This window comes from Pseudomonas marincola (assembly GCF_900682675.2).
In the GTDB taxonomy this organism is placed as follows: Bacteria; Pseudomonadota; Gammaproteobacteria; order Pseudomonadales; family Pseudomonadaceae; genus Aquipseudomonas; species Aquipseudomonas marincola.
In genome coordinates this window covers 2,965,231-3,022,901 of sequence record NZ_LR215729.2, presented here as the reverse complement: position 1 = coordinate 3,022,901, position 57,671 = coordinate 2,965,231, and the positions used below count along the sequence as shown (strand labels likewise).

At 57.5% G+C, this 57,671-nt stretch carries 48 protein-coding genes (1 of these 48 running past the window's edge); 20 read left to right on the top strand and 28 right to left on the bottom strand.

Going from position 1 to position 57,671, the window contains the following annotated elements; genetic code table 11:
* The 8 genes from PMYSY11_RS14080 to PMYSY11_RS14045 all read left to right on the top strand — a co-directional run.
* Window positions 1-796 carry the 3' portion of an NAD(+) kinase gene (locus PMYSY11_RS14080; RefSeq protein WP_069899031.1) on the top strand. It extends 95 nt beyond the left edge of the window, so only the last 796 of its 891 coding nucleotides appear in the window; its start codon lies beyond the left edge, outside the window; it ends in the stop codon at window positions 794-796.
* The gene (locus tag PMYSY11_RS14075) at window positions 796-1,770 is read left to right on the top strand and encodes a metallophosphoesterase (protein ID WP_090508620.1); all 975 of its coding nucleotides are present in this window, start codon (window positions 796-798) and stop codon (window positions 1,768-1,770) included. Before PMYSY11_RS14080 ends, PMYSY11_RS14075 begins: the two co-directional genes overlap by 1 nt.
* Window positions 1,767-2,630 (top strand): rhomboid family intramembrane serine protease, encoded by an 864-nt coding sequence (locus PMYSY11_RS14070; protein WP_150549561.1) that lies wholly within the window; start codon window positions 1,767-1,769, stop codon window positions 2,628-2,630. The genes PMYSY11_RS14075 and PMYSY11_RS14070 overlap by 4 nt, the downstream gene beginning before the upstream one ends.
* Window positions 2,631-2,756: 126 nt before the next feature.
* Complete coding sequence (locus PMYSY11_RS14065; RefSeq protein ID WP_069899028.1) at window positions 2,757-3,020, top strand: YeaC family protein; 264 nt, start codon at window positions 2,757-2,759, stop codon at window positions 3,018-3,020.
* A 13-nt stretch (window positions 3,021-3,033) separates the two neighbouring features.
* Window positions 3,034-3,864, top strand: a complete 831-nt coding sequence (locus PMYSY11_RS14060; RefSeq protein ID WP_069899027.1) for a DUF2797 domain-containing protein — start codon at window positions 3,034-3,036, stop codon at window positions 3,862-3,864.
* 104 nt (window positions 3,865-3,968) lie between these two features.
* Complete coding sequence (gene pepN / locus PMYSY11_RS14055; protein WP_150549560.1) at window positions 3,969-6,626, top strand: aminopeptidase N; 2,658 nt, start codon at window positions 3,969-3,971, stop codon at window positions 6,624-6,626.
* Between the two features lie 512 nt (window positions 6,627-7,138).
* The gene (locus PMYSY11_RS14050; protein ID WP_239655486.1) at window positions 7,139-8,227 is read left to right on the top strand and encodes a WD40/YVTN/BNR-like repeat-containing protein; all 1,089 of its coding nucleotides are present in this window, start codon (window positions 7,139-7,141) and stop codon (window positions 8,225-8,227) included.
* An 18-nt stretch (window positions 8,228-8,245) separates the two neighbouring features.
* A complete protein-coding gene (locus PMYSY11_RS14045) occupies window positions 8,246-10,615 on the top strand; it encodes an efflux RND transporter permease subunit (RefSeq protein WP_069899021.1) in 2,370 nt (789 codons plus the stop codon).
* Window positions 10,616-10,731: 116 nt separating this feature from the next.
* Here the strand turns inward: PMYSY11_RS14045 and PMYSY11_RS14040 are convergent, their stop codons facing one another.
* The 8 genes from PMYSY11_RS14040 to PMYSY11_RS14005 all read right to left on the bottom strand — a co-directional run bounded on the left by PMYSY11_RS14040 (window position 10,732) and on the right by PMYSY11_RS14005 (window position 19,956).
* Complete coding sequence (locus PMYSY11_RS14040) at window positions 10,732-11,283, bottom strand: DUF2780 domain-containing protein (RefSeq protein ID WP_069899019.1); 552 nt, start codon at window positions 11,281-11,283, stop codon at window positions 10,732-10,734.
* 206 nt (window positions 11,284-11,489) lie between these two features.
* Window positions 11,490-13,133 (bottom strand): BatD family protein, encoded by a 1,644-nt coding sequence (locus PMYSY11_RS14035; protein ID WP_150549559.1) that lies wholly within the window; start codon window positions 13,131-13,133, stop codon window positions 11,490-11,492.
* Complete coding sequence (locus PMYSY11_RS14030) at window positions 13,130-14,950, bottom strand: vWA domain-containing protein (protein ID WP_150549558.1); 1,821 nt, start codon at window positions 14,948-14,950, stop codon at window positions 13,130-13,132. Before PMYSY11_RS14030 ends, PMYSY11_RS14035 begins: the two co-directional genes overlap by 4 nt.
* Window positions 14,947-15,972, bottom strand: a complete 1,026-nt coding sequence (locus PMYSY11_RS14025; RefSeq protein WP_090508614.1) for a VWA domain-containing protein — start codon at window positions 15,970-15,972, stop codon at window positions 14,947-14,949. Before PMYSY11_RS14025 ends, PMYSY11_RS14030 begins: the two co-directional genes overlap by 4 nt.
* Window positions 15,965-16,459: a DUF4381 domain-containing protein gene (locus PMYSY11_RS14020; RefSeq protein WP_090508613.1), complete on the bottom strand. Its 495-nt coding sequence runs from the start codon at window positions 16,457-16,459 to the stop codon at window positions 15,965-15,967. Before PMYSY11_RS14020 ends, PMYSY11_RS14025 begins: the two co-directional genes overlap by 8 nt.
* Window positions 16,456-17,391 (bottom strand): DUF58 domain-containing protein, encoded by a 936-nt coding sequence (locus tag PMYSY11_RS14015; protein WP_090508612.1) that lies wholly within the window; start codon window positions 17,389-17,391, stop codon window positions 16,456-16,458. Before PMYSY11_RS14015 ends, PMYSY11_RS14020 begins: the two co-directional genes overlap by 4 nt.
* Before the next feature lie 4 nt (window positions 17,392-17,395).
* Window positions 17,396-18,382, bottom strand: coding sequence for an AAA family ATPase (locus PMYSY11_RS14010; RefSeq protein ID WP_069899007.1), 987 nt, complete (start codon window positions 18,380-18,382; stop codon window positions 17,396-17,398).
* 494 nt (window positions 18,383-18,876) lie between these two features.
* The gene (locus tag PMYSY11_RS14005; protein ID WP_150549557.1) at window positions 18,877-19,956 is read right to left on the bottom strand and encodes an endonuclease/exonuclease/phosphatase family protein; all 1,080 of its coding nucleotides are present in this window, start codon (window positions 19,954-19,956) and stop codon (window positions 18,877-18,879) included.
* A gap of 504 nt (window positions 19,957-20,460) precedes the next feature.
* Here PMYSY11_RS14005 and PMYSY11_RS14000 point away from each other — a divergent pair.
* Complete coding sequence (locus PMYSY11_RS14000) at window positions 20,461-20,853, top strand: GFA family protein (RefSeq protein WP_150549556.1); 393 nt, start codon at window positions 20,461-20,463, stop codon at window positions 20,851-20,853.
* Between the two features lie 203 nt (window positions 20,854-21,056).
* The gene (locus tag PMYSY11_RS13995; protein ID WP_150549555.1) at window positions 21,057-21,962 is read left to right on the top strand and encodes a GGDEF domain-containing protein; all 906 of its coding nucleotides are present in this window, start codon (window positions 21,057-21,059) and stop codon (window positions 21,960-21,962) included.
* Here PMYSY11_RS13995 and PMYSY11_RS13990 read toward each other — a convergent pair.
* On the bottom strand, window positions 21,959-23,203 hold the full coding sequence (locus PMYSY11_RS13990) for a cation:proton antiporter (protein ID WP_150549554.1): 1,245 nt from the start codon (window positions 23,201-23,203) through the stop codon (window positions 21,959-21,961). The genes PMYSY11_RS13995 and PMYSY11_RS13990 overlap by 4 nt on opposite strands.
* A gap of 271 nt (window positions 23,204-23,474) precedes the next feature.
* On the opposite strand from PMYSY11_RS13990, the gene PMYSY11_RS13985 reads away from it, so the two are divergent.
* Both PMYSY11_RS13985 and PMYSY11_RS13980 read left to right on the top strand, forming a co-directional pair.
* Entirely contained in the window at window positions 23,475-23,804 is a 330-nt protein-coding gene (locus PMYSY11_RS13985) for a DHCW motif cupin fold protein (protein ID WP_150549553.1), read from the top strand.
* Window positions 23,805-24,107: 303 nt separating this feature from the next.
* Window positions 24,108-28,949 (top strand): NAD-glutamate dehydrogenase, encoded by a 4,842-nt coding sequence (locus PMYSY11_RS13980; RefSeq protein ID WP_150549552.1) that lies wholly within the window; start codon window positions 24,108-24,110, stop codon window positions 28,947-28,949.
* Between the two features lie 145 nt (window positions 28,950-29,094).
* Here PMYSY11_RS13980 and PMYSY11_RS13975 read toward each other — a convergent pair whose 3' ends face one another.
* A complete protein-coding gene (locus PMYSY11_RS13975) occupies window positions 29,095-29,976 on the bottom strand; it encodes a DUF6685 family protein (protein ID WP_150549551.1) in 882 nt (293 codons plus the stop codon).
* Between the two features lie 124 nt (window positions 29,977-30,100).
* Here PMYSY11_RS13975 and PMYSY11_RS13970 point away from each other — a divergent pair, with 124 nt between their 5' ends.
* Together PMYSY11_RS13970 and PMYSY11_RS13965 are read left to right on the top strand one after the other, a co-directional pair.
* Complete coding sequence (locus tag PMYSY11_RS13970) at window positions 30,101-30,325, top strand: DUF2835 family protein (RefSeq protein WP_150549550.1); 225 nt, start codon at window positions 30,101-30,103, stop codon at window positions 30,323-30,325.
* A 241-nt stretch (window positions 30,326-30,566) separates the two neighbouring features.
* The gene (locus tag PMYSY11_RS13965; protein ID WP_069898989.1) at window positions 30,567-31,595 is read left to right on the top strand and encodes a quinone-dependent dihydroorotate dehydrogenase; all 1,029 of its coding nucleotides are present in this window, start codon (window positions 30,567-30,569) and stop codon (window positions 31,593-31,595) included.
* Between the two features lie 149 nt (window positions 31,596-31,744).
* On the opposite strand, the gene rmf is transcribed toward PMYSY11_RS13965, so the two are convergent.
* Entirely contained in the window at window positions 31,745-31,960 is a 216-nt protein-coding gene (rmf, locus tag PMYSY11_RS13960) for a ribosome modulation factor (protein ID WP_075723314.1), read from the bottom strand.
* A gap of 426 nt (window positions 31,961-32,386) precedes the next feature.
* Between rmf and rlmKL the strand changes: the two genes are divergently transcribed.
* Window positions 32,387-34,630, top strand: coding sequence for a bifunctional 23S rRNA (guanine(2069)-N(7))-methyltransferase RlmK/23S rRNA (guanine(2445)-N(2))-methyltransferase RlmL (rlmKL, locus tag PMYSY11_RS13955; RefSeq protein WP_150549549.1), 2,244 nt, complete (start codon window positions 32,387-32,389; stop codon window positions 34,628-34,630).
* 90 nt (window positions 34,631-34,720) lie between these two features.
* Here the strand turns inward: rlmKL and dacB are convergent, their stop codons facing one another.
* A complete protein-coding gene (dacB, locus tag PMYSY11_RS13950) occupies window positions 34,721-36,163 on the bottom strand; it encodes a D-alanyl-D-alanine carboxypeptidase/D-alanyl-D-alanine endopeptidase (protein ID WP_150549548.1) in 1,443 nt (480 codons plus the stop codon).
* A gap of 234 nt (window positions 36,164-36,397) precedes the next feature.
* Between dacB and PMYSY11_RS13945 the strand changes: the two genes are divergently transcribed.
* The gene (locus PMYSY11_RS13945) at window positions 36,398-36,739 is read left to right on the top strand and encodes a YggL family protein (RefSeq protein ID WP_069898985.1); all 342 of its coding nucleotides are present in this window, start codon (window positions 36,398-36,400) and stop codon (window positions 36,737-36,739) included.
* A 79-nt stretch (window positions 36,740-36,818) separates the two neighbouring features.
* Here the strand turns inward: PMYSY11_RS13945 and PMYSY11_RS13940 are convergent, their stop codons facing one another.
* The 7 genes from PMYSY11_RS13940 to PMYSY11_RS13910 all read right to left on the bottom strand — a co-directional run bounded on the left by PMYSY11_RS13940 (window position 36,819) and on the right by PMYSY11_RS13910 (window position 44,757).
* Window positions 36,819-39,782 carry an HD domain-containing phosphohydrolase gene (locus PMYSY11_RS13940; RefSeq protein WP_150549547.1) on the bottom strand — a complete coding sequence of 988 codons (2,964 nt, stop codon included), beginning with the start codon at window positions 39,780-39,782 and terminating at the stop codon, window positions 36,819-36,821.
* A gap of 88 nt (window positions 39,783-39,870) precedes the next feature.
* Window positions 39,871-40,932 (bottom strand): FUSC family protein, encoded by a 1,062-nt coding sequence (locus PMYSY11_RS13935; protein WP_150549546.1) that lies wholly within the window; start codon window positions 40,930-40,932, stop codon window positions 39,871-39,873.
* Window positions 40,933-40,935: 3 nt separating this feature from the next.
* Window positions 40,936-42,267: a deoxyguanosinetriphosphate triphosphohydrolase gene (locus PMYSY11_RS13930; RefSeq protein ID WP_150549545.1), complete on the bottom strand. Its 1,332-nt coding sequence runs from the start codon at window positions 42,265-42,267 to the stop codon at window positions 40,936-40,938.
* A gap of 207 nt (window positions 42,268-42,474) precedes the next feature.
* Window positions 42,475-43,635, bottom strand: a complete 1,161-nt coding sequence (locus PMYSY11_RS13925; protein WP_150549544.1) for an EAL domain-containing protein — start codon at window positions 43,633-43,635, stop codon at window positions 42,475-42,477.
* Window positions 43,636-43,690: 55 nt separating this feature from the next.
* Window positions 43,691-44,047 carry a hypothetical protein gene (locus PMYSY11_RS13920; RefSeq protein WP_239655485.1) on the bottom strand — a complete coding sequence of 119 codons (357 nt, stop codon included), beginning with the start codon at window positions 44,045-44,047 and terminating at the stop codon, window positions 43,691-43,693.
* Complete coding sequence (locus PMYSY11_RS13915) at window positions 44,044-44,427, bottom strand: phage holin family protein (protein ID WP_150549543.1); 384 nt, start codon at window positions 44,425-44,427, stop codon at window positions 44,044-44,046. Before PMYSY11_RS13915 ends, PMYSY11_RS13920 begins: the two co-directional genes overlap by 4 nt.
* Before the next feature lie 12 nt (window positions 44,428-44,439).
* Window positions 44,440-44,757, bottom strand: coding sequence for an ElaB/YgaM/YqjD family protein (locus PMYSY11_RS13910; RefSeq protein ID WP_069898973.1), 318 nt, complete (start codon window positions 44,755-44,757; stop codon window positions 44,440-44,442).
* 362 nt (window positions 44,758-45,119) lie between these two features.
* On the opposite strand from PMYSY11_RS13910, the gene PMYSY11_RS13905 reads away from it, so the two are divergent.
* Window positions 45,120-46,328 (top strand): ammonium transporter, encoded by a 1,209-nt coding sequence (locus PMYSY11_RS13905; protein ID WP_150549542.1) that lies wholly within the window; start codon window positions 45,120-45,122, stop codon window positions 46,326-46,328.
* Between the two features lie 56 nt (window positions 46,329-46,384).
* Here PMYSY11_RS13905 and qhpR read toward each other — a convergent pair whose 3' ends face one another.
* Window positions 46,385-47,416, bottom strand: coding sequence for an AraC-like transcriptional regulator QhpR (qhpR, locus tag PMYSY11_RS13900; RefSeq protein ID WP_150549541.1), 1,032 nt, complete (start codon window positions 47,414-47,416; stop codon window positions 46,385-46,387).
* A gap of 370 nt (window positions 47,417-47,786) precedes the next feature.
* On the opposite strand from qhpR, the gene PMYSY11_RS13895 reads away from it, so the two are divergent.
* The 3 genes from PMYSY11_RS13895 to PMYSY11_RS13885 all read left to right on the top strand — a co-directional run bounded on the left by PMYSY11_RS13895 (window position 47,787) and on the right by PMYSY11_RS13885 (window position 51,214).
* Entirely contained in the window at window positions 47,787-48,302 is a 516-nt protein-coding gene (locus PMYSY11_RS13895) for a 2,4'-dihydroxyacetophenone dioxygenase family protein (RefSeq protein WP_069898967.1), read from the top strand.
* 123 nt (window positions 48,303-48,425) lie between these two features.
* Window positions 48,426-49,448: an NAD-dependent epimerase/dehydratase family protein gene (locus PMYSY11_RS13890; protein ID WP_172970694.1), complete on the top strand. Its 1,023-nt coding sequence runs from the start codon at window positions 48,426-48,428 to the stop codon at window positions 49,446-49,448.
* Window positions 49,449-49,660: 212 nt separating this feature from the next.
* Complete coding sequence (locus tag PMYSY11_RS13885) at window positions 49,661-51,214, top strand: arylsulfatase (protein WP_079235535.1); 1,554 nt, start codon at window positions 49,661-49,663, stop codon at window positions 51,212-51,214.
* A 103-nt stretch (window positions 51,215-51,317) separates the two neighbouring features.
* On the opposite strand, the gene PMYSY11_RS13880 is transcribed toward PMYSY11_RS13885, so the two are convergent.
* The 8 genes from PMYSY11_RS13880 to PMYSY11_RS13845 form a co-directional block, all read right to left on the bottom strand.
* On the bottom strand, window positions 51,318-51,599 hold the full coding sequence (locus tag PMYSY11_RS13880; RefSeq protein ID WP_150549539.1) for a DUF427 domain-containing protein: 282 nt from the start codon (window positions 51,597-51,599) through the stop codon (window positions 51,318-51,320).
* Window positions 51,600-51,652: 53 nt separating this feature from the next.
* Complete coding sequence (gene msrB, locus PMYSY11_RS13875) at window positions 51,653-52,105, bottom strand: peptide-methionine (R)-S-oxide reductase MsrB (protein ID WP_150549538.1); 453 nt, start codon at window positions 52,103-52,105, stop codon at window positions 51,653-51,655.
* Between the two features lie 218 nt (window positions 52,106-52,323).
* Window positions 52,324-52,977, bottom strand: coding sequence for an HAD family hydrolase (locus PMYSY11_RS13870; RefSeq protein WP_150549537.1), 654 nt, complete (start codon window positions 52,975-52,977; stop codon window positions 52,324-52,326).
* On the bottom strand, window positions 52,977-53,966 hold the full coding sequence (locus PMYSY11_RS13865) for an ABC transporter ATP-binding protein (protein WP_150549536.1): 990 nt from the start codon (window positions 53,964-53,966) through the stop codon (window positions 52,977-52,979). The genes PMYSY11_RS13870 and PMYSY11_RS13865 overlap by 1 nt, the downstream gene beginning before the upstream one ends.
* Window positions 53,963-54,763 carry an ABC transporter permease gene (locus PMYSY11_RS13860; RefSeq protein WP_150549535.1) on the bottom strand — a complete coding sequence of 267 codons (801 nt, stop codon included), beginning with the start codon at window positions 54,761-54,763 and terminating at the stop codon, window positions 53,963-53,965. Before PMYSY11_RS13860 ends, PMYSY11_RS13865 begins: the two co-directional genes overlap by 4 nt.
* A complete protein-coding gene (locus PMYSY11_RS13855; protein ID WP_371850761.1) occupies window positions 54,750-55,604 on the bottom strand; it encodes an ABC transporter permease in 855 nt (284 codons plus the stop codon). Before PMYSY11_RS13855 ends, PMYSY11_RS13860 begins: the two co-directional genes overlap by 14 nt.
* On the bottom strand, window positions 55,601-56,407 hold the full coding sequence (locus tag PMYSY11_RS13850) for an alkaline phosphatase family protein (protein ID WP_150549533.1): 807 nt from the start codon (window positions 56,405-56,407) through the stop codon (window positions 55,601-55,603). Before PMYSY11_RS13850 ends, PMYSY11_RS13855 begins: the two co-directional genes overlap by 4 nt.
* 152 nt (window positions 56,408-56,559) lie before the next feature.
* On the bottom strand, window positions 56,560-57,618 hold the full coding sequence (locus PMYSY11_RS13845; RefSeq protein WP_150549532.1) for an ABC transporter substrate-binding protein: 1,059 nt from the start codon (window positions 57,616-57,618) through the stop codon (window positions 56,560-56,562).
* Between the last annotated feature and the right edge of the window lie 53 nt (window positions 57,619-57,671).

Sequence of the window (57,671 nt, the reverse complement as noted above, 5' to 3'; positions counted from 1 at the left end):
TCATCTGCACGTCATTCTCGAAGACACCATCGCTGAAGTGCTGCCGGGCCACGGCCTGCAGACAGCCTCGCGCAAGAGTCTCGGTGAAATTTGCGACCTGGTCATCGTCATCGGCGGCGATGGCAGCCTGCTCGGCGCTGCACGCGCGCTGTGCCGCCATAAAACCCCGGTGCTTGGGGTTAACCGCGGCAGTCTGGGCTTCTTGTGTGACATCCGCCCGGATGATCTGGAAATGAAGGTCGCCGAGGTACTTGAAGGCAATTTCCTCAGCGAAAACCGCTTTTTGTTGCAGGCTGAAGTCCGTCGCAATGGCGAGGCGATCGGGCAGGGCGACGCTCTGAATGATGTGGTTCTGCATCCGGGTAAATCGACCCGCATGATCGAGTTCGAGCTGTACATCGACGGTCAGTTTGTCTGCAGCCAGAAAGCTGATGGCCTGATCGTATCAACGCCCACCGGCTCCACCGCCTATGCGTTGTCTGCCGGCGGGCCGATCATGCACCCCAAGCTGGACGCCATTGTGGTGGTGCCGATGTACCCGCACACGCTGTCGAGCCGGCCGATCGTGGTTGATGGCAACAGTGAGCTGAAAATCGTCGTGTCCAAGGATTTGCAGATCTATCCGCAGGTTTCCTGCGACGGCCAGAATCACTTCACCTGTGCGCCGGGCGACACCGTCACGGTTAGCAAGAAGCCGCAGAAGTTACGCCTGATCCATCCGCTGGATCACAATTACTACGAGGTCTGCCGTACCAAGTTGGGTTGGGGCAGTCGCCTTGGTGGCGGAGGCGACTAATGCGCCTGGATCCCGAACGAAGTTATGACCTCATAGGCGATATTCACGGCTGCGCGAATACCCTGGAGCGCCTGCTTGATAAGCTGGGCTATCGGAAAATTTCCGGCGTTTGGCGTCATCCCAGCCGGCAGACGATTTTTCTCGGTGACATCGTTGATCGCGGTCCGCGCATTCGTGAGGCCGTGCATCTGGTGCGCGACATGGTCGAGGTGGGGCAGGCCGCTTGCATCATGGGCAACCATGAGTTCAATGCGTTGGCCTGGGAGACGCCCGCACCGCCCGGCAGCGGTCGCTTGCATGTGCGTGAGCATTCCGAGCGCCATACCCGCCTGATCGCCGAAACCCTTGAGCAGTTTGCGGCGTATCCGGCGGAGTGGCGTGAGTTGCACGACTGGTTCTATCAGCTGCCGTTGTTTATCGACGCCGGGCGTTTTCGCGCCGTGCACGCCTGTTGGGATGACAGCCTGATCACGCCGCTGCGCGCACAGTTCCCGGATGGCCTGATCAACGAGAAATTCCTCAAGGCTTCGGCGGTGTACGGCAGCTTTGCCAATACCGTATTCAACCGCCTGCTGCGCGGCACCGATATGCGCTTGCCGCATGGGCTGACGCTGACCAGTGACGATGGCTTTACGCGTTCGTTCTTTCGCACCAAGTTCTGGGAAGAGAACCCGCAGACTTACGGCGATATCGTCTTCCAGCCCGATGCCTTGCCCGAGTTGGCGGCGCGCACACCGCTCAGCGAATTGCAGAAAAACGAGTTGCTGCAATACCCGTCCGACCAACCCATGTTGTTTGTCGGTCATTACTGGCGCAGTGGCAAACCCTCGGCGATCCGCAGCAATCTGGCCTGCCTCGATTACAGCGCGGTGCTGTATGGAAAGCTGGTCGCGTATCGGCTGGATCAGGAGCATCGCATTGATGCCAACAAATTCGTCTGGGTCGATGTAGAAAAACCGGAGTTGCCACAATGAGCGCTGTAGCCGTCCTACGTTTACCGATGCAGACCAATCTCAGCGGCTTTGTCGCGATGTTGCAGCGCCTGCAGGTGCCGCACCGGGTCGCCGAAGAGTCTGGCGAGCAAGTGCTCTGGGTGCCAGGCGAGGCGTTGGCTGTGCAGGTGCGCGAACTGTATGCGCAGTACCCGCACGGCAGCGAGGAGTTGCAGTTGGCCGCGGACAAACCGCAGCGGTCGATGCCGGGCTTTGTCGAGCAGATCAAGCGCAACCCGGTGACCAGTGGGGTGCTGCTGATTACCTTTATTGTCGCGGCCATCACCTTGCTCGGTGATAACTTCGAGACCGTACGCTGGTTCAGCTTTGTCGACTTTCAAATCAAGGGCGATTACATCTACTTCGCCTCACTCGCGCACACTATGGACAGCGGCCAGTGGTGGCGACTGCTAACACCGATGCTGCTGCATTTCGGTTTCTTGCATCTGGCGATGAACTCGCTGTGGTACTGGGAGCTGGGGCGGCGCATTGAGAGTTATCAGGGCCCGCTGATGCTGATCGCGCTGACGCTGCTATTTGGTCTTGCGTCCAACGTTGCGCAGTATCAGCTTGGCGGCCCCAGCCTGTTCGGCGGGCTTTCCGGTGTGCTTTACGGCTTACTCGGGCACTGCTGGATTTACCAGCGCCTGGCACCTAATGCGCAATACCGGCTGCCGCCTGGCGTATTGATCATGATGCTGGCCTGGTTGCTGATTTGCATGACCGGTATTTTCGAACTGCTGCAGTTTGGCTCTATTGCCAACGCGGCGCATGTTGGCGGTCTGGTTGCAGGCTGCGCCACTGGCTTGGTTGGCGGCCTCATGGCCCGTGCCCGCCGATAATTGTCCGGGCTTACGCGATTTCAGTGCGCAAGCCCGGCGCAAGACACACGACGGTCGCTGTGCATCGCGAGATTGCGCGTTGGCCTGTTAAAATGATTTTTTGCCCCACTCTGTCGGGAGGCGCGCATGTCGTCTTTTAATGAAACCATTGCAAACATCACCCCTGAAATCTACCAGAGCCTCAAGCTCGCGGTTGAGATCGGCAAATGGCCAGACGGCCGCAAGCTGACTCAGGAACAGAAAGAGCTGAGCCTGCAGGCGCTCATCGCCTGGGAAATCAAAAACCTCCCGGAAGAAGAGCGCATTGGTTACATGGGTCCGCAAGAATGCAGTTCGAAATCTGCGCCGGTGCCTAATCTTCTGTTCAAATCCTCCGATACTTTGCATTGATGGCTGTTTTTAAATGAGTGAGTTGGCTCGCGGTTCCCTGAGCAAAATGCAGGTGCAACTTGAAGCACCTGTGCAGTACGCCTTTCGGCTGAATGATGAATTAGTCCCGGTTAATCCGCTGGTGGGCAAAACCGTGCGGCTGGAGTTCCTCGGCGCGATCCATTGCAGCCATTGCGGGCGTAAGACCAAGAGCAGCTACAGCCAGGGTTATTGCTACCCGTGCATGCAAAAGCTGGCGCAGTGCGATATCTGCATCATGAGCCCCGAGCGCTGCCATTACGACGCTGGCACATGCCGCGAGCCGAGTTGGGGCGAGCAGTTCTGCATGACTGATCACGTTGTTTATCTGGCCAACTCATCCGGGGTTAAGGTCGGGATTACCCGCGCCACACAGATTCCGACCCGCTGGATTGATCAGGGCGCGACCCAGGCGCTGCCGATCCTGCGCGTTGCAACGCGTCAGCAGTCAGGCTTTGTTGAAGACTTGTTACGCAGCCAGGTCGCGGATAAAACCAACTGGCGCGCCTTGCTCAAAGGCGATGCAGCGCCGGTTGATCTGCGCGCTGTGCGCGAGCAATTGTTTGCCAGTTGCGGTGAAGGCATTGAACAACTGCAACAGCGCTTTGGTATTCAAGCCATTCAGCCGTTGAACGATGGTGAGCCGGTCGAGATTGCCTATCCGATTGATGGCTATCCCGCGAAGATCACCAGCTTCAACCTCGACAAGAATCCGCTGGCAGAAGGCACGTTGCTCGGCATCAAAGGCCAATACCTGATGTTCGACACCGGGGTTATCAATATTCGTAAATACACCGCCTATCAGATTGCTGTCAGCGCCTTCTGATCCGGTAAAACTGCTGTATACGGCGTGTGCTTTTGTGTTTGTAAAACCCACGCCGCACTCCATTTCGCAAGCAGCTTGTGTATCTCTCAATCGACGAGGCGACCATGCGTACTGAACAACCGAAAATGATTTACCTGAAGGACTACAAGGCGCCCGATTACCTGATCGATGAGACGCACCTGACCTTCGAACTGCATGACGACCACACGCTGGTGCATGCGCAATTGGTGATGCGCCGTAACCCCGCGCTCGGCAGTGATTTGCCGCCGCTGGAACTCGACGGCCAGGAGCTTGAGCTGTTGTCGCTGGCGCTCAATGATCGCGCGTTGGGCGAGGCGGACTATCAGCTCACCGACAGCCATCTGACTTTGCACCCGGACAGCGCCAGCTTTGTTATCGACAGCAGTGTGCGCATCCATCCGGAAACCAACACCGCGCTGGAAGGCCTGTACAAGTCGAGCGGCATGTTCTGCACCCAGTGCGAGGCGGAAGGGTTTCGCAAGATTACCTATTACCTCGACCGCCCGGATGTCATGAGCAAGTTCACCACCACGCTCAGCGCCGAGCAGCACAGCTATCCGGTGTTGTTGTCGAACGGCAATCCGATTGCCAGCGGCAGCGAAGAAGACGGCCGGCATTGGGCAACGTGGGAAGACCCGTTCATGAAACCGGCCTACCTGTTTGCCTTGGTGGCCGGTGATCTCTGGTGTGTTGAAGACTCCTTCACCACCATGACCGAGCGCGAAGTGGCGCTGCGCATTTATGTCGAGCCTGAGAATATCGACAAGTGCCAGCATGCTATGGACAGCCTGAAAAAGTCGATGCGCTGGGACGAGCAGACTTACGGCCGTGAGTACGATCTGGATATTTTCATGATCGTCGCGGTGAACGACTTCAACATGGGCGCCATGGAAAACAAGGGCCTGAATATCTTCAACTCCAGCGCCGTGCTGGCCAAGGCCGAAACCGCAACCGACGCTGCGCATCAGCGGGTTGAGGCAATTGTTGCCCACGAATATTTCCACAACTGGTCGGGCAACCGCGTGACCTGCCGCGACTGGTTCCAGTTGTCGCTGAAAGAGGGCTTCACGGTATTCCGTGATTCGCAGTTCAGCGCCGACATGAACTCGCCAACGGTCAAGCGCATTGAAGATGTCGCTTATCTGCGCACCCACCAGTTCGCCGAAGACGCCGGCCCGCTGGCTCACTCGGTGCGCCCGGATGCGTTTATTGAAATCTCCAACTTCTACACCCTGACCGTCTACGAGAAGGGCAGTGAAGTGGTGCGCATGATCCAGACCCTGCTCGGCGCCGAAGGCTTCCGCAAGGGCAGTGATCTGTACTTTGAGCGCCACGACGGCCAGGCCGTAACGTGTGACGATTTCATCAAGGCCATGGAAGATGCCAATGGCGTTGACCTGACCCAGTTCAAGCGTTGGTACAGCCAGGCCGGTACGCCGCGTTTGCAGGTCAGCGAGGCTTACGACGCTGACGCGCAACGTTACACCCTGACCTTCAAGCAAAGCTGCCCAGCCACGCCGGGACAGACCGAGAAGCTGCCATTCGTGATTCCGGTTGAGCTTGGCTTGATCGGTGCGCAAGGCCAGGCCTTGCCGTTGCAGCTTGAAGGTGAAGCCGCGGCGGGTGCTGACACGCGGGTGATCTCGATTGATCAGGCCGAGCAACAAGTGGTGTTTTTCGGTGTTGCCGAGCAGCCGTTGCCGTCGCTGCTGCGTAGCTTCTCGGCGCCGGTCAAGCTGAGCTTCCCTTACAGCCGTGACCAGTTGATGTTCCTCATGCAGCACGACAGCGATGGCTTCAACCGTTGGGAAGCCAGCCAGCAATTGGCCGTGCAGGTGCTTGAAGAACTGGTGGGCCAACAGCAACGTGGCGAGCCAATGGTTATGGATCAGCGCCTGATCAGTGCGCTCGAAACGGTGTTGGCCGACGAGATGCTGGATCCGGCCATGGTCTCGGAAATGCTCTCGTTGCCGGGTGAAGGCTACCTGACTGAAATTGCAGAAGTGGCGGATGTCGATGCCATTCACGCTGCCCGCGAGTTTGCCCGCGAAGCGCTGGCGCAGGCCCTGTACGCGCCGCTGTGGCAGCGTTATCAGGCTTATCGCGAAGTCTCGCGCAACAGCCCGTATGTGGCCGAAGCCGAGCACTTTGCCCGTCGTCGTCTGCAAAACATCGCGCTGTCTTACCTGATGCTCACCGGCAAAGAGCAAGTGCTTGAAGCGTGTCTGGAGCAGTTCGAGCATTGCGACAACATGACCGAGCGCATGGCGGCGTTGGCGGTGCTGGTCAACTCCACGCACACCGAGGCGCGTGCCAAGGCCCTCGCCAGCTTCGCCGAGTTCTTTAAGGACAACGCTCTGGTGATGGATCAGTGGTTCAGCGTGCAGGCAGCCAGCACCATGCCTGGTGGCTTGGCGCGGGTTGAGGAGCTGATGCAGCATCCGGCCTTCAACCTGAAAAATCCGAACAAGGTGCGGGCTGTGATTGGCGCCTTTGGCGGCCAGAATGCGATCAACTTCCATCAACTCGATGGCAGCGGTTATCGCTTCCTTGCCGATCAGGTAATCACCCTGAACGCGCTCAATCCGCAAATCGCCTCGCGCTTGTTATCGCCGCTGACGCGCTGGCGCAAATACAGCCCTGAGCGTCAGGCGCTGATGAAGGCTGAGCTTGAGCGCATTCTGGCTTCGGGTGAGCTGTCCAGCGATGTTTATGAGGTGGTGAGCAAGAGCCTGGCCTGATCCGCCATCGCGCTATTGTCACCGGGCAATTGCACATTGCCCTGAAACGGGTTGTGGCTACCGAGTTCTGCTCGGACGCCACAACCCGTTTTTTTTTGTCTGGCTGATAGTGCTGCGCTGCAGTGAGCGTTTTGACCAACAATTTGGCGGCGCTCGGACAGATAGTCAGGCGCAGATAATTGCCAGACAATCGTTGATTGGATTACAGCGTGATCAGTGCCGCGAATAAGTCGCTTAAATCTGATGAATAAAGCCAGGTTTAATGATACAAGCGTTTGAATTCGCTTCAGGGTTGCGTATGGTTAAGGCTCTTGGGTGTCTGAGTGTTAGCCTGATTTTTTCAGGAATTGATCCAAGGCAGTGCTTTAGCATCAGCGTTTGCTCTGACTGCCCGGTCACTGGCTGTTAACAAAACATAACGTCGCGTTGATTGTCAGGCTGCAAGTTTGCTCAGTAGCATAAGAAACCTGCGTAAAAGCAGAAGTATCTAATAAAAACAAAGGGGAAGGTCTATGAGTGAGCCCGTCATGCGGCGCACCCAGTCCGGTCTGGTCGCAAGAAACCTGCGCACACCGGCGTTACGCGTCCACTCGCCGCTGGCCAAAACACTCTCGCTATGCAGCGTGCTTTGTGCTTTAACGTTCGCCACTGCGCCGCTACAGGTTCAGGCCGGCGAAGCCGCTACCAATTATTCTGTTGAATCTGCTCATGCCACCCGCACGCTGCTGCTCGACGTCGTGCATGCAGGTAAACGCATGCTGGTGTTTGGTGACCGCGGGCACATTCTCTATTCCGACGACAGCGGTAAAAACTGGGTGCAGGCCAAGGTGCCAACCCGGCAGATGATTACGGCTGCCTACTTTGTCGATGACCAGAAAGGCTGGGCGGTCGCCCACGACTCGCAGATTCTCGCCACCACTGATGGCGGCGCGACCTGGACCAAACAGTTCGAAGACCTCACCCGTGAAGCACCGCTGTTGGATATCTGGTTCAACGATGCCCAGCACGGTTTTGCCGTGGGCGCCTACGGTGCGCTGCTGGAAACCCTGGATGGCGGCGCGAACTGGGAAGACATCAGTGACCGCATGGGCAACGAAGACGGTTATCACCTCAACGCCATTGTCCCGGTTAAAGATGCCGGCCTGATGGTCGTTGGTGAGCAGGGCGTGATCTTCCGCTCCCCGGACTGGGGCCAAACCTGGGAAACCTTGCAGGGCCCGTACGAGGGTTCACTGTTTGGCGTTGCGCCAACTGCCGAGCCACGCACGCTGCTGGTTTACGGCTTGCGCGGCCACGTGTTCCGCTCGACCGACTTTGGCGACACCTGGGAGCAAATCGTAGTTCATACGCCGGGTAACGGCCCGATCGAGTTTGGTCTGAGCAGCAGCACGCTGTTGGCCGACGGCTCGATCATCATCGTGGGTCACGGCGGCACTGTTTTGAAAAGCACCGACAACGGCAAGAGTTTCAGTCTGGTCAATCGTCTGGACCGACTGTCAATTGCCAGTGTTGCAGCACTGGATAACGGCAACCTGATTCTGGTGGGGCAGGGTGGATTGCACATCGCCACGCCTACTGGCGCCGAGCTGGGCCAACAATAATAAGCCGGGAGAGTTTGCATGAGTAAGCATCAACAAAAGCCCGCTTCCTTCTTGGAGCGGTTGATTTTCAACAACCGACCGGCCGTTATTGTGCTGTGTCTGTTGATTAGCGTTTTTCTCTTTTATCAGGCTTCGCAGGTTCGCCCGCAGACCAGCTTCGAGAAAATGATTCCGCTGGGTCACCCTTACATCCAGAAGATGCTGGAGCATCGCAACGACCTGTCGAACCTGAGCAACACGGTGCGCATTTCGGTTGAAGCGGTCGACGGCGACATCTTCAGCAAGGAGTACATGGAAACCCTGCGCCAGATCAACGACGAGGTGTTCTACATCTCCGGTGTTGACCGTTCGGGGCTTAAGTCGTTGTGGAGCCCGAGTGTACGCTGGACCGAAGTGACCGAAGAAGGTTTCTCCGGTGGCGAGGTGATTCCACAAACCTACGATGGCTCTGAAGAAAGCCTTGAGGAGTTGCGCGACAACATTCTCAAGTCTGGTCAGATTGGCCGTCTGGTCGGCAACAACTTCAAGTCGAGCATTGTCGATGTGCCGCTGCTTGAGGCGTATCCAGACCCGGAAGACCAGAGCAAGCTGGTGCCGCTGGACTACCAGAAGTTCTCGCATGAGCTGGAAGAGAAGATTCGCGAGAAATATCAGGCGCAGAATCCCAACGTAAAAATCCACATCATCGGCTTTGCCAAGAAGGTCGGTGACCTGATTGACGGCCTGGTCGGCGTGGCATTGTTCTTTGCGGTGGCGATCGGTATCACCTTCGTTCTGCTGCTGTGGTTCACCCGCTGCTTCAAGAGCGCTCTGGCCGTCATTATCACCACGTTGATTGCGGTGGTCTGGCAGTTGGGCCTGCTGAAAACTGTGGGCTTTGGCCTCGACCCTTACTCGATGCTGGTGCCGTTTCTGGTCTTTGCCATCGGTATTTCGCACGGGGTGCAGAAGATCAACGGCATTGCCATGGCGTCCAGCGATGCCACGGACTCGCTGTCGGCTGCGCGTATGGCATTCCGTCAGTTGTTCATCCCGGGGCTGGTGGCTTTGCTCTCGGATGCGGTGGGCTTCGTTACGCTGCTGCTGATTGATATCGGCGTAATCCGCGAGCTGGCCATTGGTGCCTCGATGGGTGTGGCAGTAATTATTCTGACCAACCTGATTCTGCTGCCGGTGACGATTTCGTACATCGGTATCAGCAAGAAGGCGGTGAAGGTCAGCCGTGAAGACGCGGTGCGCGAGCATCCGTTCTGGCGCGCCATTTCCAACTTTGCGCACCCTGTTGTGGCACCGATTTCCATCGTTATTGCCTTGATGGCCATGGTGGGTGGCGTCTGGTACGGCCAGAACCTGAAGATCGGTGACCTGGATCAGGGTGCACCTGAACTGCGTCCGGATTCGCGCTACAACCTCGACAACAACTTCGTTATCCAGAACTACTCCACCAGCTCCGATGTACTGGTGATCATGGTCAAGACGCCGCCTGAGCAATGCTCGACGTATCCGGCCATGAATGCCATGGATCAGTTGATGTGGCAGATGGAGAACACCGAGGGCGTGCAGTCGGCCATTTCGATGGTCACGGTGTCGCGTCAGGTGATCAAGGGGATGAACGAGGGCAGCCTGAAATGGGAAACGCTGTCGCGTAACCAGGACATTCTGAACAACTCGATCGCCCGCGCCGATGGCCTGTACAACGCAGATTGCTCGGTAGCGCCGGTACTGGTGTTCCTCAACGACCACAAAGCTGCCACGCTGGAGCGTGCGGTGAAGGTCGCTGAAGATTTCGCCAAGGCCAATAGCAGCGAGAACCTGCAGTTCATCATGGCAGCCGGTAACGCCGGTATTGAAGCGGCAACCAACGAGGTTATCGCCGACTCTGAAACCACCATGTTGCTGGCTGTATATGCTGCGGTGGGGATGATGTGTCTGCTGACCTTCCGCTCTGTCGCCGCGACCTTGTGCGTGATGTTGCCGCTGGTACTGACTTCGGTGTTGGGTAACGCACTGATGGCTTACATGGGCATCGGCGTGAAGGTGGCGACTTTGCCGGTAATCGCCTTGGGTGTGGGTATTGGTGTCGACTACGGTATCTATATCTACAGCCGTCTCGAAACTTACCTGCGTCAAGGCCTGAGCCTGCAGGAAGCCTATTACGAGACGCTCAAGTCGACGGGTAAAGCGGTGCTGTTCACTGGCGTGTGTCTGGCCATTGGTGTGGCAACGTGGATCTTCTCGGCGATCAAGTTCCAGGCAGATATGGGCTTGATGCTGACCTTCATGTTCCTGTGGAACATGTTCGGCGCCATCTGGTTGCTGCCAGCACTGGCACGCTTCCTGATCAACCCGCAGAAGTTGCGTAACAAGGAGCTGGCCAAGTCGGCCTGATCCCCGAGCACTTTTCGCAGGTAAGAAAAAACCGCGGCCATTGAGCCGCGGTTTTTTTTGCTCTGCTATCGGGCGCTGCGCCTAACCGGTTGTTTGCACCGGCCAGCCGTGCGTGATCAGACGCCCCAGATGCTGCCCAGCGATTGCAGCAGCGGCGCGCTGAGGCCTTGCTTGCCGAAATAGTCGAGCAGGGCAGGCGCAAACTGATTGATCATGTCGCTGTTCATGCCCAGCGCGCTGAAGGTCTTGCTCACATCGGCCATGCTGTTGGCGTTGCCCATCATCGAGCCCAGGCCGCTTTGGCTGCCAGTAGCCTTGCCGAGCAGGCTGCCTGCCTGACCCATTAGTTCGCTGTTGCCGGTAAATTGATCGAGGCCCGGAATCGCCTTGCTCAGCTCGCTGAACTGGCTTGGGTCGAGCTTGTTCTTGGCCAGCCCGAGCAGCGCGCCGGTACCGCCAGCAGCCTGATTGGGCGTGACCCCAAGTTGACCCGAGAGGGCGCTGAGCAAATCACCGGTCTGGCCGGTCATGGGTGCGCTGGCTGCGGAGCCGCCCATGCCTGATGCCACGCCGCTGGCGGCATTTGTGGCGTCATCCAGCGTGAAGGCAAAAGCTGGCGAAGCGGCCAGCGTCAGGCTGATCAGCAGAGCCTTGGATGGTTTGAACATGAGGGCATTCCTTATATGAGAGAACCGCATTAGCTATCGGCTTTGTACGCTGCACGAGGCGTGCATTGTGCATCGACCTGAGTTGCAGCCAGTGGTTCCCTAATAGTAGCAAGAAGCCGCCGGCGGACAGCACAAAAGGCCCAGAGCTGTGTGCCTGTTCCGCCAAACTGGCCTGCCCATGGCTAATCAGCCGGGGCAGGGCGTTCTTAGCGTGGATAGAGGGGCGGCAGCGCGCTGGCCTCTACAGTAGCGGGCTGTTGCGCTTCGAGGGCCGGCAGCGAGCGAATAGCCTGCCACAAGGCTTCACCTTGCCATTGCTGGCCGGTTTCGCTGTAGAGCGCACCGTTGAGTTCATCAAGCGCGGCTGAAAGCGGCACGTCGCGCGCTGCCATTTCGGCCAGCGTGCAGGGTTGCTGGCGGGCCCATGCATCGAGCGCCTGACGGGTCTGGTTAGGCTCATTGGCTTGGCACGCGCGTTTGAGTTCGTCGAGCAGGGTGCGTGGGCTTGGGCCGGTTTGGGCCGTCTTGGAGACCGCCGGCAGGCGTCGTGCGCGCCACCACAAACCGAGCGCAATAAAGGTCGTCAGGCCCAGCAATGCAGTGCTCAGTTGCCACGGCCAGACTGCTGGCCCCTGAATTACGGTAGGTGGCAACGCCTCGACCGGAATCTGCGGCTCGGTTAGTTGTGGATTGGCGGCTACGTCCAGCGTGCGCGCGGGAATACTGGTCTGCTCAAGGCTATCGGTCAGGGTATTCCACCAGGTCAGCGTAATGGCCGGTAATTCGACCTTGCCTTGCTGGTTGGGCACCAATGCTTCGTGTTCTTCGCGGCTACCGGTGATGCCTTGCGGGGTGACCTGATTGCTCAGGGTCGGCTGGTCGGGATAGCGGCGCAGGCCTTTGACATCGGGTGTCGCCAGCGGCGGCAGTTGAGCGCTGGACAGACCTTCGACATTGAGCATCATATTGCGGGTCAGCGAATCGCCGACCTTGGCGCTTGCCGGGTCCGGGCTCCAGCTCTCAGTCAGAGTGACCTTGTGCGCCGGAAGCCACGGTTCATCGGCCGGGTAGCTGGCCGGTTTGGCTTTGACCTCGAGCGGGATCTGCGGTGAGCGCACACGGACCACTTTGCCGGGACGCGGGCCGAAGGGGTTGTAGTCATCGCTGTCGTTGGCCGCAACCGCGGTGGCACTGAATGCCTGTGAAGGAATTTCCAGGGCACCGCTGTGCTGAGGATAAATCGCATAACGCAGCTCGATCACGCCGTGGCGTACACCATTTATCAGCTTCTCGTAGGTGCGTGGTTTTTCAAGCGGCTCGACCCGCGCGTCGGGGATTTCCAGCGGGGTCAGGCTGCTGTCGTCATACAGTGAAACCGAGTGATAGATGCGCAGCGTGAGCACGGCTTGTTCCTGCACATACACCGAGTCTTTATCCAGGCTGGCATCAATGAATACCGGCGCCATCTTGCTGCTGTTTGCGTCTTTGCTGGCCTCGACCACTTGCAGGGTGATCGGCTGGCTGTGCATGTCTTCAAGGCTGAGCGAGGGGATAACCACGGTGCCGGTGGTTTTCGGCTGCAGGGTGACGATCCAGCGAGTCGTGGCCTTGGCCTCACCGTTGAGGGTGGTCAGGCGGTTGACCTGACGCGTACCGAGCACATCGAACAACTCGTTGAGCGGTTTCAGATCCGGTTTGCCGAACAGCGTGGTGTCGTCGGACTCCAGGCTTAACTCCACCGTCTCGCTGACACTCAAGGTGCTGCGGTCGACGCTGGCGATGAGGTCCTTGGCGCTGACGGAAGTGGCCGCAAAAAGGGCCAACAGGAAAATGCAAAGCAGGCGGGTCATTGAGGGTTTTCCTGACGCTGTTGCTGTTCATACCAAAATTTGCGTTTAAGCAATTCGCCCGGATCATCGGGTATTTGCCGCAGCCATTGTTCAAGTGACTGGCGCCGCTCGCCATCGATGGCTTCGGTCGATTTGACCAACTTGTCGGCGGCAGATTGCGTTGCCTGATCCTGCTGGGCTTGTTGTTGAGCGGCCTGCGCGTCCGGCTGGCCGGCATCAACTCCGGCGCTGGATTGCTCAGCGCTCTGGCCGTCCTGTTGGCTGTCTGCGGCCTGATCTTGCCCTGGCGATTGCTCGCTGGTCTGATCATCAGTCGAGCCATCAGCGTTTTGCGCATCTGCAGAGGATTGCGCCTGGCTGTTGTTTTGCTCAGATCCTTGCTGGCTGTTTTCTTGCGAGTTCTGCGAGTCTTGCTGCTGCGAATCCTGCTGATTTTGTGGCGACTGCTGTTGCTGTTGCAGCAATTGCTCGATCAGAGCCTTGTTCTGCTGGGCCTGAGCAAGATCAGGTTGCAGATCCAGAGCTTGTTCATAGGCTTCGATTGCCGCCTCGTACTCGTTACTGCGCGCCAGCGCATTGCCGCGATTATAGTGGGCGGCAGCACTGTCGCTCTGGGCAAACCGTTCTGCCGCCCCGGCATAGTCGCCTGCCTGATACAGCGCCTGGCCCTGCCATTGCGGGTCGCTGAAACGTTTCGCGGCCTCTGCCGGACGCTGCGCTTGCAGCAGGCGTTGGCCTTGTTGGTCGGGGCGCAACCAGAGATCGTCAAAGCCGAATGCGTAACTATTTTGCGGCAGGCTCAGGAGCAGCAGCGGCACACAGAATATCCAGCCGCGACGGCCAGCGAATGCCGCCAGTAATACCAGCGCCAACACCAGCCAGTGGCCCTGATCAGCCCATACCTGTAACTGTTGTTTCTCGCCTTCCTCGCGCAGCTTCTGTGGCCCGCCCAAGAGGCCCAGCCCACTCAGGTCGAGGTCGTCGAGGCGGGACTGGCGGTATTGGGCGCCAATGCTGGTGGCAAAGCGAGCGAGTGAACTGCTGTCGAGGCGGGGGATCATGATCGCGCCTTGAGCATCTTTGAGGAAACCACCGTCAGCCTGGACAATCGGCGCGCCTTGCTGGGTGCCGATACCGAGAATGCTCAGGCGCTGGCCCTGAGTGCCCAAAGTGCTGGCGATGTTCTGGCGTTCGCTGTCATTCAGTTCGCTCACCACCAGCAGCAATCGGCCCTGACCTTGCGCGCCTTGCTTGAGTAGTTGCTGCGCCTTTTCTACCGCCAGATCGGCGCGATGACCCGGTGCGGGCATGATTTCGGGTTTCAAGGATTCCAGCAGGTTACGGCTCGTGCTCAGGTCGTCCGAGAGCGGGACCACGGTGTGCGCGCTGCCGGCGAATACCACCAGTGCCGTTTGCGCATCTTTGCGTATCTGCAGCAGGTCGATGATCTTGCGCTTGGCGTGTTCAAGACGGGTTGGCGTGACATCACTGGCGAGCATTTGCGGGCTCAGTTCGAGAATCACCACCAGCGGGTCGGCAGGTTTGAGATTGTTCTGTTCAACCTGCTGCCAGCTTGGCCCCAGCATTGCGAGTAAGCCCAGCAGCCAGGCGCAACCGAGCAGCACAATTGGCGTGCGACTGCTGCGCCCCTGGCCGCCGCTCAGCAGAACCGAGTGAAAAGCCACGGGCAGCAGCTGTTGCCAGCGGCCACTGCGTTTTTCGCGGTGCCACAGCAGCCACAACAGGGTCAGAAATACCGGGATAAGCAGCAGCCAGAAAGGCCGTAGCCAATGGGGCCAAAGTGATAAAAGGCTCATGATTCGCTCGGCTGCCGTTTGAACGCGCGCATTTGGCGCTGCAGTTGCGGCCACAACTCATGCAGTGCCAGCAGCAGGCTAAGCAACAGCGCTGCGCCGAGTGGCCATGCGTAAAGCGCCTTGGCCGGGCGCGCGAGTGTCGGTTTTTGCTCAACAGGTTCGAGACGGTCCAGGGTTTCTTCAATAGCGCGAAGCTCATCACTGCTACGCGCACGGAAATACTGCCCGCCGGTCAGGTCGGCAATTGCATTGAGCGTGGGCTCATCAAGGTCGAGTCCGGGATTGAAGCCGAACATGCCAAGCAGGCCGCCCGATTTTGGGTCGGCGCCGATACCGATCGGATAAATCTTCACGCCTTCCTCGGCTGCCAGTTTGGCGGCAACCAGTGGCTCGATCTGACCGCCTGTGTTGGCGCCGTCTGTGACCAACACCAGCACCCGACTTTCGGCGGGACGCTCGCGCAGGCGCTTCACGGCCAGGCCGATAGCATCACCCAGCGCGGTATTTTTACCGGCGATCCCGATAACTGCCTCGTTCAGCCAGGTGCTGACGGTTTGCCGGTCGAAGGTCAGTGGCGCCTGCAAGTAGGCCTGACTGCCAAAGAGGATCAGGCCCACGCGGTCCCCTGTGCGGCCTTCGATAAAGCTGCCGAAGAGGTTCTTGACCAGTGTCAGGCGGCTGACTTCTTCGTCATTCCAGCGCATGTCGGCATATTCCATGGAGCCAGACACATCCACGGCCACCAGCAAATCCCGGCCGCTGGCAGGCAAGGGCAGCGGCTCGCCGACCCATTCAGGCCGCGCCGCCGCACTCAGGAGCAATATCCACAGCAAGATGAACCGCGCCTGTCGCCGCCAGCTTGGCAATGCGGTGCGCGCCTTGCGGCCACTGAGGCCTTCGAGTTCATTGATGAAGTTGATATTCAGCGCCGCATCGCCGCTGTCTGCTGCGGGCAGAAGCCAGCGCAGCACCCACGGCAGCGGTGCGAGCAGAAATACCCAGCTCCAGGTAAATTCAAACATGTTTGCGAATCCACGTGTCGACTGCCTGATTGAGCCCGGCAATGGCTTTGTCATCGAGCAGGCAATGAGGGCGATAAGCCCCTTCAACCAAAATCATCCAGCGGGTCAGCCCGGCAGCCGGACAGCGATTGTCGAGAAAGGCCAGCCATTGGCGACTGGTCAATGTATGGCACTGGCTGTCGGGGTAACGCTGCACGCACAAACGTTTGAGCAAGCTATTCAACGACTGTAACCAGGGACCGGCCTGCATCCCGTCATAGGGTTTCTGCAGGGCTTCAAGTTCGCTCAGCGCGGCCAAGCGCAGCGGGTCCTGGCTGATGTCTGGCTGTTTGTCGGCCTGGTTACGGCGTAGCTTTTTCAGCAGCCGGTACAGGCCCCAGAGCACAACGGGAAGCAATACAGCCAGCAACCACCAGCCCGGTGCCGGCGGCCACAGGCTGATTGGGTCTGGCTGGATAAGTGGCTGCAATTGATCCAGCGGGTTCATTTCGAGGCCCTTGAACCGTTGAGGTGGTCGCGCAGTTGGTCGACCATCTCGCGTTGGGTGTCGAGCGCCAGCAAAGGCACACGCAGCTTCAATGCCAGGCGTTCCCAGCGCGCCTGTCGCGCCTGCGCCTGCTCGTGATAAGCACGGCGCAAGTCTGCGTTATGGGTGTCCAGTTCGAGCTTGGCACCGCTCTCGGCAAACCGCAGCAAACCGGCGGCGGGCAGGGCATGATCGAGTGGATCGCTGAGCGGCAGCAGGAGCACATCGCAGTGGCGCGCGAGCAGCGCCAATTGTTGTTCACTGCTGTCGTTGAGTGTGCGCTCATCACAAATGATCACCGCGAGGCTGCCGGGGCGCAAAATTTCCCGTGCGCGGCGCAGTGCCAGGCCGAAGCTGTCACGGCCGGCGTTCGGGTCGCCGGGCAGCGCCTGATTGGCTCGCGCCAGTCGGCTGAGCAGTTGCAGCAGGCTTTGCTTGCTGCGACGCGGTTTGATCTCGTGATGTTCGTTGTCACCAAACACCAGCCCGCCAACCCGGTCGTTATGTCCCAGCGCCGCCCAGCCAATCAGGCTGGCGGCTTGAGCGGCCAGCACCGACTTGAACATCAGTCCGGTGCTGAAAAACAGGCGCTGGCTTTGTTCAACCATGATGTAGATGGGCCGCTCGCGCTCCTCGTGGAACATCTTGGTGTGCGGCTCTTGGGTGCGCGCCGTCACCCGCCAGTCAATCGTGCGCACATCATCGCCAGCCTGATACACCCGCACCTGATCAAAGTCGACGCCACGTCCGCGCAGTTTCGAGTGGTGCAGGCCAATCAGCGGGCTGCGTCGGGCGGCTGTCGAAAACAGCTGCACTTCGCGCACACGGTGGCGCATCTCGATCAACTCGGCGAGGTTAACGCGGATGCCAGGCTGGGCTGCAAGGGTTTGCATAGGGTCAGGCGACGGCGACTACATCGAGAATACGCTGGATGACGCGGTCTTGGTCGATACCGGCAGCCTCCGCTTCGAACGACAGGATAATGCGATGGCGCAGCACATCGAACAGCACCGCCTGAATATCTTCGGGGCTGACAAAGTCACGTCCGGCAAGCCAGGCATGCGCGCGGGCGCAACGGTCCAGCGCAATCGAGCCACGCGGGCTGGCGCCATAGGAAATCCACTCGGCGAGTTCCGGATCAAACTTGGCAGGTGTGCGTGACGCCATCACCAATTGCACCAGGTATTCCTCTACCGCATCAGCCATGTACAGACCGAGGATTTCCTTGCGCGCTGCAAAAATGGCGTGCTGGCTGACCCGGTGCTCGGGTTTCTCTTCACCATGAAGCGCTTCGCCGCGAGCCTGCATCAGAATCTTGCGCTCGACGGAGGCGTCGGGGAATCCGATTTTCACGTGCATCAGGAACCGGTCGAGCTGGGCTTCCGGCAGCGGATAGGTGCCTTCCTGCTCGATTGGGTTTTGCGTGGCCATTACCAGAAACAGCGGCGACAGGTCATAGGTGCTGCGGCCCACGCTCACCTGACGCTCGGCCATGGCCTCAAGCAGCGCCGATTGAACTTTGGCCGGTGCCCGGTTGATTTCGTCTGCCAGTACCAAGTTGTGGAAAATCGGCCCTTGCTGGAACACAAAGCTGCCGGTTTCCGGACGATAAATCTCGGTGCCAGTGATGTCAGCCGGGAGCAGGTCTGGGGTGAACTGAATACGATGGAATTCAGCTTCGATACCTTCCGCCAGTTCTTTGATGGCTTTGGTCTTCGCCAGCCCCGGCGCGCCTTCAACCAGCATGTGACCGTCGGCCAGCAATGCGATCAGCAGGCGCTCTACCAGTTTTTCCTGGCCGAGAATCTGCGAAGAGAGGAAATTACGCAGCTCAAGCAATGCAGCCCTGTACTGCGGGCCTTGCGAGTTTTCTTTGGTTTCCAAAATACCAATCCTGTACCCATTCGAATGTTACGGCTTGCTCTAACGGCCCCGTTCAACGGGTAGAGCCAGGCCAATTGGCGTAGGTAATCAGTAGCATTTGCAGGTGATGGTTACACGCCGTGCAATGAAAAGCAGGTGCACTCTCGCCATCCGGCATATGGTCGCATAAGTGTGGCGGCTATCGTACTGGCCCAAGCGGCCGATTTCGAGCGATTCGAGCGCAACTCAACAGGAAGATTTCATTTTTGCTGGCGCAGTGCGCTGCGCGTGAACGGTCACTTGCAGCTGACCGCAGAGTGAAGAGGGCGGATTCAAACGCGTGATCACCGGCTCGGATCTCGCCTGGCACTGCTCGGTGCTGACCTTAAGCGCAGTTTTAAGCACAGCATCAAAAACTCGAACAGCGTCTTTTTCTACGTTAGCGCTAGGATTTTTTTGCGGTCCCCATCATGCCTTTTTCGGGCAGCAGTCCATGCCGGGTTCAGTCCAGGGCATTAATTAGGTTTTGGCACATCGTCTGTAGTGACGTCTTTTTCGTCGACTATATCTTGTGCCACAGCGTGATCTTCACTGTCAGCTGCAATGCCATTCTGACTGGCACCGCGTTCAGGCTCACACACCAGTACGGTAAACAATGGAAAGTGGTCCGAACCAATAGAAGGTAGGCGCTTTATATCCTTGAGCTTGAAATGTGCACTGTGAAACAGATGGTCTAAAGGCCAACGTAAAAACGGGTAGTCCGCGTGGAAGGTGTTGAACATCCCCCGCCCAATTCGTGGATCAAGCAGACCGCTAATTTTACGGAACAGGCGAGTGGTGAAAGACCATGCCACATCATTCAGATCACCCGTCACAATAATCGGGCCCTGCGTTTGCGCAACTTTCTTAGCGATGCAAATCAACTCCGCATCGCGTTCAGTTGATTCTGAATTTTCAGTCGGGCTTGGGGGCGCGGGGTGAACAAAGTGCATGCACACTTTATCGCCAGAGCGCAGCTGCAACGACAGATGAACTGACGGAACATCCTCTTCCACTAAAAATGAAAGCACTTCGTTACTAAAGGGCAGCCTTGAGTAAACGTGCATGCCGTACAGGTTATCCAGCGGGCACTTAACGCTGTACGGCAGATCAACTTCTATTGCTTCAAGCCTGCTTTCCCACCATTTATCAGACTCCAGCGTGACTAAAATATCGGGCTGATACTGCGAGACCAACTCCACTAATGCGTCACTGTTGCGGTTGGTTTTCAGCACGTTTGCCGTGATGATGCTGAGCTCGCGAGCAGGATCACTCACTTTGCTCGCGTTGACCTCCTTTGACCAAATGCGTGTGTAAGGTAAGACCCACTTCAACTGCCACAATAAGCACGCGCCTGCAGCGGCCACTAAGCACCAACTGAATGCGCGAGTTAAGTCGAGAAACAAGCAGTTAATAACAAGTAAAACCGCAGCCATGAAAGCGATTTGCACTCGGGGGAAGTCCATCACTCTGACGACCCAATGCTGATGCCTGGATAACGGCAGCGCACTGGCGATGACGATCAACAACGTGGCGATGGTCAACACTATTAACATGCTATTTCCTGTGGTTGAGTTTTAAACACTGCAGCATTAATTATCGAGAACCACCCGCGCCTGGCTCGCTCTCAATGCAGATTAAAGAAAGCCTATCTGCTGGATTTCGGCATTGTGGCTTTATTCACCTCTGACAACTGAAACAGATCATTCAGTTTCATCTGACTAGTAAAATTGCGAAAAGTCCAAACAAGGCTAACGCTGTTCGGAGGACCGAACGCTCGCCATCAGCGTAGATCGTAAGGCTGGTTAGTGTTCTGGAAGTTTTCGCTTGGTGTGACGCAGGCGCATCTTTATGACGGCCCAGTGAAAAACCCAAGGCTGGCCAAACGACTCGCCCCACACACAGAGACGTCAATCACGCTCAGTAGATCAATAGATTCCTGCAAAGCCGTTGCAGCTCACTCACTGTGTGGGCGGGCTGATCGTGAGCCACGATCACTTGCGGTGAGCTGAGTTCAGGCATAAAACGGTGCATCAAAGGCTGGATGTTGGAGGTCTGAGATGCAGCAGTACACGGGCAGTTGCCTCTGCGGCAAGGTGCAAATTGTGGCGTTGGGCCAGCCTTATCGGGTGGGCATTTGTCATTGTATTGATTGCCGCAAACACCACGGGGCCTTATTCAATGCCTGCGCGATATTTGCCGAGACTGCCGTGAGCATCAAGGGCGAAACGCGTGACTACGCAGGCCGGTGTTTCTGCCCTAACTGCGGCTCGCCAGTCTTCGCCCGCAGCGCAGACGAGGTAGAGGTGCATCTGGGCTCACTCGATGCACCTGAGCAACTGATGCCCACCTACGAAAGCTGGGTCATCCGCCGTGAATCCTGGCTGCCAACATTCTCCCTTAAACACCATTATCAGCGTGATCGTGAGGGAGGCGGGCGTTCTGAAGACTAGCCAGACAAAATCCGCGCTCAGCTGGCCTGATTAGCCTCACGCGCGCAGCTGCGCTGCAGCGGGCTTTCGGTAATTAGCTCTGACTGGTTTTTGCGTCTCGGGTAATCTAGGCATCCATATTTTGAAATTTATGGCCTGGCGGCATATGAATTTCCGTTCTGAGTGCTGGTCACTCGTCAGCAGCACACCCGAAGATGCATTAAATGATCAACGTCGAAATGATGGCCTCGGTATTGGAGGCTTTGCCAGACCCTGCTTTTATCCTCTCGCGCAGCGGTAAATATGTCGCGGTTTTTGGTGGCCGTGACACGCGTTATTACCACGACGGCAGCGGGCTGGTCGGTTTGACCATCACTGATCTGGTCAAAACCGAAAAAGCCAACTGGTTTCTCGGGCAAATTGATCGGGCGCTGGCGACTGGGAAGTTACTGGTTGAGGAGTACGAACTAAGCAACAGGGACGTTAAAGGGTTGTCTGATGAGGGACCTGTAGAGCCGATTTGGTTTGAAGGGCGAATTCAGGCGTTGGACTTTCAGGTCGACGATGAAGATGTGGTGCTTTGGGTCGCCAGTAATATCTCCGAGCGCCACCAGTTGGAGGTCAGGCTGCGAGAGCTGAGCGATACCGATCAGCTTACCGGCCTGTATAACCGTCGTAAGCTTGAGCGTGATTTGTCCGGTCACTATCAGAACTTTGTTCGTCATCGTGTACCGACAGCTGTTCTGATGTTCGATCTGGACAACCTGAAGCAGGTCAACGATGCGTTTGGTCACCATGTTGGCGATGACATGATCATGGCTGTGGCCGATATGTGCAGATCACACTTGCGCCAAAACGACACCGCCTGCCGGTTTGGCGGCGATGAGTTTGTCATCGCGCTGCCCAACACCGGGCATGAGCAAGCCTCGCAATTTGCCGAACGCCTGCACCAGAGTTTCGCCGAGAAATTGAGCCGCTTTTCGGTCGGTGCCAGCACCGCTACATCAAGTGTTGGCGTGACAATAATGCTACCGGCCGACGGTTCATATGAAGACACGCTAAAGCGGGCCGATGCCGCCTTGTATGATGCCAAGCGACTGGGTAAAGACCGGGTGGTCTTTGCGGACTAACTCTTGTCTCTGCAGGGGATCACGCGTTTGACCAGTTTGCCGATTGTCATGCCCTGGACCAAGATAGAAAACACCACCACCAGATAGGTCAGCGAAACGACGATGTCGCGGGCATCGCCGTGTGGCAGCGACAACGCCAGAGCGACCGATATCCCGCCGCGCAGGCCTCCCCACGTGATCACGCTCCATGAGCCTTTGGGCAGCCGGAAGCGTTCACCCAGCAGCGCAATCGGCGCACCAACGGTCAGCAGTCTCGATACCAGGGTCAGCACGATAACCATCAGGCCTGTTGCCAGCAGTGCGTTGGAAAAATGAATCAAGACCACTTCCAGGCCAATGATGACGAACAACACGGCGTTGAGAATTTCGTCGAGCAATTCCCAGAACATGTCGACGTTCTTCTCGGTCTGCTCCGACATCGCATGTGAGCGCCCCTGATTACCCACGATCAAGCCCATTACCACCATCGCCAGCGGCCCGGAGACATGCAGGTGGGTCGCAAGTGCATAGCCGCCGAGCACGGACGCCAGAGTAATCAGGACTTCTTCGTGGTAGCTGTCGATGCTCTTGAGCATTCGATAGACGACAAAGCCAAATACGGCCCCCAGCAACGCACCGCCGCCGGCTTCCTTGAGCAACAGCTCTGATGCGCCCAGAACGGTTGGGCTGTTGCCACTGGCGATCATGGCCAGAATCAGCGAAAACAGCACCACGCCGACGCCGTCGTTAAACAGAGATTCGCCCGAAATTACCAGCTCGACACTCTCGGGAGCACCGGCTGACTTGAGAATGCCCTGAACTGCAATCGGGTCTGTGGGCGATATTAACGCGCCGAAGACCAAGCAGTAGACCAGCGGCAAATCGAGATCGGTCAGTGCCAGCAAGTACCAAAGCGCATACCCGATAAACAGGGTCGACAAGGTCGTGCCGACAACCGCCAGTGAGGCAATTTGCCAACGAAAGGCGCGCAAATGCGACAAGTTGATATGCAGCGCGCCCGCGAACAGCAGCAGCGACAGCATGCCCTGCATCAACAACTCGGAGAAGTCGATGGACTTCAGCAACGATTGCTCATAGGTGTGCAGGGCGTGAAACCCGAGCTTGTCCAATGCCATGTTCAGCAGCGAGAGCACCAGTGCAATGGCCATCACCCCAATGGTTGGCGGCAGGCCTACATACCGGCGGTTCAGATAGGCCAGCAGTGCGGTGATGCAAAGAAACGCGGCGATTATGTCCAGCATTAGCGAGGAGGGTCCTTGTGTGGGGCTTTTACTTTGAACGGCGCCTTGGCGCATCACAGCAGCAAAAAAGCAGTGTTGCCGGCTAATCGATATCTGAGCAGGCCTGAGTCGCATCAACTGCTCCGCTCAAGGCAGCCGCTTGTACTCGGCAACGTGGGACGAGCGGGTCTACCAGGCACGTGGCGTATCGAAGTAATCCTGCCCATCTGTATCTGTCTGGCTAGCAGCCTAGCGGTTACTGTCGAGCGATCAAACCAACTTTGGGGCAATTATGGATCTCAGTGGCTTTTCTTTCGGCGTTACCGATTGGGCGAAAATTGAGCCGGTCGAGCATGCAGGCGCAAGCGGCAGTGCCTTTTGGCGGACTTGCCTGTTTGGTTCGACCCGCGTGCGCATGGTTGAATACAGCGCCGGTTATCTGGCGGATCACTGGTGTACACGGGGCCATATCCTGTTGTGCCTGGAAGGTGAGTTGATCACTGAGTTGGACGATGGCCGCCAGTTCATCCTCAGCCCCGGCATGAGCTATCAAGTCAGCCATAACGGCGAAGCACACCGTTCTTCGACCCACAGCGGCGCTCGCTTGTTCATTGTCGATTAATATCCAAACCGCGGGTTATATCTGCTGTCACTTCTCAGGCCTAGGTTGGGATATGCCCAACAAAAACCCAGCTTTCCCGCTTCTTGAACGAAAATGTCGCAGCGCGACAAGCGCCACCGGGGCTTCCATCGTTAAGCTCAACGGGCAAATGTGACCAGCGAGTCGCAGACAGCGCCATACCTATGAGAGGCTGCAATTGGAATGCAATCGCCGCCTCGTAGACTAATGTTGTTAGGAACTTCAGTCCTTAGTCACGACTCGCAACTGCCTTAGTTGAATTTAAAGCCAAACGGAGCACAACCCATGGCGTTCTTTACGGCGGCCAGCAAAGCCGATTTCCAGCACCAACTGCAAGCGGCACTGGCGCAGCACGTGAGCGAGCAGGACCTGCCGCAAATGGCACTGTTCGCCGAGCAATTTTTCGGCATCATCGCGCTCGAAGAGCTTACCCAGCGTCGATTATCAGATCTGGTCGGTTGCACCCTTTCTTCCCGACGCATGCTGGAGCGTTTTGATCCGAGCAAACCCGAAGTTCGAGTATTCAATCCCGATTACGAAAAGCATGGCTGGCAATCGACCCACACCGCGGTTGAAGTGCTGCATGCGGACAGTCCCTTCCTGGTTGATTCGGCTCGCATGGAGCTCAACCGTCGCGGCTACAACATTCATACCCTGCAGAACAGTGTGTTCAGCGTACGCCGCGACAAGAAGGGCGATCTGCTGGAAATTCTGCCCAAGGGTACAACTGGTGAGGACATCAGCGAAGAAGCACTGATGTTTCTCGAGATCGACCGCTGCGCCAGTGCTGGCGAAATGCGCACGCTGGAAAAGGCCATTCTCGACGTATTCAAGGATGTTCGCCTGAGCGTTTCTGACTTCCAGCCAATGCGCAACAAGGCGCAAGAGCTGCACGCCTGGCTGGGCAAAGCCAAGCTTAAGGTCGATGCCGCTGAGCTGGATGAAATCAAGGTGTTCATGCAGTGGTTGCTGGACGACCATTTCACCTTCCTCGGTTACGAGGAGTTCACCGTTGCGGATGCGGCTGATGGCGGCCACATCATCTATGACGAAAAATCCCTGCTCGGCCTTTCCAAGACGCTGCGCGCCGGCCTTAAGCCGGAAGATCTGCACATCGAGCCACAAGCGCTGGCTTACTTGCGTGAACCGCAGTTGCTGTCGTTCGCCAAAGCGGCGATTCCAAGCCGTGTGCATCGTCCGGCGTACCCTGACTTTGTTTCGATTCGCGAACTCGACAGCAAAGGCAACGTAGTTAAAGAGTGCCGTTTCATGGGCCTCTATACCTCGGCCGTTTACGCCGAGAGCGTCTGGGATATTCCGTTTATCCGCCGCAAAGTTGCGATTATCGAGCAGCGTTCGGGCTTCGCCAGCCGTGCGCATCTGGGCAAGGAGCTGGCGCAGGTACTCGAAGTCCTGCCGCGTGACGACCTGTTCCAGACCCCCGCTGAAGAGCTGTTCAACACCGCGCTGTCCATCGTGCAAATTCAGGAGCGCAACAAGATTCGCGTATTCCTTCGCCGCGATCCCTACGGGCGCTTCTGCTACTGCCTGGCGTATGTCCCGCGTGATGTTTACTCGACCGAGACCCGGCAAAAAATCGAACAAGTGCTCATGGAGCGTTTGCAGGCTACCGACTGCGAGTTCTGGACCTTCTTCTCCGAGTCGGTACTGGCTCGCGTGCAGTTCATTCTGCGGGTAGACCCGAAGAACAAAACCCAGATCGACACCGCGCAGCTTGAAAAAGAAGTGATTCAGGCCTGCCGTTCCTGGAAGGATGACTTTGCCAGTCTGGTCGTTGAGAGCTTCGGTGAAGCGCATGGCACCAACGTGCTGGCCGAGTTCCCGAGTGGTTTCCCGGCAGGCTATCGCGAGCGTTTTGCGCCGCATTCGGCCGTGGTCGACATGCAGCATTTGCTCAGCCTGAATGCCGAGCGTCCGCTGGTAATGAGTTTCTATCAGCCGCTGGCGCAGGGCGACAACCTGCTGCACTGCAAGCTGTATCACGCCGATACGCCGCTGCCGCTGTCTGACGTGTTGCCGATTCTGGAAAACCTCGGGTTGCGCGTACTTGGTGAATTCCCATATCGCCTGCGCCAGAAGAATGGCCGCGAGTTCTGGATTCACGACTTTGCCTTCACCTATGCCGAAGGCCTGGATGTCGATATCCAGCAGCTTAACGACACCCTGCAAGATGCCTTCGTCAATATCGTCAGCGGCAACGCCGAAAACGATGCCTTCAACCGACTGGTGTTGATGGCGGCGATGCCGTGGCGCGAAGTGGCTTTCCTGCGCGCCTTTGCGCGTTATCAGAAGCAGATTCGTCTGGGCTTCTCGCTGAGCTATGTGGCGGCAACGCTGGTTAATCACGCCGACATTGCCAAAGAGCTGGTGCGCCTGTTCCGTACCCGTTTCTATCTGGCCCGCAAACTTACCGTTGAAGACCTTGAAGACAAGCAACAAAAGCTTGAGCAGGCGATTACCAGCGCGCTGGATAACGTTGCCGTGCTCAACGAAGACCGCATCCTGCGGCGCTACCTTGATCTGATCAAGGCCACGCTGCGCACCAACTTCTATCAGCCGGATGCCAGCGGTCACAACAAGTCGTATTTCAGCTTCAAGTTCAATCCGCGTCTGATTCCGGAAATTCCCAAGCCGGTGCCGATGTTCGAGGTGTTCGTCTATTCGCCTCGCGTTGAGGGCGTGCACCTGCGTGGCGGCAAGGTTGCCCGTGGCGGTTTGCGCTGGTCTGACCGTGAGGAAGATTTCCGCACAGAAGTCCTGGGCCTGGTTAAGGCTCAGCAGGTGAAAAACGCGGTTATCGTGCCGGTCGGCGCCAAAGGTGGTTTCGTACCGCGTCGTTTGCCAGCCGGCGGCACGCGAGACGAGATTCAGGCCGAGGCGATCGCTTGCTATCGCATCTTCATCAGCGGCTTGCTGGACATCACCGACAACCTCAAAGAGGGTGAAGTGGTTCCGCCGTCGAACGTGGTCCGTCACGACGAAGATGACCCGTATCTGGTGGTCGCAGCCGACAAAGGCACGGCCACATTCTCGGACATCGCCAACGGCATCGCGGCGGAATACGACTTCTGGCTGGGCGACGCCTTTGCCTCGGGCGGCTCTGCCGGTTACGACCACAAAGGCATGGGCATTACCGCCAAAGGCGCCTGGGTGTCGGTGCAGCGTCACTTCCGTGAACACGGCATTGATGTGCAGGAAGACCCGACCACCGTTATCGGCATCGGTGACATGGCCGGTGACGTATTCGGCAACGGCTTGTTGCTGTCGGACAAACTGCAATTGGTGGCGGCGTTCAACCACCTGCACATCTTCATTGACCCGAATCCGGACACGGCGAAGAGCTTTGTCGAGCGCCAGCGTCTGTTCGATCTGCCGCGTTCGAGCTGGGCCGATTACGATACCGCGCTGATTTCGCAAGGCGGCGGTATCTTCCTGCGCAGCGCCAAGAGCATCCCGATCAGCGCTGAAATGAAGCAGCGTTTCGACATCAGCGCCGACAAGATGGCGCCGACCGAATTGCTCAATGCGCTGCTCAAGGCACCGGTAGACCTGATCTGGAACGGCGGTATCGGTACCTACGTCAAGTCGAGCAAAGAGAGCCACGCCGATGTTGGCGACAAGGCTAACGACACCCTGCGTGTAGACGGTCGCGAATTGCGCGCCCGGGTTGTGGGCGAGGGCGGTAACCTCGGCATGACGCAGTTGGGGCGCGTCGAGTACGGCCTGAATGGCGGTTCCAGCAACACCGACTTTATTGATAACGCCGGTGGTGTGGACTGCTCCGACCACGAAGTGAATATCAAGATCCTGCTCAATGAAACCGTGGCCGCAGGCGACATGACCGGCAAGCAGCGCAACAAGCTGCTGGCCGAGATGACCGACGCTGTCGGCAGTCTGGTGCTGGGCAACAACTACAAGCAGGTGCAGGCGCTGTCGTTGGCGCAGTACCGGGTTCGCGATCGTGTGGGCGAGTACAAGCGCCTGATGGCGGCTCTGGAAAATGCCGGCAAGCTCGACCGCGCGTTGGAGTTCCTGCCGTCGGACGAAGAGCTTAACGAGCGTACTGCCAATGGTTTGGGGCTGACTCGTCCGGAGCTGTCGGTGCTGATCTCGTACAGCAAAATCGACCTCAAGGAATCGCTGCTGAAATCGACCGTGCCGGATGATGAGTATCTCGCACGCGAAATGGAAACCGCATTCCCGCCGTTGCTGGCCGACAAGTTTGGCGAGTCGATGCGCCGTCATCGCCTCAAGCGTGAAATCGTCAGCACCCAGATTGCCAACGATCTGGTCAACCACATGGGCATCACCTTCGTGCAGCGCTTGAAGGAGTCCACGGGCATGAGTGCGGCCAATGTGGCCGGCGCTTACGTGATCGTGCGTGACGTATTCCGCTTGCCGCACTGGTGGCAGCAGATCGAGGCGCTGGATCACAAAGTGCCTGCAGACTTGCAGCTGCAAATGATGGACGAGCTGATGCGTCTGGGCCGTCGTGCTACGCGTTGGTTCTTGCGCAGCCGTCGCAATGATATTGACGCCGCCCGTGATGTTGCCCACTTCGCACCGCGCATTGCAGCGCTGGCATTGAGCCTCGACGAATTGCTCGAAGGCCCGGCCCGCGAGCAGTGGCTGGCCCGCTTCCAGGGTTATGTTGAGGCCGGTGTGCCGGAGGATCTGGCGCGTGTGGTGGCGGGAACCAGTCACCTGTATACCTTGCTGCCGATCATCGAAGCGTCGGATGTCACGGTGCAGGAGCCTTCCGATGTGGCCGTGGCTTACTTTGCCGTGGGCGACAAGCTCGAGCTGTCGTGGTATTTGCAGCAGATATCGGGCCTGCCGGTCGAGAACAACTGGCAAGCACTGGCGCGTGAAGCGTTCCGCGATGATCTGGACACTCAACAGCGTGCGATTACCGTCTCGGTATTGCAGATGACTGATGGCCCGGTTGATATCGAGGAACGTGTCGGCGTGTGGCTGGAGCAGCATCGCCGTATGGTCGATCGCTGGAAGGTCATGCTGGCGGAGCTGCGTGCGGCAACCGGTACCGATTATGCGATGTACTCGGTAGCCAACCGCGAGTTGCTCGACTTGGCTCAAAGCAGCTAACAGCTGCTGTGAAGCTCCATGAAAACCCCGCTGAGAATGCGGGGTTTTTTATGGCTGGCGATTTATTCAGGGGAGGTAAGGCTGTGTGTTAAGCGCGGGGGTTGAGCCGCAATCGCGGCAAACGGTTAACGCCCGGTGATTCGCTTCAGGCGTCGCTCAGCGGCAACAAGTACTCGGTTACATTGGGTGCGCCCGCAAGCAACAAACCCTGGCCCAGTGCATTGGCTTCTTTTGAGCTTTTGGGCAGCAGCAACACTTCATTGCCGCTGGCTGTGCGGTTCATCGACAGGCGCGAATAGGGCAGGCCGGTGTCGAGCAGCAGGCTCATGAATGCGCTGTCTTGCCAGGCGGCGTCGGGCATGTTGAAGACGTAAAAATCCTTTTCCAGGGCTTTGACGGCGGCGCGGTTCAAGGTATAGCGGCTTATCTGCGCCGGCAGGTTGGTTTCAAGTTGGCGCACCCGTGCGTAGCCCACGGCGCAGGCCAGCTCTTCGGTATGCACGTCGCTCGCCCAGTACAGGCAGTCGCCGTTCCAACTGGTCTGGCGCAACACGATTGGCTCGCCAGCGAGAAAACGCGGCAGGGCCACGCTCAGGGTGCGGACAAAGTCCTTGTAGCTGATGATTCGCACATGCCGGCACGCTTCGCTGGCGGCAAAGGCTTCAACACTTAAGTAGTCCTCACCGCTTGGGCTGGCGCCGCTGAAACCGTGCAGTTTGCGCAGGTCGAAGCTTTCTTCTAGGCGTTCTTGCAGGGTCACCAGTTTGCTCAGCGCGGCATGCGCCAGTGCCTTGTCTTCTTGCACCGGGCCAGAAAGTGCGCTGCGCGGCAGGTCCAGCAAGCGCTGCAGTTGCATGCCTGATTGCAGGTGGATTGCTTGCGAGGGGGCGGCCAGTGGCGCGAAGGGCAGTTTGAGGGCGCTGGCCCGTTCGAGCAGTTGACGCGTTGCACGGCCGCCGAGGCCAAAATTCCTGGCCAGCGTACTCAGGCGCATACTGATGGAAACCGGTATTTCTGGGTGAGACATGGTCGGGCAAGAACTCCAGGTACTTGGCTGCCAGTAGGCAACATTGCAATTTCAGTGATGCTTACTTGCGGGTTATACCTGCTTGATATGGCAAAATAAGGGCATTCATTTGCAAAGTGTCTCCATGCCAAAGCTCCTGCTGGATGTATCACTGCCGGCCGAACGATTACGTTTAGTTTATCAAGGTCAGGCCAATCGTATTCAATTGAAAAGTCGAGACGGCCGTCTTGTGAGTATCCCTGCCCATCACTTGCGGCCCTTTATCGGCCATGTGGGTGTGCAGGGGACTTTTATCATGGAATTCACCGAGTCCGGTCAACTTCTTAGTTTGCGTCGCGCTCCAGCATAGTTTTCAGCTGATCATTACGCTTGACTCACAGCAGCCCAAACGCGACGAAACGACCTGACACGCTTCGCTCAGGATTGATTGCGTTCCCCGCAATACCGGCATTTGCGCGACGTTACAGATTGATTCTTGCTGATTTCTGCAATTTATCCAGCCTCAATGCCGCACATGCCTCGCGAGCCTAACGCATGGGCTGTATAATCGCGGGTCTTACTCATTCGCCCTTATCGAGCTAAGCCTGCCCATGTATACCCTGGCCCGCGAGCTGCTGTTTAAATTATCCCCTGAGACGTCCCATGAGCTGTCGATCGACCTGATCGGGGCCGGTGGCCGTATGGGCCTCAATGGCCTGTTCAACAAGGCGCCAGCCAGCTTGCCGGTCAAGGTGATGGGCCTGGAGTTTGCCAACCCGGTGGGGCTGGCGGCAGGGCTGGATAAAAATGGCGATGCAATTGATGGCTTTGCTCAACTGGGTTTCGGTTTTGTTGAAATCGGCACTGTGACCCCGCGTCCGCAGCCGGGGAATCCGAAACCGCGACTGTTCCGTTTGCCGGAAGCCGAGGCGATCATCAATCGCATGGGATTCAACAACCACGGCGTCGATCATTTGTTGCAGCGCGTGCAGGCGGCCAAGTACCGCGGCGTGCTGGGAATCAATATCGGCAAGAATTTCGACACGCCGGTTGAGCGCGCGGTTGATGATTACCTGATCTGTCTGGACAAGGTCTACGCCAATGCCAGCTACGTGACGGTCAACGTCAGTTCGCCGAACACGCCGGGGCTGCGCAGCTTGCAGTTTGGCGACTCGCTCAAGCAGTTGCTCGAAGCGTTGCAGCTGCGTCAGGAAGATCTCACCCAATTGCATGGCAAACGTGTGCCGCTGGCGATCAAGATTGCCCCGGACATGACCGATGAAGAAACCGTGCAAGTGGCTAATGCGCTGGTGGAAACCGGTATGGATGCGGTCATCGCCACCAACACCACGCTGGGCCGTGAGGGCGTCAAAGGGCTTGATCACGCCGATGAGGCGGGCGGTTTGTCGGGTGCGCCGGTGCGTGACAAGAGCACGCACATTGTTTCGGTTCTGGCTGCTGAGTTGGCGGGTCGTTTGCCGATCATTGCCGTTGGCGGTATTACCGAAGGTAAACACGCCGCCGAGAAAATCGCCGCGGGCGCGAGCCTGGTGCAGATTTACTCAGGCTTCATTTACAAAGGCCCGGCGCTGATTCGCGAAGCGGTTGACGCTATCGCAGGATTACCCAAGAAGGCTTGAGTCAGGCTTTTTTCGCCGTCAGGCCTGCATGACTGAGGCCGTGATTTTTGCCTTTCCCGCGGCAATAAAAAGGGCTCCTTAAAGGAGCCCTCTGGGCCTAAGCCCGCCGCCTGATTGAGGCGTGCTTGATGAAGTCGGACGTGTCCTGTTTAGCCGACAGCGTGAAGTTCGTTGAGTCGATGAATACCGGCGGTACCGGTCATACCATCCCAGTTGTCGCCTCGGCCCTCGCGCCAGCCGTTTAACCAGGCTTGGCGGACAGATGGATTGGTGAATGGGCAGAGCTCTCTGGATTTACCATGGACGCCATATTGATAACCGCGCAAAAAAGCTTTTTCTGAAGGATCACGCTTAAGTCTTCTCATAGGGTGTTGCCCTCGTTTGTTGACTGTAATGTCCTGTAGACCTCGACGTGAGGTCAGGCAGTAATGGTTCTGCCGTTGGAGTCCGCTGCCGGCGTTACGAGCCTCCTGAGCCGCTTCGTTGCGATGCGGCCTGTGTAGATTTCTAACCAATGCGTGCTGCGCTGGGAATGATCGTTTTGTCATAAGCGTGCAACAATTATTAGGTTTAGGCCATAAGGCGTCGACCTAACAAATTAAGGTTAGCAGCCAAGTCCCTGTGGCGCTTGGCTTTGCGCAGACCATACTGATGTTTTGCCATCGCTGGATGCGCTGGCTGTTGAATGATATTTATTCCGACGAAGTGTCGCTCTGTGACGTTTTGTCACTTATTTTGGCCGTGTTGACTGACTCAACATGCCGTTAATTTCACGAGGCACTGGATTTACCATGTCGGATCGATTCGAACTAGTTCTCACCTGTCCCAAAGGCCTTGAAGGCCTGTTGCTTGATGAAGCGGGGGAGCTGGAGTTGGAGGACGCGCGCGAGCAGACGTCTGCGGTGCGCGGTTTCGCGTCTATGGAGACAGCTTTCCGGCTGTGCTTGTGGTCACGACTGGCAAACCGGGTGCTGCTGGTGCTCAAGCGTTTTCCGGTCAAGGACGCCGAAAGCCTTTACGAAGGCGTGCTCGAGGTGGACTGGTTCGAGCACCTTGAGTCCGATGGCAGCCTGGCGGTTGAGTTCAGCGGCAATGGTTCCGGCATCGACAACACCCACTTCGGCGCGCTGAAGGTCAAGGATGCGATCGTCGACAAGCTGCGTTTGCGCGACGGCACCCGGCCTTCGGTCGACAAGATCAGTCCGGATCTGCGCGTGCATTTGCGCCTCGACCGGGGCGAGGCGGTGCTGTCGCTCGACTTGTCTGGTCACAGCCTGCATCAGCGCGGTTATCGTCTGCAGCAAGGTGCTGCGCCCCTGAAAGAAAACCTCGCGGCGGCGGTATTGATCCGTGCTGGCTGGCCGCGTATTGCTGCCGAAGGCGGCGCGTTGGCTGACCCGATGTGCGGGGTGGGCACCTTCCTCGTCGAGGCGGCGATGATCGCGGCCGATATCGCGCCCAACCTCAATCGTGAAAAGTGGGGCTTCAGCCGCTGGTTGGGCCACATCCCGGTCTTGTGGAACAAGGTGCATGACGAGGCCGTGGCGCGCGCGGCTGCTGGCTTGGCCAAGCCACCGTTGTGGATTCGCGGCTATGAGGCCGATCCGCGCCTGATCCAACCGGCGCGCAACAACATTGATCGCGCCGGTCTGAGTGACTGGGTCAAGGTGTATCAGGGCGAGGTCGCTACGTTTGAGCCGCGCCCGGATCAGAATCAGAAAGGCCTGATCATCAGCAACCCGCCTTACGGCGAGCGTTTGGGCGATGAAGCCAGCCTGTTGTATCTCTACCAGAATCTTGGCGAACGTCTGCGTCAGGCGTGCATGGGCTGGGAAGCGGCGGTATTTACCGGCGCGCCGGATCTGGGCAAGCGCATGGGCATTCGCAGCCACAAGCAGTATTCGTTCTGGAACGGTGCCTTGCCGTGCAAGCTGTTGCTGATCAAGGTTCAGCCCGAGCAGTTTGTAACCGGCGAGCGTCGTTCCCCTGAGCAGCGCGAGCGTGAACGCGAGCAAAATGAAGTGGCCGCAGCGCCAGCACCGGTCAGCAAGGCTGCACCGAGCCCTGCGCAAGCGCCGGTCGAGTTGGCGCGTTTGAGCGAAGGCGGGCAGATGTTTGCCAACCGCTTGCAGAAAAACCTCAAGCAGCTTGGCAAGTGGGCACGCAAGGAAGGCATCGAATGCTACCGCCTGTATGACGCCGACATGCCGGAATACGCATTGGCTGTCGATCTGTACCGCGATTGGGTTCACGTGCAGGAATATGCAGCGCCGCGTTCGATTGATCCGGAAAAAGCCTCGGCGCGCTTGTTCGATGCACTGGCGGCTATTCCGCAGGCGTTGAATATCGACAAGAGCAAGGTGGTGGTCAAACGCCGTGAGCGCCAGACGGGCACCAAGCAGTATCAGCGCCAGAGCACTCAGGGCCAGTTCATGGAAGTGACCGAGGGCGGCGTCAAGCTGCTGGTCAACCTGACGGATTATCTCGACACCGGTCTGTTCCTCGATCACCGTCCGCTGCGTATGCGTATCCAACGTGAGGCTGCCGGTAAGCGCTTCCTCAACCTGTTCTGCTACACAGCCACGGCAACCGTGCATGCGGCCAAGGGCGGCGCTCGTACGACCACGAGCGTGGACTTGTCGAAAACCTACCTCGATTGGGCACGGCGCAATCTCTCGCTCAACGGCTTCTCTGACAAGAACCGCCTTGAGCAGGGCGATGTGATGGCGTGGTTGGCGGAAGACCGTGGCGAATACGAGCTGATCTTTATTGATCCGCCGACATTCTCCAACTCCAAGCGCATGGAAGGTATTTTCGATATCCAGCGCGATCACGCGGCCATGCTTGATCTGGCCATGGCCCGACTGGCGCCTGGCGGTGTGCTGTATTTCTCGAACAACTTCCGTAAATTCCAGCTGGATGACAATCTGGCTGAGCGTTATGCGGTTGAGGAGATCAGCGCCTCGACACTGGATCCGGACTTTGCCCGCAACAGCAAGATTCACCGCGCCTGGCGTATTACTGCGCGCGGTTGAGCCTGGCGCCAGCGAGACTGGCGCTGTTGTTTCAGGCATTAAAAAGCCCCGAAGTCGTAAAGACTGTCGGGGCTTTTTGTTGCTTGCGGATTACTTGGTTCTGGGGTTCTTGTAGACGTCCAGCAGTACCTGGTCGAGTACGGCGGATGCGCCCCACGGTTTAGGGTCGTTGAGAATCGCCACGACCGCCCAGTAATCACCGTTCTTGTCGCGGCTGAAGCCTGAAATAGCGCGGACGTTGTTCAGGGTGCCGGTCTTGATGTGGCCCTGACCCTCCATCGGTGTGCGACGTAAACGCTTGCGCATGGTGCCGTCCATTGCGGTTAACGGCAGCGAGCTGATGAACTCTGCGGCGTAGGGGCTCTTCCATGCAGTCTGCAGAATCTTCGACATCTCGCGCACACTCACGCGTTCGGCGCGCGACAGACCGGAGCCGTTCTCCATTACCAGTTGCGTGGCAGTCATGCCTTTGCGTGCCAGCCAGCTGCGAATGGCGCGCTGCGCTGCCATCGAATCATCGGCGTCGGCAGGGGTGCGGTACTTGGCGCCGATGCTGAGAAACAACTGACGGGCCATGGTGTTGTTGCTGTATTTGTTGATGTCGCGAATGATCTCGACCAAATCCGGTGAATAGGCCCGCGCGAGCAATTTGGCGCTGCTCGGGACACTGCCCTGACGGTCTTTGCCGAGGATGCTGCCACCCAGTTCGGCCCAGATCGCGCGGACTGCGCCAGCGGCATAGCTTGGGTGATCGAGCAGCGACAGGTAGGCCTGTGAGCTACAACCGTCGGCCAGCTTGCCGTCGACAATCAGCGTGGTGCCATCGAACTCGGTCACCGGATTCAGGCGCACTTCAGGCCAGGCCGGGCATTTGGCGGCCTTGAGGGCTTTGACCCGGTTGTCGACGCGAATGGTCGCAATCGGTGGTTCGATAGAAACGTTGATCTTGCCGCCATCGTTGCGGGTGACAACGCGCACGGCCTTGAGGTTGACCAGCAGTGAATCCGGGGTCACCAGATACGGCTTGTTCTTGTCGCCGCCATCATCATTGAATGCGGGCAGTTGTGGCTGTTTGAAGTAGCCGCGATCGAGCACCAGATCGCCGGTCACCTTGGTTACGCCGTTGGCGCGCAGGTCGCGCAGCAGCAGCCAGAGTTTCTCCATGTTGAGCTTCGGGTCGCCACCGCCCTTGAAGTAGAGATTGCCATTGAGCACGCCGCCGCGCACCGGGCCGTCGGCATAGAAGTCTGTGCGCCACTGATAGGTCGGCCCGAGCAGTTCGAGCGCCGCATAAGTGGTGATGATTTTCATGGTCGATGCCGGATTGACCGAGACATCGGCGTTGTAAAAATTGCTATCGCCCGCGCGGCTCAATGGAACGACCGCAACGGATAAAGATTGCGGGCTGACCTTGCTGGCTTTCAGGGATTTTTCGACATTGCTCGGCAGGTAAGAGGCAGCGCTAACGGAGAGCGGCAGCGTCAAGGGGATCAGGAAACTGGCGATGGCCAAATGGCGCAGGGCTTTAAGCATGAAGTAACGCCCCCTGGGCGTGATTTGAAATGAAGCGTCGAGAGGTTGCGGGTGCGGCATAAAATTGCTTCGCATTATGCATCAAGGCTACAACGGATTTGTAAGCATGTGCGTCCGTCGGTTGAATTTCTTTGATGATTGCTAATTGCCACTGGCCGCGACTAGTCGAGAGTCGGGCATGTTCGGCCTTAAACTGTTAAAGTAGTGGGCGTAATTACTTTTGAGGATTGTTTCATGGCTACTAACCGTTCCCGTCGTCTGCGTAAAAAACTCTGCGTAGATGAATTTCAGGAGTTGGGTTTCGAACTCAACCTGACTTTCAAGGAAGACCTGACTGAAGAAGTCATCGATACATTCCTCGAGCAATTTTTGACAGAAGCCATGGAAGCCAACAACCTGGGCTACGTCGGCGGCGATGACTACGGTCTGGTTTGCCTGGACCAGCGTGGCTCGGTCAGCGAAGAGCAACGTGCCAGCGTTGAAGCGTGGCTCAAGGGCCGTAGCGAGCTGACCGATTTCACCGTCAGCCCGCTGCTTGACGTGTGGTACCCGGAAACGCCAATCAACAAGGCGTAATCCTCAAGTTCTATGCAACCCGGCGCAATGCCGGGTTGTGTGGGCTGTAATCGCTGCCTGCCAGCTTAGCCCAAGCCATTTATGACTCCACGCTGAATCCCGCCTTGGCCAACAGTGCCGACTCATCTACCGTATCGATTTGCTCGGGTTGCATGAAACGCTCAGCATAACGCCGGTAAACTCTGCTGCTGATAAACAAACCGAACAAGTCCGTGTCGATGTGTGCACCCCGGCACATGCCGGCCATGATATTCAAAGACTCCGACAGCAACTTGCCTTTCTTGTAAGGTCGGTCGACTGCTGTGAGTGCCTCGAAAATATCGGCGATGGCCATCATCCGGGCAGGCAGGCTCATCTGCTCTTTGCTAAGGCGTTTCGGGTATCCCGTGCCGTCCATTTTTTCGTGGTGACCGCCAGCAATTTCCGCGACGTTTTGCAGGTGTGGCGGGAAGGGCAGATGGTCGAGCATGATGATGGTCTGCACGATGTGGTGGTTGATGATGTAACGCTCTTCCGCCGTCAGCGTGCCGCGAGTCACCCCCAGGTTATGCAACTCACCGCGGTTGAATTTGTAGGCCGGTACATCAAGGCGAAAGCCCCAGCGGTTGTCTTCCTCGATTAGCTCGCTGGCTGGGCGCTCGAACAAGTGCTCCGGTTTGTCTGCCAGCAATGGCTCGAGTACCGGCAAGGTCGGTGGCGGGCTGCGTTCCTGACGTTTTGACTCTTCCCACGAAACTCCAAGCCGGTCATCCAGGGTTCGCAGCCAGGTGCGTTGGCCAATCTGCCGGAGCCGTGCGATGTCTTCATCCGCCATTGCTTCTCCGCCGAGGTTGCTCTTGGCGACAAAGGCGAACTCTTCATCGAGCTCAGCAAGCAAGGCATCCCGGGTGCTGGCAAGGCTCGTGGCATCACCCCCTTGCGCGCAGTTTTGCCAATAACTGATCCAGGCATCGCGCTTGAGAATTTCGAACCGACAACGCACCTCATGAATGCGGTCGTACAAAGTCTCAAGTTTGGTGGCTTTATCGACAACGTATTCAGGCGTTGTGACTTTGCCGCAATCATGCAGCCAGGCGCCGATGTGCAGAGCTTCCCACTCTTCGTCTGTCGGGTTGTAGTCCTTGAATGGCGGCGCATCGCTTTGCGCTGCGGCGCGGGCGAGCATGAGGGTTATTTCCGGTACGCGCTGACAGTGGCCGCCGGTGTAGGGACTCTTGGCGTCGATTGCGCCGGCCATCAACTGAATGAATGAGTCGAGCAGATTCTTTTGCCGCTCAAGCAAGCGCTGGCTTTCGATGCATAACGCCGCCACCCCGGAGACAGCTTCGACGAACGCGACGCGCGCCGGGCTTAAAATATTCGGGTCTGCGCTGATGCCATCTTCACGGTGCAGCAGAAGCAATGTGCCGACCGTGGCACCCTGTCGATTGTGCAGGCCGGTGACGACCATTTGTGCGCGTGGCGTCTCGAGTGTGGTGAGCAGATCCTTGAACTCGCCCGCCTGATCGAAGCCGATCGACACCGCGCTGCTTTTGCCGCCAAGCGCCGGTTCTTTGAGCCAGGTTGGCATGTTTTCGCCGTCCATGCTGTAGCTCGGCATATGGTGCTCATTGACGTCTTGTTTCTGACCGTTGAGAAATACTCCGTAAGGCAGCAGGCTGCTGCCATCGGCATTGGTCAGATAGAGGACGCCGCCATGGGCCTGGCTGATACCGACCGTTTCCTGAAGCACGCGCTCAAGCAGCTTGTCGAAGCGGGTTTCGGCAGAGAGGCTGGCGGTAATCTCGAGGAAACTGAAAATGGTGTCTTTCATGCGGCCCATCGATACCGCCAGCTCGTCCACTTCCAGCACCGGCGAGCGACCGGTAGCCGGGTGACTGAAATTGAACCGGCGAATCGCTTCGGCTTCATTGACCAGACCATTGAGCGGACGCACCAGTACGCGCGACATCAGCCAGCCAATCGGGATGCACAGCAGCAGAATTGCAATCGTCAGTACTGCGCCTTGCCAGCGAATCCGGTAAGCATCGGCGAGCAGTTCATCTTCGGGTGCCAGCAATGCCAACCGCAGCCCGTTCGGGCCGGCCGCTGGCAGCGTGCGGTAGGCGACTTGCCAGCGACGCCCTTTGATTTCCATGGCGCCGACAAAGTCTTTATCCAGTTTCATTTTCTGGAAGTCAGCGAGCACCGGCGCCAGATTGGCAATGGGTGTGAGCTGGGTCGGGTCTTGAGGGTTTGTCAGACGACTGACATCCGGATAAGCCACCACCAGCCCGTCGGGGCTGTACATAACCGCCTGAGTGGAGGACGTAATCTTATGTGAGGCCAGCGTAGCCGAGAGGCTGGCGAGGGTTATGTCTGCACTGATAACGATGTTATCGGCGGCGTGCTGAGCAACCGTGATACCGACGTCCCCAGTGGAGAAAAACAGATACGGCGCCGTGGTGTACTGGCCTGTGATATTCAGCGCATGGCTGTACCACGGCCGTGAAATTGGGTTGTAGGCTTCTTTGAGGTTTTGCCGAGTGCTCAACTGCTCGAGGTTTTCGTTATAGAACAGGTATTCAGAAACCGCTGTGCCTGAGTTGATCCGGTTGATGCTCCAAACTTGATAAACCGCTTCGGCTGGCGCATCAAAACGCTGTTTCAGCGCATCGGTTCGCAGCGGCCGAACCATGAAGAAGTCGCCATTGCCGTAACCGAGATACAGCGAAGCCAGCTTGGGATTATCGTGCAGCGCTTTGGCAAATACTGGGAGCAGCGCCATGCGCTCTTGGTGGTCTTTGCCTTTGTTGCGCATGTCCAGCGCGAGCATGCCGACGAGGTTGCGGATTGGCCGGTAGGTGTGATCGAGGTCGGCATTCACCTGATTGCTGACCAGTCCGAACATCTCATCACTGTTGCTGAGTATTATCTTGCTGGTCTGGTAGTAGTTGTAGATCCCCAGAACTATTCCGGTGCTGAGGAGTAAGAGGGTGAATAACACACTGATGTGCACATGAAGGGGAAACCTGTAGCGCGCATTCCTTGATGCATCGGGCATGGCCCATAACTCCCTGAGTGATGCGAAATCATGCAATCAGCATAGTGGCTGTTTGCAATTATGAAAGATTTCGTATCACCACAAAGTGTTATTTAGTCTTATAGGTGCCCGTTTGGGTATTGCGACCTCTCAGCCAGTGCGCACAGGCGTATATGAGCAGGGTAATCACCACGGAAATAACCACACCAATGGTGCTGTTCAGGAGTCGCGTTGGGGCTATTTGCCAGTCGCGTGACAGGCTTTCGGCCAGCAGCAAGAAGCACACGGCTATCTGCAGTACATACGCCCCATATTCATGGGCTTGCAGGGCCCGGCAGAATACGATCAAGGGCAGTACAGAGGCGACCATGATCGCGGGGTTGTGCAGGCTGTAGCCAAAAAGGAAAATCAGGATCGCGCTGCACAGGGTGACGAAATGCGGGCGCAGCGTGTTGAGCAAACCGGTCGCCCAGTTCAATGGCAGGGTGCCAAGGACGGCGAGTGTCATCCAGTGTCCGTGGCTGATACCGGTCAGGTTCACGCTCAGGCCAGCGAGACCAAATGCCAGGGTGCAGGCCAGTGCATGCAGGCGCCAGCGGTATTCGGATTGGCGCTTGGCATTGCGCCACAGCACTTTGAGTATGCTGATGAAGCGCGGCATGTAGGGCCACATCCGCATGCCGTGCAGGCCGCGTTGGCCGAACGCCAACAACATCACCCACAAACCGCCCAGAATGAACAACATGCCCACGGCATACGGGTTGCTCAGGCTGCTCAGGCCATATTGGCCCTGGCCCATGCACAGGCAGATGGTCAGGCTGATGCCCAGCTTGCCGGTTTCAGTGCCAAAGCGTTGCAGCCAGGCCAGCAAAAAACCAAAAACACTGAACAGGCAAAGGCTGAGTACCGGGTCTGCGGCCGCCCATAAGCCCAGCCCTGCGCTCCACGCCCCGAGGCTGATCAACAGCAGCATGCGCAACATGCCCAGCCGGTGAATCGGATTGACCTGTGAAGCCTGGAATGCGCCTAGCGCTGCCCAGAGAAACCCCGGATGCGCACTGAACAGCCCAAGCAGAAGTGGCAATCCGCAGCCCAGGCCCGCAATGATTGCGGGGCCCCACGCGGGTGGGCCAGCGTGCCAGCCGAGTACTTTTTGCAACGCTGCTTTCATCATTTATACCGGGCTTGAACGTCCTGTCATTTCACGGGCCATCTCGGTTGCATAGCTGTCGGTCATGCCGGCGATGAAATCAATCATGCGTAGAAACGAGTCATACAGCGGTCCGTGCGGGTCGGGTGCATTGTTGCCTAACAAGTCGAGAATGCGTCGGTGTTTGAACGACGGTGCGCGACCTCCATGTTGTTCCAGTGCAGCACCGCAAAATGCATTAAGCAAGATTTCCAGCGTGGTATAGGCGCCGATTTCGTGCAGCGTCTTGCGCTTGTCCTGAAATATTTTCTCGCGTGCCATGGCTTTCGCCCGCTGCACGCAGCGCTTGGCCGGGCCATGCATGTGCTCGACCAGATCCCCTGTGAGGTGGCCGCTGAGCAGGGCCCGCTGCTGATCGACAAACGCATTGGCCGCCGCGTTGGTCAGGTGTTCGATGGCTTTGCCGCGCAGGATTGCTAGCTTGCGTCTTCTTGAGTCTTGCGGGCCGAGCTGGCGATAGGTTTGCGGCAGATCATCGCCCACCAGGTCGAGGAGCAGCGCTTCAACTTCGCCGTACTCGAGCAGCTCCATCTCCAGACCATCTTCCAGGTCAATCAGGCCGTAGCAGATGTCGTCCGCTGCTTCCATCAGGTAAACCAGCGGATGCCGTCCCCAGCGTTGGTCTTCAATTTTTGCCAAACCGAGTTTTTGCGCGATGTTTTCCAGCAGCGGCAATTCACTCTGGTAGCAACCAAACTTGTGTTTCTTGTAGCCGTGCGCCTCCGCATGGCGCGCCGTCCACGGGTACTTGAGATAAGTGCCAAGGGTTGCGTAAGTGAGCCGGGTGCCGCCGTCGAATTGGTGGTATTCGAGCTGGGTCAGCACACGAAAGCCTTGCGCGTTGCCTTCGAAATTGAGGAAATCGCCGCGCTCGCTGTCGCTCATGTCGGCCAGCCAGCCGCGCCCGGCTGCTTGCTGGAACCAGTGGCGAATAGCATCTTCACCGGAGTGACCGAACGGCGGGTTGCCAATATCGTGCGCCAGACAAGCCGATTGCACCACCATGCCCAAGTCACTGGGCTCGCACCATTGCGGCAAGGATTCGCGAATCATTTCGCCCACGCGCATGCCGAGGGAGCGGCCGACGCAACTGACCTCCAATGAGTGAGTGAGGCGCGTATGGATATGGTCGTTACTGGAAACCGGGTGCACTTGGGTTTTGCGGCCGAGGCGGCGAAATGCACCGGAAAAGATAATTCGGTCGTGGTCCTTGTGGAAAGGGCTACGGCCGAGTTCATCGTTGCTGTGGGTCGGTTTACCGAGTCGTTCGCGGGTGAGCAGTGTTTGCCAATCCAAGGCTAATCCTCGCCATTCAGTGGCTTTAATCGGTTGCAAAGCAGTATTGAGCACGAGCCAATGCCCGCAGTCAGCATCAATCAGCTGCTAGCTTCGGTGTTCCAGCGCGTGTCCGCAAGAGGGGTGAGCGATCTGGAGCGTGGATATGCGCGGCAACCGTGCGGTGGTTGTGCTGCGTGTAGACTCATTTTTCTGTGCGAGGTTCGCCTAGAAACCACTGGCGTCGATATCCATCAGCAGCAAATGTTGCCCGTCATTGATGAATTGCCCGGCCGTGAGGCAATACAGGTTACTGGTAGCATCGCGGTAGGTTCCGGAGCAAATCATGCGCGACTCTTCACGGCCCTCGCTGACCAACTGGTGAAAGTAAGGCCGCCACGACCAGTTGTGGCCAAGATAGCGGCTGTCTTCCAGCCATGTGTCTGCGTGGCGCTGATAATTGGCGGTGACTTGATTGCCGTTCGCGTCACATTGATAGATGCGAATGAGCCAAGGGTATCTGTCGGTAGCGGGCAGAGCCGGTGGCGGTTTATTCAGCGGCCAGGCCGCGAGGCTATTGAGCAGCGCTTGCATGTGTTTGCGCTGATCGATTTGCGTCAGTCGCTCGTTGAGCTTTTGCGCAACGTAGCGGTCGCGCAGTTGGGCAAAGTGCTCAACAAAGGCGTCGCTTGAATGAAACGTGGGCGAGGGTTTGGCGAACAAGAAACCTTGCACATAGCGGGCTCCGCATTCGAGAGCAAAATGCAGTTGGGCTTCGGTTTCAACGCCCTCGGCAATGATCCAGCAACCGGTTTTCTCGGCCATTTTAGCCAGCGCACGAACCACCTCACTGCTTGGGCCACCGCGTGCGGCATCTTGGAACAGTTGCATGTCCAGCTTGAGAATATCGGGCTGCAAGGCCAGAACGCGGTCGAGCTGCGAGTAGCCCGCGCCAAAGTCGTCGATTGCCACGCGCGCACCGGCTTCGCGATATTGCTCCACGGCTTTTTTCAGGCGCGAACTGGTGCCGCTGAGCTCGGTGATTTCAAACACCACACGGCTTGCGTCAACTTTGCTGAGTTGCAGTTGCTTGAGACTGGGCAGTGGTTGTTCGGCGCGCAGGCGGGTGATCCAGCGCGGGGAAATGTTCAGGCTGAGAAACCAATCGGCAGGTGCCTGCTGGAATTGCTGCAATGCCTGACCACGGATTTCACGGTCGAGCCGGCGCAACGCGCTGCTGGGTGTTTTCGGATCACTGAACAGTGGGCCGGCGGAATGCAAAACGCCGTTGTCGCCGCGCAGGCGTGCGAGCGCTTCAACGCCGGCAATGCGTCCGGTGGCGGTATCAATGAACGGTTGAAAGACGGCGATCGGTTGACCGTCGAGCACGGTAGATCCTTAGCTGTTAGGCGGTACGGCGTAGCAAATGACCACGCCAATACAATCAGCTAGCAAGATCGTTGCCATTCTCAGTCGTTGGCACCGGGCTCATTGTTGGGTGAGGCGGGCGAGGTGGGCGGCGTCTGAGTAGCGGAAAGGCGACTAGGGCAATTCTCAGCCAGCGGCGCCAGTTACTGTTTTTGCCGAGAAAGGTCGTCATCAATACCGCGCCACCGGCAATCCATAACGGCGCATTGCTGGTGCCCAGGTATTGGCCGACATTTTGCGCGTTGCGCAGGGGTTGCATTAACACCAACGCCTCATGACGCAGTTCCTGACGATGCAGTTCCATGCGCATGCGCAGCATGGCCTTGCGCAGTTCACTTTTGCTGGCCTTAACAGGCAGGTTGGCTGGATTCATGGCAGCAATTGCTCGCGGTCACGGGCCAACTCTTCAAGGCTGGCGCTGAATGGGGCAGAGGCATTGCGAATGCGTGAGGTCAGAACGAACACGCTGGCAAGCAACGCACAGGCATAAAAACCGCACAGGCTGAAGATCACCGTGAGGCGATAGCTGTCCCAGTAATAAATAAGCAGGGCAGCAGACAACCCAAGCACCAGCAGCAAGGCAAATACCACACAGCAGCTGGTGAGTACCAGCAATTGCAGTGAGTGCTTGTGCAGGTCCTTGAGTTCTTCACCGAAAAGTTCGATGTGTCCTTGCAACAGCCCAATCAGGGCGGCGCCAATACGTTGTGGCGTGTTGGCGCGGCTGCTGGAGGCGTGCGGTGTTTCATCCATGTCGTGGTCTCGTTAACGCTTGGTAATCAACATGCCCAGCAACATGCCAACGCCTGCTGCGATTCCCATTGATTGCCAAGGGTGGGTTTGTACATAGCTCTCGGTCGCGTCAACTGCGGCTTTGCTGCGCTCGCGCACAGAAGCTTCGGCGTTGTGCATGGTGGCACGTGCGCGGCTGAGGCTTTGATGAATCTGGGTGCGCAGGTCTTCGGCTTTATCACCCGTGAGATCGGCGGATTGCTGAAGCAGCTTTTCCGTGTCTTTAACAAGTGCCTGAAATTCTTGTAGCAGTTCGTCCTGGCCAGCGTTTGAAGATGATTTGCGAGGCATGGCGTAACTCCTTGGGTTAATAACAGTGTACATGCATATGAGTGTTTATCGGCCTGAGGGTTCAGCTTAGTTATAAGCCTGGGTTACGCAATGGCTGGTACAGGAATTGCTTTAAGCTGGTGCGCAGTTTTCCAGTGTTGCCCGTTTATGGGGCTTGGTCAGGCGTATAGAAAAATCGTGTGGCATGGATAAGCCATTAATATTTATAGAGAAAAGCCAAAAATAAAAAACAGGGCGAACAGTTAAGGTGCGTCGGGTCTTGCGGCAGCAAAAGCCAGATCGGCACAAGCGCTTCTTTGTGGTGCGTTTATTACCTTGAATGATTCGCTTTGGTGCTTTTTGTCGTGGAGACTGCTTCGCTGATGGAAACAATCAACAGTGCTGTCGAGACCCTGATTCAGGGCTCTAATACCCTCTTTATTCTGCTCGGCGCCGTCATGGTGCTGGCCATGCATGCCGGCTTCGCTTTTCTTGAAGTCGGCACGGTCCGACAAAAGAACCAAGTTAACGCCTTGTCGAAAATCATTTCCGACTTTGCCGTTTCGGCGCTGGCGTACTTCTTTATCGGCTACTGGGTGGCCTACGGCGTGACGTTTTTGCAGCCCGCGAGCGTGCTGACGGCTGATCACGGTTACGGGCTGGTGAAGTTCTTTTTCCTGCTGACCTTTGCCGCTGCGATTCCGGCGATTATCTCGGGCGGGATTGCCGAGCGCGCCAAGTTCGGGCCGCAGATCTGCGCCACGGTATTGATTGTGGCGTTTATCTATCCGTTCTTCGAAGGGCTGATCTGGAACGGCAACTTCGGTTTCCAGGCGTGGCTGGAAGCAAGCTTTGGCGCCCCGTTTCATGATTTCGCAGGCTCGGTCGTGGTGCATGCGGTAGGCGGTTGGTTGGCCTTGGCCGCCGTGCTGCTGCTCGGTCGCCGTGATGGCCGTTATCGTGAGGGACGTTTGGTCGCATTCGCACCGTCGAGCATTCCGTTTCTGGCGCTCGGCTCGTGGATTCTGGTGATCGGCTGGTTCGGCTTTAACGTCATGAGCGCACAAACGCTGGGCAGCGTCAGTGGCTTGGTGGCGGTCAATACGTTAATGGCAATGGTCGGGGGCACAGTCGCCTCCCTGCTGGTTGGGCGCAACGACCCGGGCTTTTTGCACAACGGCCCGCTCGCCGGGCTGGTCGCGGTGTGCGCAGGCTCTGACCTGATGCATCCGATTGGCGCGCTGGCGACTGGCGCGGTGGCGGGCGCGCTGTTTGTCTGGGCATTCACCGCGACGCAGGTGAAGTGGAAGATTGATGACGTGCTCGGCGTTTGGCCGCTGCACGGGCTCTGCGGTGTGTGGGGCGGTGTAGCCTGCGGCATTTTTGGCCAGCAAGCGCTGGGCGGGCTGGGCGGCGTCAGCCTTGTCAGCCAGTTGCTGGGCACGGTGTTGGGCGTAGTGGTAGCGCTTGTCGGTGGCTTGCTGGTGTACGGCGTACTCAAAGCGGCAGTCGGCATTCGTCTGACGCAGGAGCAGGAGTACTACGGCGCTGACCTTTCAATTCATAAAATCGGTGCTGTCAGTCAGGATTGACGCCGCGTGTTCGACTGAACAGCCGCGCAGGCCTGCGCAGCTGTTCAGTGCCATGTTCAGTCCTGCTCGGGTGAATTCGGCGTGTCTGCTTGACGATTGGATTTTTGCCATTGCGTCGGGCTCATGTCGAACCAGTTCTGGAAGGCCCGCGAGAATGCACTCAGGTCCGAATAACCGAGCAACCCGGCCAGTTGGGTGAAGCTGATGGTCGACTCGCTCAGATAGCGACGGGCCATGGCCTGACGTGTTTCATCGAGCAGGATCTTGAACGAGGTGCCTTCATTGGCGAGGTATCGCTGCAAACTTCTTGGGCTAAGTACCAGGTATTCGGCAACCTGCTCAACCGTGACCCGGCCTTTGGGCAACAGATTACGCAGCACGCGTTGAACGTGATCGGGCAGTTGATCGACCGTAACCCGTTCCAGGGTATCGACATGCTGACGCATCAGCCTGTGCAATTCAGCATCCGCAGTCTCAAGCGGAATATTCATGAAACGTGAGTCAAACAGCCAGGCATTATGGGTGCTGTTGAACTGCAGCGTGGCGCCGAGCATACGCCGGTACATGGCCAGCGGAGCCCCTGGCGCATGTTGGAACATCACCGTCTCCGGCTGCCAGCGATTACCGATCAGGGTGCGCATGAGCTGGTGACCTACACCCATTGCAAGCTCGGCGGCTTGGCGCTGACCAGGCAGGCTTTGCTCCTCTGCGGTGTAACTCAGGGTGGCGTGGTTGCCGTGAACCTCAATGACCACCTGGGCTGCACTTGAATGCAGGTGGTAATAGTGGGCGAGTTCATGCAGTGCCTGGCCGACATTGCTGGTATTGCGAATCAGATAGAGCAGCGGGCCAAAAACGCTAACCCCTTGAAACAAACCGTACTGCAGGCCGAACAATGGGTTAGCGCTGCGCTGTGCGCTGAGCTGCAGCGTAGCTGTGAATTTACGGTAGGAGATAAGTTCTTCAGGGTGCTCTGCAATATCGCGCGGTAAGCCGACTTCGCTCAATATTTCATACGGATCTATGCCTTGGCTCTGGGCAAATTCATAAAAACGGGCAAGTGACGATGCGCGTGAAATATCGGACATGTTTTTAGTCGCTAAAAAGACGATTCGTGAATAGTCCCGGCCGAGTCACCGCGCAACCCAAGCTCAACGTGCGTAAACCGCCAGGCACTGAATATTAACCCGCGCACGATGCATGAGTTACTCACGCATCACCATTATCGTTTTGTTGGGAATGCCTGCAATTGTGGCAAAAATCACGGGTTTTGCTGGGCTGCGCACAGATTTTGGCGACTTGGCTGCGGTGTTTTCCGATAAACGCGGACAGTGGCTTCGGCGAAAAGGCTGTCGCCATTTGGCTAAATGCTGGCGCGCTTTGTCAAGCGTGGTCATCCAGCGCGGGGCAGTATGAGCCCCAATCCCCCGTGATTGGATAACTACAAGGAAAACAATAATGGTAATGCCAATTCCAGTTTTTGATCATAAAGAACTGCTGACGCTCAATACTCAGGAACTCCCCATCTACGAAAACGCCTTGGCCCCACATTTCCCTGGCGTCAACGTTCAGCCGTTGTTTCTGGATCCGTCGGCGGGTACTTGGGCACTTCGTGTGATCTTTGATCCGGGCGTAACGCTGCCATGCCACTATCACACCGGCACTGTTCACCTGTTCACCCTGAGCGGTAAGTGGAACTACGTTGAATACCCGAACCAGCCGCAAACGGCCGGCAGCTACCTGTTTGAGCCGGGCGGTTCGGTTCACACCTTCTCGGTTCCGGCTGACAATACCGAGCCGACTGACACCGTAATGGTCGTGCAAGGTGCCAATATCAACTTTGATGCCGATGGCAACTACGTCAACCTGATGGACGCCAGCAGCATCATGCAAATAATCGATCATCTGGTTAAGGAACGTGGCTTGGAACCTGCCAAGTACATCCGTCCCGCTCAGGCTGAGTACACGGTCTGATCAGCCCGGTTAACAATGCGCCAGCCGATACTCTCGGCGGCGCATTTTCGTGTTCGCATCATCACAATAATAATTGCTGTTGGCCGGTTTCGGCAGCACGGCAACAACGCGAAAGGAAAGCTTATGTCATCCGCTCAGATGCCTGCCGGTGCACAGGGTCAGACCCCGGAGATTCCCCGTTCCGTGTTTATTACCGGCGCCAATGGTTTCATTGGTCGCTCGCTATTGTTGCGCTACAAAGCCCTGGGCGCTGATGTAAGCGGGATGGATATCACGGCGGATGCCAGTCACAACGTGGTGGCGGGTGATCTGACCCAACCACAGCGCTGGGCCGAACATGCCAAAGGCTGTGATCTGTTCATCAACACCGCAGCAGTTGTGTCGTTGGCCGCGTCCTGGAAGCTTTACCGGGAAGTCTCAGTGCAAGCTGTGCGCAGTTGCATCGATGTGGCAATTGCCAGCGGTGCCAAGCGCTTCGTGCAGATCTCCTCGATTGCCGCGTTGGGTTGGCAGTATCCGGATAACGCGGATGAGAAAACCGATGTAGTGATCGGCTCTGACTACCGTTACGGCGTCGCCAAAGGTGCCGGTGAGCATGTGGCGTTGGCCGCTCACGCCGCAGGCGAAATCGAGTGCACAGTGATTCGGCCAGGCGATGTTTACGGGCCGGGTTCACGCCCTTGGGTCAGTGAAACCTTCAAAATGTGCAAAGCCGGCAAGCTGATCCTGCCCGGTAAAGGCAACGGCATCTTCACCCCGGTTTATATCGATGACTTGCTCGATGGCGTGATGCTCGCCAGTGGCTTGCCCGAGGGCCGTGGCCAGATCTTCCATCTGTGCGGCATGGGCCCTGTGACCGTCAAACAATTCTTCACACATCACTGGCGTTGGGCCGGTCGTGAAGGTTCACCGCGAACCTTACCGCTGTGCCTGGCTGTTGGCCTTGCGCGCGTACTGTGGGGCGTCAATACTCTGCTCAAACGTGACGATGAAGTAACCCCGGACATCATGTACATGTTCGCCCGCACGGGAAATATCTCCAGTGCTAAGGCGGCGAAAATGCTCGGCTATCAGCCGAAAGTTACATTGCAGGAGGGTATGCGGCGCGCTGAAGCGTGGCTGCGTGAAACCGGTCAGATGAACTGATCCGGTCGTTATCAGGCTGATCCAACGGCGGTTATTGCCGGAGTTGATGGTGGGTCTGAGGGGTTTAATAAGTCGTATGAAGCTGCTAAAAGGTCTACTTCAACGCCAATGAAAATCAAGACTATTGACTGCCAAGTTGCTGGTTTGAGTGTTTTCAACCGGGCGTTTTGAAGAGACGCGGCAGCCCCTAAAAAGAAATAAAAGGATTGATCATGAGTAGATTTCGGTTTCAGTTGTTGCCGCTTACCAAGGCGGCGCTGCTAGTCGCTTCGGTTTGCATCACGCCGTTTGCAAGTGCGGCTGACAAACCCAACATTCTGGTCATCATGGGTGATGACATTGGTATCTCCAACATCAGCCGCTACAGCAATGGTCTGATGGGTTACCAAACCCCGAACATCGATCGTATCGCCAACGAAGGCATGATTTTCACCGACTATTACGGTGAGCAGAGTTGCACCGCAGGGCGTTCCGCCTTTATTACCGGCCAGCATCCGGTGCGCACCGGCCTGACCAAAGTAGGCGTGCCGGGCGCGGCAGTCGGTATTCAAAAAGAAGACCCGACACTGGCCGAGTTGCTCAAGCCGCTGGGTTACACCTCGGGTCAGTTCGGCAAGAACCATTTGGGTGACCGTGACGAGTTCCTGCCAACCAACCATGGTTTTGACGAGTTCCTCGGCAACCTCTATCACCTCAACGCCGAAGAAGGCCCGGAAGATCCGGACTGGACCAAGAACCCGGTCATCGATAAAGCCATTCGCCCGCGCGGGATCATTCACAGCACGGCCGACGGCAAGATCGAAGACCTGGGCCCGCTGAACACCAAGCGCATGGAAACCATTGACGACGAGTTCCTCAATGCGTCGCTGAATTTCATGGACAAGGCGGTTAAAGCCGACAAGCCATTCTTCGTCTGGTTTAACTCCACGCGCATGCACTATTACACCCACCTGCGCAAAGAATCCGAGGGCCTGTCGGGTCAGGGCTTCTACAACGACGGTATGGTTGAGCACGATAATCAGGTCGGCACACTGCTGAAAAAGCTGGATGACCTGGGCGTTGCCAAGAACACTATCGTGATTTACACCACTGATAACGGCGTGCACTTCAACCAGTGGCCAGACGCCGGTATTACTCCGTTCCGGGGTGAGAAGAACACCAACTGGGAAGGCGGTTTCCGCGTTCCGGCAATGATCCGCTGGCCAGAGCAAATCAAGCCGAACAAGATTTCCAACGAAATCGTCTCGGCGCAGGACTGGGTGCCAACCTTGCTCGCAGCGGCTGGCGTACCCGACGTCAAAGAGAAGTTGCTGGCGGGTTACAAGGCGGGTGACAAGCAGTTCAAGGTGCATCTGGACGGCTACAACCTGCTGCCTTATCTCGAAGGCAAAGAAGAGAAAAGCCCGCGTACCGACTTCTACTACTTCAGCGATGACGGCAAGCTGCTTGCCGTGCGTGACGGTGACTGGAAAGTGGTTTTCGCCGAACAGCGCGCCCGTCGTTTCGACGTATGGCGTGACCCGTTCGTAGACCTGCGAGCGCCGAAGATCTTCAACCTGCGTCGTGACCCTTACGAGCGCGCCGACACCGACTCCAACAGCTACAACCTGTGGTGGGACAAGAAAGTATTCGTGGTCGGCTTCCCGGCAATGCACCGCGTGCAGAACTTCCTGATGACCTTCCAGGATTACCCGCCACGTCAGCGTCCGGCCAGCTTCACAGTTGACCAGATGACCGAAAAACTGCTGGATCTCAAGAGCCGTTAAGCACTGCGTCTGCAGCCGTGCCGGTTCAAACATTGCAGTAAGCAAAAAAATTACGGGCTACCTTGAAGGTGGCCCGTAATACATTTGGACTGCCTGTTTTGTATCAGTCGCTCACCACCACGCCACTGCCGAAGGCAACGTGGCCGCGAATATTGGCGGCGGCCTCTTTAGGCTCGGGGTAATACCAGGCAGCGTTAACTGCTGTTTTGCCCACGGCCTGCAATGTGTAGTACTGAGCCTGCCCCTTCCATGGGCAATGCGTGTTGTGATCGCTGGGTTGGAAATAGACCCGCACCAGCGCTTCTGGCGGGAAGTAATGATTGCCTTCAACCATCACGGTGGCGTTGGATTCGGCAATTACCTGGTCATTCCATATCGCTTTCATCATCACTCCTGAACAGTCGGCGCACCGCAGCTTGCGTTGCGCCAACCGCGGCGTTAGGACTCGGTGCTGACCTTGGCCATGGCGACTGCGTTCATGCAGTAGCGCAGGCCGGTCGGTGGCGGGCCGTCGGGAAACACGTGACCAAGGTGGGCGTCACAGACGTTGCACACCGCTTCGATGCGCTGCATGCCATGGCTGTTGTCGCCGTTGTAGGCCACTACGTTGTCTTTGATCGGTTGGGTAAACGATGGCCAGCCGCTGTGCGACTCGAACTTGCTGCTGCCGTCAAACAACTCGGTGTCGCAGCATACGCATTTGTAAATGCCAGGCTCGAACAAGCTGCACATACCGGAGCTGTGCGGGCGTTCGGTACCGGCTTGGCGGGCAACCCGATATTGCTCTTCGCTGAGCTGTTCGCGCCACTGCGCATCAGTCTTGGTGACTTTACGATCAGGGGCCGGATTGCCGTTGGTGGCGCGGGCAATTACGTCATTCCAGTTTTGCATGTAAGGCTCCAATAACCTGTTGCTACAGATAGAGTGCGGATGTCAGTGCGGGCGCTGAGTGTGGCCACAGCCAATGATTATAAGCCGTGGACAGCCCGGGTTTGCCGAGCAAAAGCCGGGTTCAGGCGCACAACTGCTGACAGGTTAACAGACGCGCAATCGCTGTAAAAATTACAACAGCGCAGCCAGAACGGCTGCGCTGAACAGGCGGGGGCTGGCTAGCGCCAGTTGAGAACGGGCCAGCCGGCTTGTTCGGCATGGGCCTTGAGCACCGGGTCTGGATTGACCGTATGCGGCTTGTCGACCTGCTGCAGCAAGGGCAGATCATTGCGCGAATCGGAATAGAAATAGGCGCCCAGCAGCGACTCGTCATTGGCCTGCAGCCAATCCTTGAGCCGGCAAACCTTGCCTTCGCGATAGGTCAGAACGCCTTGGGTATTGCCGGTGTAAGTGCCGCGGCTGAGTTCAAGGTCAATCGCCAACACCTCGTCGATTCCCAGACGTGCGGCAATCGCGCTGACCAGAAAGTGCGCCGAGGCTGAGATCACCAGAATGCGGTCGCCATTTTTACGGTGCGTGGCAATGCAGCGCGTTGCATCGCTGTAAAAACGTGGCTCGATAACATCTTCGACAAAGGGCTCAATCACGAACGCCAGTTCTTCCTCGGTGCGCCCGACCAGCGGCGAGAGGCTGAACTGCATGTAGGTTTCCATCGCCAGCTCGCCTTTGGCGTAAAGCGCCATCAGTTCATGGTCGCGGGCCATGAAAGACTCGCCGTCGACCCAGCCGAGCTTGACCATCTCCTCGCTCCACAAGGTCGCGCAGTCGCCGTTGATGATCGTGTCGTCCAGATCAAAAATTGCCAGGGCCATTAGCCCACCTCCAAAATCGCGCTGTTATCAATGCTCAAGGTGACAGGTTTGCCTTTGCTGTGCAGGTCATTGGCATCGCGGTTGAGTACATCCACCAGCAGTTCGACGCCGCTGACATCAACCCGGTAACGGATCACATTGCCCAGCAAGCTATGGCTGCGAATAGTAGCGGCGATCGGGCCATCGGTGCCAATGGTGATGGCTTCGGGACGGATCGCCACGCCGCGTTTGATTGGCTGGCCGAGCATTTGGCTGGCGATTTCGGCGTCGATCAGATTGTAGTTACCGATGAAGCCTGCCGCGAAGTTGTCGACCGGCGCGGTGTACAGCGTTTCGGCGTCGCCGCTCTGGACGATCTTACCGGCGTTCATCAGAAAGATCCGGTCGCTCATGACCAGCGCTTCTTCCTGATCGTGGGTGACGAAAATCGTGGTCAGGTTTAGCTCTTGCTGGATCTCGCGAATCTGTTCGCGCAGGTGTTTACGAATTCGTGCATCCAGCGCCGAGAGCGGCTCATCCAGCAATAACAGGCGCGGGCGGGTCACCAGCGAGCGGGCCAGAGCCACGCGCTGACATTGGCCTCCGGATAGCTGTTGCGGCAGGCGTTCGGCAAAGTCTTGTAGCTCGACCATGGCCAGCGCCTCATTGACCCGCTGGCGGCTTTCGTCCTTGGCAATCTTTTGCATGCGCAGGCCAAAGCCGACGTTCTCGGCAACGGTCATGTTGGGGAACAAGGCGTAGCTTTGAAAGACCATGCCGATGCCACGCTTTTGCGGCGCGACCGGCACCAGATCGTGGCCATCCAGATGAATCTGCCCGCTATTGACGCTGGTAAGGCCGGCGATGCAGCGCAGCAGGGTCGACTTGCCACAGCCAGAAGGGCCGAGCAGGGTGATGAATTCGCCTTGTTCGATGGTGCAGTTGATGTCGCTGAAAATAGGCGTGTCGCCGTAACTTTTGTGCAGGCCCTGAATGCTCAGAAAACTCATGACTTGTCCTTGTTCAGGTGGTTGGCTGCCCAGGTAAACAGCAAGACGAAAAAAAAGTAGGAGATCACCAGCGCGCTGCTGAAGTGGCCGCTGCTGTTGCGCATGTTGTTGAGGTAGACCTGCAGGGTTTCGTAGCGCGTGCCGACCAGAATGTTGGCGAACACAAACTCGCCAAACAAGAACGAGAACGACAGAAACAGTGAAACCATCAGGCCTTTGCGCAGGTTCGGCAGCACCACAAACAGCGCCGCTTTCCAGGTGCTGGCTCCGAGCAAATGCGCAGCGTCCATCAGGTCCGGCAGGTTGATGGCTTGCAGGTTATTGGTGATGGCGCGGTACATGAAAGGCAGCGCAATGGTGAAATAGCAGCCGATCAGAATCCACGGCGTGCCGACCATCGCCAGCGGGCCGGAGCCATACACTTGCAACAGGCCAACCGAAGACACCACAGGCGGAATGGCGAAGGGCAGCAGGATCAGAATGTTCATCAGGCTGTCGAGCTTGGGGAAGTAGTAATGCACCACGAACAACAGCGGCAGGATCAACACCACAGACAACGCCAGCGCGCCGAAACAGACGATTAACGACTGCCCGAACGCGGCGAGAAACCGCGAGTCGCTCCATAACTCCAGATACCACTTGAAGGTCAGCCCATCCGGCAGAATGGTCGCCGACCAACTGGTCGAAAGCGAATACAGCAGGGTGCCGGCCAGCGGCAGGAGCAGAATCAGGAACAATAGCCAGACCACAATCCGGTGATACAGGCCACCGATCAGGCCAACTTCAGCGTGCGACATGGTAGCTCCTTCTTAACAGCCATTGATGGGCAATGGTCACGACCACCATCAGGCTCACCAGAATCATCGCCAGTGCGCTGGCCATGTCCGGGTTGAGTGAAATGTCACCTGAAACCATCGAGGCAATACGGATCGGCAAGACGTTGAAGTTGCCAGTCGTCAGGGCGTAAACCGTGGCATAGGCGCCCAGCGCATTGGCCAGCAAGATGACGAATGTGCCGAGCAGAGCGGGGGTTAAAATCGGCAAGCCGATAAACCGCCAGAACTGCCATGAACCTGCCCCGAGCAAAGCTGCCGACTCGCGCCAGTCTTGTCGCAGGGCATCAAATGCCGGAAACAGCAGCATCACTCCGAGCGGAATCTGGAAGTAGCTGTACACCACGATCAGGCCGGTTTTCGAGTAGATATTGAAGTCTTCAATCCAGCCGATTTGCTTGAGCATCAGGGTTACTGCGCCGTTGAAGCCCAGCAAAATGACAAAAGCAAAGGCCAGCGGAACCCCGGCGAAGTTGCTGGTCATGTTGGAAAACGCCATGACGAAGTCGCGCAGCTTGGAGTCCACCTGATGCAGCGAATAGCTGCCAAGGATGGCGATGAAAATGCCGATCACGCTCGACCAGAAGGCAATCTGCAAACTGTGTTTGATGGCTTGCAGGTAAAACTTCGAGCTGAAAATCTTGCTGAAATTGGCCAGCCCCCAGCCATCGTCGACACTCACGCTGTGCACGGCCACCCACACCAGCGGGGCGATCTGAAACGCGATAAAAAATAGCGCAAACGGCACCAGGCACAAGGCGGCCAGCCACTTGCCGCGCTTGCGGGTTGTCAGGTCTGTGCTCACTTGAGCAGCTCCTTGCACCAGGGTTTGTTGTGCGGCGCGCCCAGCAATTGGCTGATGGTGCCGCATAATTCGGTTTGCCGGGGCTTGGCGTCTGGATCAAGGCTAAAGGCATCACCCAGCACGAACAGCGGGACCAGGCGCTCTTCCGGCAGCAGGCCGTTGTGCGAGCGGTCGTTGTTCATGCCGTGGTCGGCCGAGACCAGCACTTGATAACCCGCATCCAGCCAGCCTTGCAGGTATTCGGCGAGGCACAGGTCGGCACGTCGTGCGCTGTTGCGGTATTGCGGCGAGTCGAGGCCATGCTTGTGCCCGGCGTCGTCGATATTCATTGGGTGAACCAGGAGAAAATCCGGCGTGTGCTGCACGCGCAGATGCTCGGCGTCGTCAAACAAGTGCGAGTCGGGATAGTCGTCACGGTAGTAGAAGTGGCCGTATTGAATCGGCAGGTTCTCGGCAACGGTATGACGGTCGCGTGCCGGATTGAACGGCGCCCGGTTATACAACTCGCTCATCCAGTGATACGCCGCGGCCGCAGTTGTGAGCCCCGCTTCGCGCGCATGGTGGAAGATGCTTTGCTGGCTGCTCAGGCGCACAACATCGTTATGCACGATGCCGCTGATGATGGGCACGGTGCCCGTCATGATGCATTCGTAGAGTGGCCTGGACAGCGAGGGCAGCGCGCATTCGAGCTTATACAGCGCAGCCAGTCCGGCCTCTTTGTAAGCCAGTAAATGGCCCATTGCATGCTCGGCGACCTGAAAACTGAGGCCGTCGAGGATCACCAGAATTACCTTGTGTTGCATTACGTGCTCCAACTGTCAGTGGCTAGCAGTGAAGCAGTCAGCCCGCCAGAGGCGGGCATCGGGCTGCATCCCTGCGTGCATTCGGCGGCAGGTGGCAATGGCTGGCAGTAACATCGGTCTGCGTAACCATTGCCGTGCGCCGGCAGGCACGGTCACTCCATGTTGATAATGACGTGCTCTTGCCACAGTTGCGGAATCGCCTTGGAGGTCGCTTCCCAGGCAGCGGCATCTTTGATCGGCTTGACGCTGGCGTACTGCTCGTTCGGCAGCAACTTGGCCTGTACTTCAGCTGGCAGGGTCAGGTGATCTGCACGAATCGGCCGGGCGTTGCCTTTAGCCAGGTTGATCTGGCCGGCGTCACTGAAGATGTACTCACGCGCCAGTTTTGCAGCGTTAGGGTGCTTGGCGTATTTGTTGATGATGGTCGAGTAGCCGGAGATCACCGAGCCGTCCGATGGAATCAACACTTCAAAGCGGCTTGGGTCGATCTGATCGCGGTAGCTCAGGCCGTTGAAGTCCCAGACCACGCCCACTTCAACTTCACCTTTCTCAAGGGTTTGAATGGTCGGGTTGGAAAGCGACAGGCGTCCTTGCTCGGCAATTGCACCGAAGAAATCAAGGCCCGGTTGAATGTTCTTCTCGTCACCGCCGTTGGCGATTGCTGCAGCGAGTACACCGTTTACGGCTTGGGCGGCGGCACTTACGTCACCGATTGCAACCTTGTAGCTGCCTTTCTTGAGGTCGGCCCAGCTCTTGGGAATATCCTTGACCAGTTGCTTGTTGACGATGAAGGCGATGGAGCCGGTGTATGCCAGCATCCAGTGGCCATCTTTATCTTTAGCCCACTCCGGGATTTGATCCCAGTGCGTCGGCTTGTACGGTTGGGTAACGCCTTGCTGCACGGCGATAGGCCCGAAAGCGGCACCGACGTCGCCGATATCAGCCGTGGCGTTGTCTTTTTCGGCCGCGAACTTGGCGATTTCCTGCGCCGAGCTCATGTCGGTATCGATGTGCTTGAGGCTGTAAAGCTTGTTCAGGTCAGCCCAGGTGTCCTTCCAGTTGGCCCAGCTGTCAGGCATACCGACACTGTTTACTTCGCCTTCGGCGCGAGCAGCTTTTTCCAGTGCTTGTACGTCCATGTCAGCGGCCATGGCATTGGTTGCCAAAGCAATGGCCGAGCCCATCAGTGAAGCCAGCAGCAGTTGTTTCATTTGAAACTCCTTTGCATGAAAGTAGTGGTCTAGATCAGCAGTACCCCAGCTAA

Coding starts and splice junctions, on each gene's coding strand:
- PMYSY11_RS13865 (WP_150549536.1), bottom strand. CDS start 53,966: ATGAGTTTTCTGAGCATTCAGGGCCTGCACAAAAGTTACGGCGACACG.
- dacB (WP_150549548.1), bottom strand. CDS start 36,163: ATGCTTAAAGCCCTGCGCCATTTGGCCATCGCCAGTTTCCTGATCCCC.
- PMYSY11_RS14000 (WP_150549556.1), top strand. CDS start 20,461: ATGCAGCAGTACACGGGCAGTTGCCTCTGCGGCAAGGTGCAAATTGTG.
- PMYSY11_RS13980 (WP_150549552.1), top strand. CDS start 24,108: ATGGCGTTCTTTACGGCGGCCAGCAAAGCCGATTTCCAGCACCAACTG.
- PMYSY11_RS13880 (WP_150549539.1), bottom strand. CDS start 51,599: ATGAAAGCGATATGGAATGACCAGGTAATTGCCGAATCCAACGCCACC.
- PMYSY11_RS14075 (WP_090508620.1), top strand. CDS start 796: ATGCGCCTGGATCCCGAACGAAGTTATGACCTCATAGGCGATATTCAC.
- pepN (WP_150549560.1), top strand. CDS start 3,969: ATGCGTACTGAACAACCGAAAATGATTTACCTGAAGGACTACAAGGCG.
- qhpR (WP_150549541.1), bottom strand. CDS start 47,416: ATGTCCGATATTTCACGCGCATCGTCACTTGCCCGTTTTTATGAATTT.
- PMYSY11_RS13920 (WP_239655485.1), bottom strand. CDS start 44,047: ATGAATCCAGCCAACCTGCCTGTTAAGGCCAGCAAAAGTGAACTGCGC.
- PMYSY11_RS13870 (WP_150549537.1), bottom strand. CDS start 52,977: ATGGCCCTGGCAATTTTTGATCTGGACGACACGATCATCAACGGCGAC.
- PMYSY11_RS13910 (WP_069898973.1), bottom strand. CDS start 44,757: ATGCCTCGCAAATCATCTTCAAACGCTGGCCAGGACGAACTGCTACAA.
- PMYSY11_RS13985 (WP_150549553.1), top strand. CDS start 23,475: ATGGATCTCAGTGGCTTTTCTTTCGGCGTTACCGATTGGGCGAAAATT.
- PMYSY11_RS14005 (WP_150549557.1), bottom strand. CDS start 19,956: ATGTTAATAGTGTTGACCATCGCCACGTTGTTGATCGTCATCGCCAGT.
- PMYSY11_RS14020 (WP_090508613.1), bottom strand. CDS start 16,459: ATGAACCCGCTGGATCAATTGCAGCCACTTATCCAGCCAGACCCAATC.
- PMYSY11_RS14040 (WP_069899019.1), bottom strand. CDS start 11,283: ATGTTCAAACCATCCAAGGCTCTGCTGATCAGCCTGACGCTGGCCGCT.
- PMYSY11_RS13970 (WP_150549550.1), top strand. CDS start 30,101: ATGCCAAAGCTCCTGCTGGATGTATCACTGCCGGCCGAACGATTACGT.
- PMYSY11_RS14050 (WP_239655486.1), top strand. CDS start 7,139: ATGAGTGAGCCCGTCATGCGGCGCACCCAGTCCGGTCTGGTCGCAAGA.
- PMYSY11_RS13975 (WP_150549551.1), bottom strand. CDS start 29,976: ATGTCTCACCCAGAAATACCGGTTTCCATCAGTATGCGCCTGAGTACG.
- PMYSY11_RS13850 (WP_150549533.1), bottom strand. CDS start 56,407: ATGCAACACAAGGTAATTCTGGTGATCCTCGACGGCCTCAGTTTTCAG.
- PMYSY11_RS13940 (WP_150549547.1), bottom strand. CDS start 39,782: ATGCCCGATGCATCAAGGAATGCGCGCTACAGGTTTCCCCTTCATGTG.
- PMYSY11_RS13915 (WP_150549543.1), bottom strand. CDS start 44,427: ATGGATGAAACACCGCACGCCTCCAGCAGCCGCGCCAACACGCCACAA.
- PMYSY11_RS14030 (WP_150549558.1), bottom strand. CDS start 14,950: ATGAGCCTTTTATCACTTTGGCCCCATTGGCTACGGCCTTTCTGGCTG.
- msrB (WP_150549538.1), bottom strand. CDS start 52,105: ATGCAAAACTGGAATGACGTAATTGCCCGCGCCACCAACGGCAATCCG.
- PMYSY11_RS14035 (WP_150549559.1), bottom strand. CDS start 13,133: ATGACCCGCCTGCTTTGCATTTTCCTGTTGGCCCTTTTTGCGGCCACT.
- PMYSY11_RS14015 (WP_090508612.1), bottom strand. CDS start 17,391: ATGCAAACCCTTGCAGCCCAGCCTGGCATCCGCGTTAACCTCGCCGAG.
- PMYSY11_RS13965 (WP_069898989.1), top strand. CDS start 30,567: ATGTATACCCTGGCCCGCGAGCTGCTGTTTAAATTATCCCCTGAGACG.
- PMYSY11_RS13905 (WP_150549542.1), top strand. CDS start 45,120: ATGGAAACAATCAACAGTGCTGTCGAGACCCTGATTCAGGGCTCTAAT.
- PMYSY11_RS14060 (WP_069899027.1), top strand. CDS start 3,034: ATGAGTGAGTTGGCTCGCGGTTCCCTGAGCAAAATGCAGGTGCAACTT.
- PMYSY11_RS13885 (WP_079235535.1), top strand. CDS start 49,661: ATGAGTAGATTTCGGTTTCAGTTGTTGCCGCTTACCAAGGCGGCGCTG.
- PMYSY11_RS14025 (WP_090508614.1), bottom strand. CDS start 15,972: ATGTTTGAATTTACCTGGAGCTGGGTATTTCTGCTCGCACCGCTGCCG.
- PMYSY11_RS13890 (WP_172970694.1), top strand. CDS start 48,426: ATGTCATCCGCTCAGATGCCTGCCGGTGCACAGGGTCAGACCCCGGAG.
- PMYSY11_RS13895 (WP_069898967.1), top strand. CDS start 47,787: ATGGTAATGCCAATTCCAGTTTTTGATCATAAAGAACTGCTGACGCTC.
- PMYSY11_RS14065 (WP_069899028.1), top strand. CDS start 2,757: ATGTCGTCTTTTAATGAAACCATTGCAAACATCACCCCTGAAATCTAC.
- PMYSY11_RS14070 (WP_150549561.1), top strand. CDS start 1,767: ATGAGCGCTGTAGCCGTCCTACGTTTACCGATGCAGACCAATCTCAGC.
- PMYSY11_RS13860 (WP_150549535.1), bottom strand. CDS start 54,763: ATGTCGCACGCTGAAGTTGGCCTGATCGGTGGCCTGTATCACCGGATT.
- PMYSY11_RS14045 (WP_069899021.1), top strand. CDS start 8,246: ATGAGTAAGCATCAACAAAAGCCCGCTTCCTTCTTGGAGCGGTTGATT.
- rlmKL (WP_150549549.1), top strand. CDS start 32,387: ATGTCGGATCGATTCGAACTAGTTCTCACCTGTCCCAAAGGCCTTGAA.
- PMYSY11_RS13990 (WP_150549554.1), bottom strand. CDS start 23,203: ATGCTGGACATAATCGCCGCGTTTCTTTGCATCACCGCACTGCTGGCC.
- rmf (WP_075723314.1), bottom strand. CDS start 31,960: ATGAGAAGACTTAAGCGTGATCCTTCAGAAAAAGCTTTTTTGCGCGGT.
- PMYSY11_RS13935 (WP_150549546.1), bottom strand. CDS start 40,932: ATGAAAGCAGCGTTGCAAAAAGTACTCGGCTGGCACGCTGGCCCACCC.
- PMYSY11_RS13995 (WP_150549555.1), top strand. CDS start 21,057: ATGATCAACGTCGAAATGATGGCCTCGGTATTGGAGGCTTTGCCAGAC.
- PMYSY11_RS13945 (WP_069898985.1), top strand. CDS start 36,398: ATGGCTACTAACCGTTCCCGTCGTCTGCGTAAAAAACTCTGCGTAGAT.
- PMYSY11_RS13845 (WP_150549532.1), bottom strand. CDS start 57,618: ATGAAACAACTGCTGCTGGCTTCACTGATGGGCTCGGCCATTGCTTTG.